Genomic DNA, 56,220 nt, shown 5'->3' on the forward strand with positions numbered 1-56,220 from the left:
GGGACCGCCACGGAACGGCCGTCTCCGGCGGTGCCTTCACCCCGGCGAGGAACAGCCCCAGGCAGACCAGCATGAGCCCGGCGAGCAGCGGCCCGGGCCGGAGCGGCGCCCCGGGGTCCGCGCCGGGGCCGAACACCGCGTCGAGGACGGCGCCGCCGGCCAGCGGCACGAGCAGGGTGACCGCGAGGCCGGACACCATGAGCACGATCAGCGACGCGGCCGGCACGTACAACGGGAACGCGGCCACCCGGTGGCCCGGCACCCGCAGCGCCCGCAGCAGCAGGCACCCGGGCACGATCAGCAGCAGGGGCACGAGCAGCAGCTGGACCGCCCACAGCTGGCGCACCTGGGTCAGCCCGACGATCAGGACCAGGGCCGCGCCGTACAGCACCATGCGCCTGTCCTGCTCGCGCACGGTCACGTGCCCTGCCTCCCGCCCCGGCCGGTCCCGTCCCCGGCGAACATGCGGCGGAAGGCCCACAAACCGTGCAGGAAGCCGACATTCTCGCACGCTTCCTGGGCCATCAGGAGGTACGGGTCGGCGAGCGCCTCGATCCTGCCCCTGGCCGCGTTCCGCAGCCCCACCGGGTAGAGCAGCAGGGGCAGCAGCACGGGCGCGACCGCGACCGCCGGCCACCGGACGGCCGCGAGGGCGAGCCCCGCGACGAGCACCGGCCACGGGAACACCGTCGGCCGCACCGCGGGCCACTTGAGGTACTGCATCGCGGCGCCCCGCCCGTACGACAGGCTGCGGCGCAACATGCCGCGCATCGTGGGCGTGTACCGGTGCGCGACCGACGCCTCGGGAACGAAGACCAGCCGCCCCGGCCGGTCGTCCCGCCGGAGCCTGCGGGACAGGTCCTCCTCCTCGGCCGCGTACCGGAACCTGGGGTCGAACCCGCCCGCGGCCAGCAGCCGCTCCCGCTCGAACGACATGTTGCCGCCGCTGAAGGCGTAGACGTCCCGCCGCCCGCCCGCCACCCGTCCTGCCGTCCGGCCCGCCGCCCACTGCCGCCGCAGGTACAACCACAGCCGGTACGGCAGCGCCGCGCTGACGGTGAGCTCCAGCTCCAGCGGCTCGTGCCGGTTGTTGCGTTCGAGGAACCGCGAAACGAAGCCGTCCCCCGTCACCGGCACGACCGGGCCGCCCACCCCGGCGACACCCTCTTCGGCGTAGCCGCCGAGCAGCAGCTCGGCCCAGCGGGGGCCCGGCTCGCAGTCGTCGTCGAGGAAGGCGACCACCCGCCCCTTCGCGGCCCGCAGCCCGGTGTCGCGGGCCGCCGACACACCGCGGTTCGTCTCGTGGCGGATGACCGTGATCCCGTGGCCGCGCGCGACGTCCCCGGTCCCGTCCACGGACGCGTCGTCGACGACGATGATCTCCAGGTCAGCGTGGACGGTCTGGGCCGCCAGCGCGTCGAGGGTCCGGCCGAGGCGGGCCGCGCCGTTGTAGGAGCAGACGACGGCGGACAGGCTAGGGGACATCTGGCTGCTTTCCCGGGATGGGGGCGAGCGGGCCGCGAACGGCCTCGTACACGGCGATCGTCCGCGTCGTGACCGTGCTCAGGCCGGTGTCCGGCGGGGGCGCGGCGACGCGTGCCTCCGGACCGGTCGCGAGGAAGCCGGCGATCGCCGCGGCCAGCCGGTCGGGGGCGCCAGGGGGGACCGCCCACGGGGAGCCCTCGAACAGCTCGGCCAGCCCGCCCGCGGTGGTCGCGATCACCGGTACGCCGAAGGCGCGGGCCAGGTTGGCCACCCCGCTCTGCTCGGCGTCGCGGTAGGGCAGCACGACGGCCTCCGCCGCGTTGAACCAGGCCGCGATGTCGCCGTCCGGCACGTACCCGGTGAACACCAGCCGGTCGCGCAGCCCGTGCCGGCGCGCCAGGCGGCACACCATCGCCTTGTGCAGGTGGTCGCGGGCCTCGAACACCCGGAACGGGCCGTGCCGCCGCCGTACCGCGCCGGCGACCACGACCCGTACCGCGGCCTGTGTCGCGGGCGGCAGCGTCGCCAGGGCGCGCACCAGGTCGTCGAGCCCCTTGCTGACGTGGATGTGGCCGAAGGCCAGGAGCACGCGGGCGTCACCCAGCCCGAAGCGGGCCCGCAGGCCGGCGGCGGTGCCGGTCGCGGGCGGCGGCGGTGCGGAGAAGTGCGGGATCACCGTGGCCCTGCCGCCCAGCCCGAGGGCGCCGAGGGTGTCCAGGGCCGCCCGCGTGTGCACGATGAGCCGGTCGCAGCCCCGCGCGAGGTGCCGATACAGCGCCCTCCCCGGCCCGCGCAGCAGCGCCGTGTCCCGGTTGATCTCGTGCAGCGTGGCCACCGACGGAACCCCGGGGCCGGCCAGCCAGCGCGCCACGGCCAGGGTACGGGCGCCGAACGCGGGCACCGCGAACTGCACGTGCACCACGTCCGGCCGGAACCGGGCCACCGCCGCGCGCAGCGGTGCCCTCCCGCCGCCCAGCGCTCCGATGACCTCCTCGGGCGCGTCGGAATGCGGGCGGGCGGCGACCACGGCGACCTCGTGGCCGCGTTCGCGCACGGCGCGGGCGAGCACGTGGGTGTAGGTCCCGATGCCGTCGCGGGCCGGCGGGTACGGGCTGACGTAGAGGATCCTCACGGCAGCATCGCCTTCACCACGTGGGAGGCGATCGAGTCGAGGGCGTACTCGCCGACCCACGGCTCCGCCGTCGCGTCGTCCGCGGGCCCGTCGAGGGCGTCGGCCAGGGCTTCGGCGAACGCGTCCAGCGTGTGCGCGCAGACGATCCCGCGCCGGCTGCGCCGCACCAGGTGCTGGGCCAGGTTGTCCCTGGCCGAGGTGGTCACCACGGGCACGCCGCAGGCGATCGCCTCCAGCACGGCGATGCCGAACCCCTCCCTGGTGGACGGGAAGGCGAACACCCGGCCCGCCTTGACCAGCGAGTACACGTCCTTCTGCTCGCTGACGTCGTGCCGGAACTCCACGGCGTGCGCGATGCCGAGCCGATCGGCCTCCTCGCGCAGCGTGTCGCGTTCCGGGCCGTCGCCGACGATCCGGCAGGTGACCGCCCGGCCGCCCTCCCGCAGCCGGGCGACGGCGGCGAGCAGCAGGTCCAGGCCCTTGTGCCGCATCAGCCTGCTCACCACGACCAGGTCGGTGCGCTGCTCGTGCGGGGCGGCCTGGTTCACCCCGTCGAGGTCGACCCCGTTGGGTGCGATCGTGATCAGGGCCCGCTCGCCGAGCTCGGCCCGCAGCCGGCGGGCCGTCTCCGGGGAGACGGCGATGATGCGATCGGGCGCCCGCATCGCCAGCCGCTCGATCCACCACGCCGGCCGCCAGCCGGCGCGCATGCTGTAGCGCCAGTACTCCGGGCCCCACACCTCGTGCCAGGTCGCGATCAGCGGTTTGCGGCGCAGCGTGGCGACCAGGCGCAGCGGCAACAGGTGCAGGAACGGGATCTGGTCGACGTTGAGCACGTCGAACCGATGCCGCAGCAGCCGGAGGCAGGCCACCGCGAAGACCAGGGCCTGCCAGGTCGATCGGACACCGTGCCGGTACATCGGCAGCAGCGGCGAGATCGCGTGGAACGTGACGCCGCCCTCGGTGCGCACCCGGGGGCCGTGCCACCAGCGCATGGTGAACACGTGGAGGTCGGCGTGCGGCGTGAGGTGGGCGTACAACTCGTGGTAGCGGATCTCCCTGCCGCCGAAGCTGTACGGGTGGATGGCATCGGTGACCAGCGCCACCACGGGCCGTCTGGGCACGCGCCTACCCCTCGTCGATGTCGGCGGAGCAGGCGGCGCGGAACGCGATGGCCTCGCCGCCTTCCAGCAGGACCCCGAGGGTGATCGGGCCGGGCTCGCACAGCGCCTTCGTGGGCGGCGTGATCGTCACCGGCTGCCCGTCGGCCAGGGTGACCCGCCCGCTCGCGACGGTGCGGGTCCTGCCGGACTCGGTCAGGCGTACCGACCAGCCGTACTCGTGCTGCCGCCCGGTGACGTTGCGGATGGTGAAGGAGGGCGGGGACAGGAAGGAGGTGGCGGGCATCCGGGCCGGCAGCGCCTGGGGCGCGGCGAACGCCAGCTCGGTGTACCCGGCGGGCGCGCCGGCCAGCCCGGCCGTGAGGAGCAGGCGGCGTCCCTGCTCGGTCTGCGCGCCGAGCGCGGCCATGACGACCGCGCCGAGCAGGGCAGCAGTCGTCAAAGAGGTGAAACGGGGAAATAATCGCGTCATTTACGGCGTGACTTCACCATGATGCCAATGGGACGGTTGATCCTAATGGCACGGAAGGGGCTGCCGTCCCAGAATGACAGCGACAAACGGCACAAACGTTATTAAGGACCGTTCCAACTGGACATTCCGCAAACTTCACGGCATTGCGGCGAGGGGTGTGCTCAGCGCTGGCGGTACACCCGCACCCAGTCGACGACCATCCGCGCCGGGAAGCGCGTCGAGGCGTTCGGGTTTCCCACCCAGGTGCCACCCACCTGGAGGTTCAGGATCAGGTAGAAGGGCTTGTCGAACGGCCAGCCGGGATAGCGCGGGTATTGGGCGTACGGTTTGCCGTCCACCCACCAGGTGATGCTCTGGGGCGTCCAGTCGACGCCGTACACGTGGAAACCGGCGTCCAGCCGCTCCGGCAGGGTGATCTGGCCGCCGCCCTTGCGGCCCTTGGAGTGGGTGTAGGACCTGACGAGATGGGTCTCGTGGCCGCGGTTCTCCATGATGTCGATCTCGCCGTACGTCGCGGAGCCCGAGGGGCCGGAGTCGGTGCGCTTGAGCCAGAACGCCGGCCACAGGCCCTTGCCGAGCGGCAGCTTGATCCGCGCGCTGAACCGCCCGTACGCCTGGTCGAAGGTCTTCCCGGTCTCCAGCCGGGCGGAGCTGTAGTCGCACGGGCCGTACCAGCAGGCCGGCCGGTTCGCGCCCCGCGTCCGCTGGGCGGAGACGACCAGGCGGCCGGAGCCGTCCTGCACCGCGTTCGCCGGGGTGTAGTGGTGCAGCGCCTTCCGGTTCGACCAGCTCGTGCCGGACAGCGCGGTCCACTTGGCGGGCCGGCCACGCCCGTCGAACTCGTCGGACCAGCTCAGCTTCCAGGACGCCTCGGGCAGCGCCAGCGGCGGGGGCTCGATCGACTGTGCCGGCGGCGGCGTCGCCCCGCCGTTCCGGGCCCCGTCCGGAGGCGTCTCACCGATGCCGCGCACCCCTGCCGCACTGGCCGCGACCACGGTGGCGCAGATCGCCGCGGCGAGGATCCAGGTGCGGGAACGGGCCGGGCCGTCAGCCGCCGTCATCGGGCCGGCTCACGCTCGGACTTCGTTTCGTCGCGCTTCCCATAAATAATGACTTCCGGCGAGGGGCTCCGTCCTGGCCGGGAGAATACCAAAGGGAGAGGCTGCGGTGACCGGAGGTGGCTGGAGGAGCGAGACGGGCGATCCGGACGGTTCGTCCGAGCAGGCGAACGAGCGGCTCTCCCAGCTGTCGCCACCACCGGACGAGCGGCCCTCGCAGCCCTTGCCACCGCCGGTCGAACGCTTCTCGCAGCCCTTGCCACCGCCGGTCGAGCGCTTCTCGCAGCCCTCGCTACCGTTCTCCCAGCCGTCGTCACCGTCGGTGCCGCCGACCACCGAGCTGACCGACCCCGACGTCGGCTACCCGGCGACCGACCCTATGCCTCCGGGCCGGCGCAAGCGCTTCCGTTCGCTGCTGATCGGCGGCGCCTCCGTCACGTTCGCGATCGTCGTGGCGGGCGGCGTGCTGGTGGCCTCCCGCCAGGGCGACGAGCCGGCGGCGGAGCTGGCCGGCAACCTGTTCACGGCGGTTCCGGCCGGCAGCACCGGCGGCCGGCAGCTGGAGCTGAACGGCGTCGCCGCCACGGGCGCCACGGTGGTGATCGCGGGCGGCGAGGACGCCGACTCCGGCTACCGGACCGAGTTCTTCCTGTCCAAGGACGCCGGCCGCACCTTCGCCCGCGCCCAGGTGCAGACCGCGAAGGGCGAGCCGCCCGCCGCCGGTGAGGTCCCCCGCCACCTCGCCGCGGGCCCCGGCGGGTGGGTCGCGCTCGGCGACCGCGTCGGCGGCTCCGTCGTCTGGACGAGCCCCGACGGCGCGGCCTGGACCCGCCAGCCCGACGCCACCGCCAGCCTCGCCTTCGGCCCGCGCGACCGGGTCGCCGACGTCGCGTGGACCGGCAACGGCTTCACCGCCGTGGGCCAGACCTCGGACAAGGGCGACTTCACCGACGCCGCCCCGGTGGTTTGGCTGTCCCGCGACGGCCGGAGCTGGGAACGCCGGGCCGGCTGGCGGCTCCACCCGCCGACCGGCGGCACCCTCGCCCTCACCGACGTGGCGAGCGTCAAGGACGCCATCGTCGTCCGCGGCGAGAGCTCCACCAAGCCGTACGACATCACCTGGCGCTCGACCGACGCCGGCGACACCTGGCAGGCGTTCGCCGTCCCGGGCGAGTCGCGCAAGCCGGAGCTGGCCTTCGCCGCGACCGCGACGACCATGCTCGCGGTGCGTGGGAGCGGCACCCGCGCCACCACCTACACCTCGCCCGACGGCGTGAGCTGGACGACGGCGGCGAAGATCGACGTGCCGGGCTTCCGGCGCCTGTTACGGCTGACCGCCACGTCCCAGGCCGCGGTCGCCGCGATCGAGACCGACAGCGGGATCCGGCTGGTGCGCAGCACGGACGGTCGCTCCTGGCAACCCGCCGGCACGACGGCCGGCGGCACCGAGGTGCGCGACGCCGCCGCGGCCGCGGACAACACCGTCGTGGTGGGCGCCGACGCGGCCCACGGCGGCACCGGCGCCCTGCTCGCGGTACGCGACAAGGCCGGCAAGGACCTCCCCACGGGCATCCCGGACACCACCGGGAGCGGCAAGGTCGTGGACGCGCTCGGCACGGCCGACGGCCGGGTGGTCGCGGTCGGCGGCGCCAACGGGGAGGCCGCCGTCTGGACCTCGGCGGACGGGGCCACCTGGCGGCACGTCCCGGACAGGGAGAAGGCCCTGGCCGGCCAGGGGCGGCAGCGGCTGACCAGCGTCACGCCCGGCTTCGCCGGCTGGCTGGCGGTCGGGTCGAGCGGCCAGGCTCCCGGCCGCCCCCTGGTCGTCACCTCGGCGGACGGCGAGAGCTGGCGGCGGGCCGACGGCGCGACGGCGTTCCGGTCCGACGGCAAGAACCCGCTGATCGCCCGCGGCGCCGCCGCCGGCCCGGACGGCTACGTGATCGTGGGTGAGGACGGCTTCGGCGCCGGCACCTGGTGGTCGCCGGACCTCAGGACCTGGGAGCGCGGCGCCCCGGCGGGCGCGGACAACCTGGTCGGCACGCAGGCGACCAGGCGGTGGATGCAGTCCGTGACCAGCGGCATGTTCGGCTTCGTGGCCGCCGGCGGCGTGACCGACCCCAACGCCTACGGCGGCGTCTTCGTCCGCCGCCCCACCGTGTGGATCTCGCCGGACGGCCGCAAGTGGTCGCTGGTGCGCCTGCCGATCCCGGCCGGCGTCAACGAGGGGTGGTTGTCCCACATCGCCTCCCACGACGACGTCCTGGTGACCGCCGGTACGGCCGTCACCGGCAACGGCACGGGCACGGCCGCGTTCGGGTACGTGTCGGTGGACGGTGGCCGGAGCTGGCAGCCGATCTCGCTGCCGGTGGTGGCCGGCGAGCAGTCCGGCGTCACCGCCGTGGCCACGACCCCGCGGGGCTTCGTCGTGGCCGGCACCGTGGGCCGGCCCGGGGACGTGGTCATCTGGACCTCGGCGGACGGCCGCTCCTGGAAGCCGGAGCAGCCGCGCGGCACCGGCATGTCCGGTCCGGGCGACCAGCGGCTGGCCGCGTTCACCGCAGTTGACGGGGAGCTCGTCGGCGTGGGCTCCACGGTCACCGGCCAGGGCGACGAGCCGACCGTGTGGCGGCGCCCGCTGTCCCCGGACGAGACCGGCACTCCCTAGCGCGTGCCCACACCCGCGGCGCGGAACCGGCGCCTCCTAGCGCGTGCCCCACACCCGCGGCGCGGGACCGGCGCCTCCTAGCGCGTGCCCCACACCCGCAGCGTGGCGTCGCCGGCGACCCCGGTGACCGTGGTGCCGTCCCGGCTGAACGCCACCGAGTAGACCCAGTCGGCCGGCCCGTCCAGCTCGCCGGTGCCGCGTCCGCTCGCCACCTCCCACAGCCGGACCTTGCGGTCATAGCCGCCGCTGGCCAGCGTCTTCCCGTCCGGACTGAAGGCGACCGCGGAGGCCCAGCCCCGGTGACCGGCGAGCACGGTGCGCTCCTTGCGGGCGGCGACGTCCCACAGCCGGACGGTGCGGTCGGCGCTCGCGCTCGCCAGGGTCTTCCCGTCCGGGCTGAAGGCCACCGAGAAGACCCAGTAGCGGTGGCCGAAGAGCACGGCGGTGCCCTCGCCGGTCGCCGGATGCCAGAGCCGCACGGTCCGGTCGTGGCCGCCCGTGGCGATCGTGGAACCGTCCGGGCTGAACGCCACCGAGTCCACCCAGTCGGTGTGGCCGGCGAGGATCGCGGTGCCGTCGCCGGTCGCAGCGTTCCACAACCGCACGGTCCGGTCGCGGCTGGCGCTGGCCAGGGTCTTGCCGTCCGGGCTGAACGCCACCGACCCGACCCCTCCGGTGTGGCCGGTGAGCGTGCCCCTGCCGTTCCCGGAGGGCAGGCTCCACAGCCGTACGGTCCCGTCGTCGCTCCCCGTCGCGAGCGTCTTGCCGTCCGGGCTGAACGCCACCGCGTGGACGCCCTTGGTGTGGCCGTCGAGCGAGGCGGTGACGCTGCGGGTGGCGGCGTCCCACAGCCGCACGGCCCCGTCGGCGCCGCCGGTCGCGAACGTCTTGCCGTCGGGGCTGTACGCGACGGCGTAGGCGGGTTTCGGGGAGAGGGACCGGGTCACTTCCGGCTGGATCACCGGCGTCGTGGGCCCCGGCACGACAGTGGGCCGTGTCACGGCCGCGGGCGTCGCCGGCGTGGACAGGGCGAAGTAGGCGCCCGTGGCGACGGCCCCGGCGGCCACCAGCCCGAGTGACGCGGTGACCAGAACGCGCCGCGAGCCGAGACCGGCGCGCACGCGCGGACCCACCAGCGACTCCGTCGCCGAGATCATCCCCGCGTCGGGGAGCGACGCCCCGCCGGAGACCGCGGCCGGGCCCGAGGGCGAGGCGGGGCCGGACTCCGGCGACGGACCCGGCTGCCATGACGGCCCGGCGAGCGACGGTGCGACCGTCTGGGACGCGGCTCCCTCGCCGCCGCCCTTCCGCGGCACCGTCCCGACCGAGAAGAGGGACTCCTGGCCCGGCGCCTCCCGCGCGGGGTTGGGCACGCCGTGGCCGAGCAGGTTGAACAGCACGTCGGTCGCCGACGGCCGGGCCGCGGGACTCTTGTCCAGGCAGGCCACCACCAGGGAACGCACCGGCTCGGTGAGCCCGGTGAGGTCCGGCTCCTCGTTGAGGATGCGCTGGAAGAGGGCCGGGATGCTGTCGTTCCCGAACGGCGGCCGCCCGCTCGCCGCGTAGGCCATGGTGGCGGCCCAGCTGAACATGTCCGACGCCGCCGTCACCACGCCGGCGCTGAACTGCTCCGGCGCCATGTAAGCAGGCGTTCCGAGGATCTCGCTGCTCTCGGCGACCGTGGAGTCCAGGGCCCGCGCCAGCCCGAAGTCGATCACCCGGGGCCCGTCAGGACCGCAGACGACGTTGCTCGGCTTGAAGTCGCGGTGCACGATGCCGGCCTGGTGGATGGCGACCAGCGCGGTGACGGTGGCGACCGCCAGCCGCTCCAGCGCGTCGGGGTCGCGGACGCCCTGTGTGGCGATGAGCCGGCTCAGCGAGATGCCCTCGACGTACTGGCTGACCACGTACGGCTGGTCCCCGCTGGTGTCGGCGTCCAGCACCCGGGCCGTGCAGAACTGGCGTACCTGCCGGGTCGCGGCGATCTCCTGGAGGAATCGCTCGCGGGCCTGGGGTTCCTCCGACAGCCGGGCGTGCAGCACCTTGATCGCGACGACCTGGCCCTCGGGCGACTCTCCGACGTACACGGTGCCCTGGCCGCCCGCGCCCAGATAGCCCGCCAGCCGGTAAGGACCCACCTGGCGCGGGTCGGTCGGCCGCAGAGGACTGAAACTGGGCACACGTACCTTCCCCAAGACGGATGCTCAGCAGAATGATGGCTTACGGATGCTTATGCGGGAAATGCAGCGCTAAAAGACTCTACTCTCCTGAGACGCGCATCCGGCGGGGCGGCGGCCACGAACGCGTGGTGGTTCGGCGTCGGCACGATCCCGCGCCGACGCCGTGCCCACCCCTCCGGCGGCTACTCCGCGTAGGGCTGGTCCGTGCCGTGGGCGCTGTAGCCGAGGCTCCAGATGTAGCCGTCCGGGTCGGCGAAGCTGCCACCGTAGCCGCCCCACGGCAGGGCGCCGGCGGGCTTGAGGATCGTGGCGCCGGCCTTCGCGGCCTCCGCGATGATCTCGTCGACCCGCGCCTCGCTCCGGACGACGTAGGTGAGGACGAGCCCGCTGAAGCCGCTGCCCTCCGGGCTCGTGCCCACCTGGTCGGCCAGGCCGTCGCGACCGTAGAAGCCGACGGGCGAGGCACCGTCCGACTCGAAGAACACCGAGACTCCGTAGTCGTTCTCGATCTTCCAGCCGAGCCCTTCGGTGTAGAACTGCTTGGCCCGGTCGAGGTCCCGGACGCCGAGCAGGATGGAGCTGACGTGCGCCTTCATGACATGTCTCCTTTGTGTTCGAGGGGATGCTGATTACGCTACAAACGGCGCCATGCCGGGCGCTTCTCCATTCGTGCTCGTTTGACCGGCTAACCCGCCGTCCCGCAGAACACCTTGACGGCCATGCCCATGACCTCCTCCGTGGACGGGTTGCGGGTCGAGGGGTTGATCGACAGGGTCAGCGACTTGCCCGAGTCCGAGCGGAACGCGAACGTCAGGTAGCCGATCAGCTCGCCGCTGTGCCCCCACACCGTGCCGCACGGCAGCCGGTACGCCTGCAGCCCCAGCCCGTAGCCGAACCCCGCCCCGGTCTCCACCGTCGTGCGCATCGCCCGCAAGGACGTCCTGCTGGTCAGCTTGCCGCCGAGCAGCGCCGACATGAACTTCTCCAGGTCGGCCGCGGTCGAGATCATCTCGCCTGCGGCCCAGTCCAGCGAGGGGTTCATCCGCGTCGCGTCCACCAGGCCGGGCAGCGGCTCGTAGCCCTTGGCGTGCGGTGCCGGCAGCCCTGCCCGGTCGCCCGGCACCACGGTGTGGCGAAGGCCCAGCGGGCGCAGGACGCGGCGCTCGACCTCCGCGCCGTACGGGCGGCCGGTCAGCTTCTCCACCAGCAACCCGAGCACCACATAGTTGGTGTTGGAGTAGTGCCACTTCCCGTCGTCGGGGAGCTTCTTGGCGAAGGCCACCTTGAGCAGCTCCCGCGGCTGGTAGGAGCGGAACCGGGCGTCGCCGCGCCAGCGGTTGGTCGAGTATCCGGGCTCGCTCATGTAGTCGTACAGGTGGCTGGAGTGGTTGAGGAGCTCGCGGACCGTGATCCGCTCGCCGCCGGGCACCAGGCCGGGCAGGTGCTCGGCGATGGGGTCGTCGAGCGCCACCTCGCCCTCGTCCACGAGCTGGAGGACCACGGTCGCGACGAAGGTCTTGGTCACGCTGCCGATCCGGAAGTGCCCGTTGGGCGACGGCCGTCCCCCGCGCTCGATGTCACGCACGCCCGCGGAGCCCGACCACGTTCGGCGGCCGTCGGAGACCCGCGCCAGGGCGGCGGTGGCGCCGTCGCCTGCCACGATCTTCTCCAGGTCAGCGCGTACGTCCACGCCCTGGCCACCCACCGCCACCGCCGCCGCCACCAGCACGTTCATCATCGTCTGCATCATGCGGGCAACGCTACGGAGATCGACTTCGTCGCAGAATGCGGTGCTCCGCCCGCTTCACCTGCGGAAAACCGCAGCCTCAGGAGCCGAGGTAGCGCAGCACCGCCAGCACCCGGCGGCTGTACCCGGTGGTGTGCGACAGCGCGAGCTTGTCGAACAGGGCGTTGACGTGCTTCTCCACCGCGCTTTGCGACACGTGCAGGGATTGGGCGATCGAGGCGTTGGTCAGGCCCTGGGCCATGAGCTCCAGCACCTCGCGCTCGCGGGGGGTGAGCTGGGCCAGCGGATCGGCGTGGCTGGTGCGCGCGAGCAACTGGCGCACCACCTCCGGGTCGAAGGCCGTCCCGCCCGCGCCCACCCGCTCCAGGGCGTCCAGGAAGTCGCCGACCTGGGCCACGCGATCCTTGAGCAGGTAACCGACCCCGTCGATGCTGCTGCTCATCAGCTCGGTGGCGTATTTCTTCTCCACGTACTGCGACAGCACCAGCACCTTGACCTCCGGCCAGCGCCGCCGGATCTCCAGGGCGGCGCGCAGGCCCTCGTCGGTGTGGGTGGGCGGCATCCGTACGTCGACCACCACCGCGTCGGGCCGATCGCCGGTCACCGCCTCCAGGAGTGCGCCGGCGTCGCCCACCGCGGCCAGGACGTCGTGGCCTTCCTCCTTCAGCAGCCGTACCAGGCCCTCCCGCAGCAGGGCCGAGTCCTCGGCCAGCATCACGCGCATGACAGCTCCGCATCGACGACGGTCGGCAGGTCCTTCACCCGCACGATGACCATCGTGCCCTGTCGGCGCGCCTCGACGGTGGCCAGGGGCGGCCCTGGAGCGCTTCGCGACCGTCGTCACGACGTCCGTTCCGCGGCCACCACGAGCCGCCAGCTCAGCTCGCCGGACGGCGGGACCACCGCGGCCTCGCCGGGACCGGCCTCCGCCACATCGAAGACGACGCCGAGCATGGGCTCCACCCCGACGCTGCGATACGGCCCGCCCTCGGGAAACCCACCGAGGTTACGCCACAGACCGGTGCCGGCGGGCACGCCCGGCGGCGCCTCCAACCGCAGGTCCAGAACGTCGCCCTGATCCTCCACCCGCACCGCCGCGCACCGCAGCACGGCCCCCACGGCCGTACCGTCATCAGGGCCGAACCGGTCGAGCTCCAACCCGAACGGGGCAGGCCAGCACCCGTCCAGATGAACGGCCCCCTCCGGCCAGACGGGACCCAGCAACGGCGCCGCCTCGGAGAAGATCCGCACCGGCGTCCCGTGCGGAGCGGCCAGCCGCGCCTTCTCACTGAGATCGAGCAGAGCATGCGCCGCCCACAGAAACCTGAACCCCGGATCGGCCGACAGCCGGTACGTCGCCACGACCGCCCCCGCCTCGTCACCGACGGTGCGGGTCAGCTCGAACCCACCACAACTCACGGAGCTGCGGAACACATCACCCGTCCAGGGACGGCTCCACGCGTCACCATGGTCAGGCCACCCCCGGACCGTCGGAACACACTCCTCCAGACCACCGGCGTCCACGAACGCCGATCCCGGCACCACCGCGAGCCTGGCCGGATCCGGCCGGGTCCACAACCACTCGCGACCGCCACCGCGCAAGGACGTCCACCGGCCTCCCCTGGCGAGGTCGAAGCGGGCCGTCAGGGCAATCCGTCTCGTCACCACTCGGCGAAGGCTCCGTCGTCGTGTCTCCAGACCGGGTTGCGCCACGCGTGCCCCGACAGGTCGGCGCGCCTGACCGCAGCCTCGTCGATCTCCACCCCGAGGCCGGGCGCCGCCGGGCGCGAGACGTACCCCTCGGTGAAGCGGAACACGGCGGGGTCGACCACGTAGTCGAGCAGGTCGGCGCCGTCGTTGTAGTGGAGGCCGATGGACTGCTCCTGGATCAGGAAGTTCGGCGTGGCGAACGCGACCTGGAGGCTGGCCGCGAGGGCGAGCGGCCCGAGCGGGCAGTGCGGGGCCAGCTTGGCGTCCCACACCTCGGCCAGCGCGGCGATCCGGCGGGTCTCCGAGATGCCTCCGGCGTGGGACAGGTCGGGCTGCACGACGGCCACCCCGGCCTCCAGCGCGGGCCGGAAGTCCCACCGCGAGTAGAGCCGCTCCCCGGTGGCGATCGGGACGCTGCTGGCGGCCACGACGCCGGGCAGCAGGTGCGGGCGGTCGGGCAGCACCGGCTCCTCGGCGAACATCGGCTGGAACTCCGCGATGATCGGCAGGACGCGCCGGGCGTCCGCCGCGCTCATCCGGCCGTGGAAGTCCACCGCCAGGTCGCGGGCCGGGCCGAGGAGCTCCCTGGCCAGTGCGAGCCGCTCCACGACGCCCGCGAGGTCGGCGGGGGTGGCGGAGACGGGCATGCGGCCGGAGGCGTTCATTTTGACCGCCGTGAACCCGGCCTCCAGCCGGGCGGCGATGCCCTCGGCGAGCTCGGACGGCTCGTCGCCGCCGACCCACGAGTACACGCGCACCCGGTCGCGTACGTGCCCGCCGAGCAGCGCGTGGACCGGGACACCGTAGGTCTTGCCCGCGATGTCCCACAGCGCCTGGTCGAGGCCCGCCAGGGCGCTGGAGAGCACCGGGCCGCCCCGGTAGAACCCGCCGTTCGCCATGACCTGCCAGTGGTCCTCGATGGTCAGGGGGTCCTGCCCGATCAGGTATTCGGCCAGCACGTGTACGGCGGCGCGGACGGGCTCGGCCCGGCCTTCCACGACCGGCTCCCCCCAGCCGACCACGCCTTCGTCGGTCTCCACCCGGCAGAACAGCCAGCGTGGGGGCACGAGGAACGTCTCTACTTTGGTGATCTTCACCAGGACCTCCGAATGTCGATGCCGGCTGTCATGCCGAGTCCTTCATCGCCGTCCAGCCGCCGTCGACCAGGAGGGACGCGCCGGTGACGTACGAGCTCTCGGCGCAGGCCAGGAAGGTCACCACGGCGGCCACCTCCTCGGGGCGGCCGAACCGCGCGGCGGCGGTGGCCTCCGCGCTGCGCCGGCGGTCCTCCTCGCCGATGCCGTCCCAGGCGGGCGTGAGGACGGGCCCGGGGAGCACGGTGTTGACCCGCACCTCCGGGCCGTACTCGACGGCGAGCTGGCGGCCGAGCGAGACGAGCCCGCCCTTCGCGGCGGCGTACGCGGGGTGCCGCGGGATGCCCACCAGGGCGTGCACCGAGGAGGTCAGCACGATGGCGCCCCGGCTCTCCCGCAGCAGCCCGACACACGCTCGGGCCCCCAGGTACGCGGCCGTCAGGTTGACCGCGAGCTGCCGGTCCCAGTCGCGCTCCAACAGCTCGTGCGCCGGGGCCCGGACCACCGTGCTGGCGTTGCTGTGCAGCACGTCCAGCCGGCCGAACTCGGCCCGCGCCGTGTCCGCGATCCGCCGCCAGGTCTCCGCGTCGGCGACGTCGCCGCTGATCGCCAGGAGGTCGGGCCGGGCCGGCCCCTGGCCGGCCAGGTCCACCGCGATGACGCGGGCGCCCTCGCTCAGGAACCGCTCCACCACCGCGGCGCCGATGCCGGAGGCGGCGCCGGTCACCACGGCGACCTTGCCCGACAACAATCCTCGTCCCACGGTCTCCCCCTTGTTCTCCTGATCGGATCACGCCCTCCGGCCTGACGGCGAGGTCGTCGCCGCCAGTCAACACGTGTGCCACGGCCGCCAGGAATGGCCGATGCGTGAGATCACCTGGACGATCCGACGCATGTGCCATACTTGCTCGATGCCGATCCAGGAAGGATTCCGCAACCAGCGGCTGACGGTCGTGCCGCGCCGGGTCGTCGCGGAGGCCAACTCGCGGCCGGTGACCCGGCGGCTCATGGTGACGGACACCGGCTACTACCCCGTCGCCGCGGATCACCTGATGAACCGGCCTCATGGCATCGAGGAGGCCGTCCTCATCCTGTGCGCGGCCGGCACGGGATGGGCCAGCATCGACGGCGTGCAATACCGCGTCGGGTCGAACGCGGCACTGCTGATCCCGCGCGGCATCCCGCACGCCTACGGCGCGTCAGCCGACACACCCTGGACGATCTGGTGGTGTCACCTCCGCGGCACCGACCTGCCCGAGCTGATCGAGGCGGTCGGCGCCGGGCCGTCCCGGCCGGTGATCTCCGTCCGGCGGCTCGACCGGGCCGTCGCGCTGCTCGACGAGATCGTCACCGTCCTGGAGCGCGACCACTCACCCGCCAGCCTGATGGGCGCGGCCGGCGCCGCGTGGAAGCTGCTCACCCAGATCGTGGCCGACCGCGCCATGCCGGCGCCCGGCGATCCGTTGCAGCGCGCGATGGCCTACCTGGCCGAGCGGCTGGACAGCACCGTACGCGTCGCGGACCTGGCCGCGCTGGTCGGCGTCTCGCCCTCCCATCTGAGCGCGCTGTTCCGCCGGGCCACCGGGGGCGGCGTGCTCGCCCACCACACGGCACTGCGGATGGCGCAGGCGCGCAACCTCCTCGACACCACCGACGCGACCGTCGCCGACATCGCCCGCGAGGTCGGCTATCCCGACCCGTTCTACTTCTCCCGTCACTTCAGGCGGATGCACGAGGCCAGCCCCACCGAATACCGCAACCGGGCGAAGGGCTGAGCGGCCTACGACGCCGTCACCCGCAGCAGCACCGACCGGTCCACGTCCAGGGACGGCGCCTCGACGCCGACGAGCCGCAACGCCCGCCCCGACAGGGTGACGCCCGCGCGCTGCCAGGGCGGCAGCACGGCTCCCGCGGCGGGAGCCGACCCGGGATGGACGGCCTCGACGGTGTAGTGGCGCGCGTCGTCCAGCCCGGGGAACCGGATCCGGCCCGGAGGCCACGTCGCCGGGCGTTCGACGACGCTGAACGCGTAGAGCGCCTCGGAGCGGTCGCCCGACACGACCCCCTCCAGCCGGTACGCCGCGTCCGCGAGGTCGGCGTGCACCACCTCGCCCGTGTGCAGCAGGGCCCGGTGCTCCTTGTGGAAGGCGACCCACCGCGCCAGCGCCGCGCGCGTCCCGTCGTCGGCGGTGAGCAGGTTGGTCTCGATCCCCAGGTGACCCCACAACGCCTTCTCCGCTCGGTAGTCGAGCGGGTGGGTCCGGTGGGTGGTGTGCGACTCCTCGGCCCCGATGTGCGTGCCCTGCAGCTCCGGCGGGACCAGCAGGCCCGTCCAGCGCTGGATCTCCAGCCGCTCGTGCGGGTCGTTGCAGTCGCTCGGCCACACCCGGTCGGTGAGCTCCAGCACGCCGAGGTCGACGCGGCCCCCTCCGCTGGCGCACGACTCGATCTCCAGCCCCGGGTGGGCGGCCTTGAGCTGCGCCATCAACCGGTACGCCTGCTGGACCTGGGTGCGCACGCCCGGCCGGCCGTCGGGGACGTGGCCGGCGTCGAGCAGGTACCGGTTGTGGTCCCACTTGATGTAGGCGATGCCGAGTGAGCCGACGAGCTCGCTCATCCGCTCGAAGAGGTAGGCGTACGCGCCGGGATGGCCGAGGTCGAGCACGTGCTGGTGCCGGGAGGGCAGGCCGGGGCCGTGGCCAGCGTCGAAGATCCACTCCGGGTGGCGGCGGGCCAGGTCGGAGTCCAGGTTGACCATCTCCGGCTCGAACCAGAGGCCGAAGTCCATCCCGAGCTCGCGTACCCGGTCGGCGAGCGGCTGGAGGCCCTTCGGCCAGACGGCCGGGTCGACCGTCCAGTCGCCGAGCGAGCTGGTGTCGTCGCGGCGGCCCAGGAACCATCCGTCGTCGAGCACGAACCGTTCGGCGCCCAGCTCGGCGCCCCGTTCGGCGAGTTCGAGCAGGGTGTCGAGGTCGTGCCGGAAGTAGACGGCCTCCCAGGTGTTCAGCACCACGGGCCGGGGCGCGCGCGGATGGCGCGGCCGGGACCTCAGGTGCCGGTGGAAGCGGGCGGCGAGCTCGTCCAGCCCCACCCCCCACGACCCGTACTGCCACCGACTCCGGAACTCCTCGCCCTGCCCGAGCACCACCTCGCCCGGCAGCAGCAGCTCTCCCGCGGCGAGGTGCCTGGTGCCCGCCGGGGTCAGCTCGGCGGCGAGCACCTGGTTGCCGCTCCACGCGAGGTGGGTGGCCCACACCGTCCCGTGCCGGAAGCCGAACCCGCTCTCGCCGGCGACCAGCAGCAGGGTGTGCTCCAGCCCCGGCTTGCCGCCCCGCGAGGCCCGCACCCACTCGCCCACCCTGAACGGGCGCCGCTGCGGCACCCGTTCGAGCGCCCAGCGGCCGGTCAGGTCGAGGATCTCCGTCGCGTCCGACGGCACCGGCAGCGCCAGTTCGAGGGACCCGACACGGTACGGCTGCGCCGCGTCGTTCCTGATCCCGGCCCGCTGCCGGACGAGTCCGCTGGAACCGAGCACCTGGATCTCGATGTCGATCGCCAGGCCGTAGTCGGGGTCGCGCGCCGAGGTGCGCAGCACGGGCCCCTCAGGGGTGTCGCCGACCTCGTGCGTCGCCTCGCGGAAGAAGGGCGCCCAGCGGCGGCCGTCGCTGTCCCCGACCAGGCCCGGGCGGCCGAGCCAGCCCTCCGTGAGCTGGGGCAGCACCGGGACGGGCTGGGGGTAGGTGACCGCGCTGTCGCCGATGGCGGGCAGCGCCGCGCGATGGAGGTCCGCCAGGGCGGCGTCGCCGAGCTCGCCGAGGTCCGGCCCCCAGTGCAGGATGCGCGGCAGCCGCCCGCCGTCTACGGCGACGACGAGGCTGGTGCCGCCGGCACGCAGGTGGATGGGTGTGTCGTTCATATGTCAGTCGCAATCCCGTTGTGGGTGTCCCGTCATCCCTTGAGCCCGCTGTTCGCGATGCCCGCGAAGAACTGGCGCTGCAGCAGCAGGAAGACGATCACGAGAGGTATCGAGCACACGAGCGCGCCCGCCATCAGGGTGGGGTAGTCGGTGCCGAACTGTCCCTGCAGGCCGGCGAGCCCCACCGGCAGCGGCCGGTTGTCCCCGGACGGCGACACGATGAGCGGCCAGAGCAGGTCGTTCCACGAGTAGAGCCCGGTCAGCACGGTCAGGGCGGCGAGCATCGGCTTGGCCATGGGGAGCATGACGTACCAGAAGATCTGGAACGGGTTGGCGCCGTCGAGCCGGGCCGCCTCCTCGTAGTCCTTGGGCATGTTGAGGAAGGCCTGGCGCATCAGGAAGGTGCCGAAGGCGGAGAAGAGGCCCGGGATCGCCAGGGCCGGCAGGGTGTCCAGCAGCTGCAGGTCGCGGATCAGCTGGTACTGGCCGATCAGGAAAAGCTGGCTGGGCACCATCAGCATGGCGATGAACAGGCCGAACAGCACGCCACTGCCGCGGAACGGCATGCGCGCGAAGGCGTAGCCGGCCAGCGCCGCGACCGAGACCTGCCCGATGACCCGCAGCACCAGCGAGCCGACGGAGACCCCGAACATCGACCAGAACGGCACCGTCGAGAAGAACGTCTCGAACGAGTGCAGGCTGAACTCGGCCGGGAACACCGTCGGCGGAACCCTGCTGACCTCGGCGGTCGTCTTGAAGACGGTGAGGATCTGCCAGACGAACGGCACCACCATGATCACGGACGCGGCGATCAGGATCGCGTGGATCGGCCAGGTGGCGGTCGGTTTCTCGCGCCGCCGCGTACGTGGCGGGCGGCGGGCGGCGGACTCAGCCATAGAACACCCAGGATTTCTGAAGACGGAACTGCAGAGCCGTGGCGATCATGATCACGATGAGCAGCACGATCGCGATCGAGGCGCCGTAGCCCTGGTCGAACTGCACGAACGCCTTCTCGTAGAACAGGTAGACGATCGTCTTCGAGTCGGCGAGCGCGGTGTTGTTCACGCTGCGCAGCATGATGAAGATCAGGTCGAACATCTGCAGGGCGGCGATCACGGTGAGGATCGTGACGAAGAAGATGCTCGGGCTGAGCAGCGGCACGGTGATGTGGAAGAACTGCCGGACGCGACCGGCGCCGTCGAGCGCGGACGCCTCGTAGACGGCCTTCGGGATCGCCTGCAGGCCGGCGCCCAGGATGATCAGGTTGATGCCCAGGCCCATCCAGATGCCGACGACGCCGAACGCGTAGATCGTGAACCGGGGGTCGGCCACCCAGTACTGGCCGTCGACGCCGAACCACGACAGCACGTAGTTGAGCAGCCCGAAGTCGCCGTTGTAGATGAAGCGCCAGACCATGCCGACGGCGACGGGCAGGGTGACGACCGGCAGGAAGAAGAGCACCCGGTAGATCGTGCGTCCCCGGCCGGCCTGCTCGATCAGCGCGGCCAGCGCGACCGCCAGGGGGATGCCGAGCAGCACGATCACCGTGTAGAGCGCGGAGTTCCCGAACGCCTCCCAGACCTCGCCGTCACCGAGCAGGGTCCGGTAGTTGTCGGTGCCCACGAACGTGGCGGGCCCGAACGCCGGGACGTCCTGGAAGCTCTTGACCAGCGTGGACAGGAACGGCCACAGGTAGAGGGCGACCAGGCCGATCGTGGCGGGGGCGATGAACGCGAGCGACCACCACACGCTGGGACGGGTACCGCCCGTGCGGCGGCCGGCCGGCCGCCGCACGGGCTCGCTTGCCACTTCTTGGTGCGTCATTTCTTGGCGAGCACCTGGTTGACGGCGTCCTGATACTCCTTCGCCGCGGTCTCGACGGGCTTGGCGCCCTCCCAGGCCGGGCCCAGGTACTGCGCCGCGAGGCCCTGCCACTCGGCGGTGTTGCCCGCGACCGGGATCGGGACGCTGTAGTCGATGGCGTCGATGAAGATCTGCAGGTCGAAGTCCGGCATCGCCTTGAGCCACGGCTCCTGGGTCCCCTTGTACGCGGGGAGCACCGTGCCGGTGGCCGCCTGGATCTCCGCCGCCTTGACGCCGCCGAGGAAGGCGAGGAACTTCTTGAGCTCCTCCGGGTGCTTGCTGCCCGCGTACCCGGCGTTGCCGATGCCGCTGGTGACGGTGGCCCGCTTGACGCCCTTCGGCAGCGGCGCCACGTTGACCTTGCCCTTCAGGTCGGCGTTCTTGTGGAACCGCAGTGCCCAGTACGCGCCGGAGAAGTACATGGCGACCTTCTGGCTCTCGAACATCGACACGGCCTCGGTGTCCGACAGCTGCTTCAGCGTCGGCGAGGAACCGGCCGCCTGGAGGTCGGTCCAGAACTTCAGGCCGGCCACCGCCGCCGGACCGGCGAAGTCGGAGGCCGTGCCGTCCGCGTTGATGATCGTGCCGCCGGCCTGGAGGATCGTGTTGTAGTAGCCGCCCTGCGGGTCGATCGGCGCGGCGATGCCCCACACGCCCTTGGCCGGGTCGGTCAGCTTCTTGGCCGCGTCCTGGACCTCTTTCCAGCCCCAGGTGTCATCGGGGTACTTGACGCCGGCCGCGTCGAAGAGCGCCTTGTTGTACCAGATGCCGTTGGTGTCGAAGTCCTTCGGCAGCGCGAAGGTCTTGCCCTCGTAGGTGTAGGAGTCGGTGACGGCCTTGGGGTAGGCGCCCAGGTCGATCCCGGCGGACTTCACCGTGCCGGACAGGTCGATCAGCGCGCCGCCCTTGGCGTACTCGCGGAAGTGGTCGGCGAGCATCCAGAACGCGTCCGGCGCGGTGCCGCCGGCCACGCCGACCTGGAGGGTCGACCAGTACTCGGGCCACGGCAGCGTCTGGATCTTGACGGTGATGTTCGGGTTCTGCTTCTGGAACTCGGCGGCGATCTGCTCCATCGCCGGAGTCTGGTCCTCGCTCCAGTTCGCGTAGGTGAGGGTGACCTTCTCGTTCGACGTGCCGCCGGATCCGCCCGAGCAGGCGGTGAGGAGGGTCGCCGCCACGGCCATGGCCATGGCTGCCGTCCATTTGCGCTTCATGATCTTCCTCTGCACTTGTGCGCCGGTCCTCGTCGGCCGGGGGTTAGCGGTTGACGGATGTGACGTGGACGGTGGTGTCGACCCAGTCGACATGCACGCCCGAGTCGTCGGGACCGGCGGCTTCGCTGCGCAGGCACAGCGTACGGACCCCCTGAACCGCCAGGTCGAAGGTGGTGACGGGGTTGCCCGCCTCGACGACGGCGGCGAAGATCTCGCGGTCGTCCGCGAGGACGCTGACCCGTGCCCGCCCCGTGGACTCGTCGTCGACGCCGACCGCGCCGGTGCACGACTCGGCTCGTCCGCCCAGGTGGAAATGGGCCTCCGAGTACGGCGCCGTGCCCAGGCCGCGCTCGAACTCCTGCCCGGCCACGCGCATCGGGCCGCCGTCGCCGGGGTTGCCCCCGCCGTTCGACTGGTCGCGCTCGACGGGGCCGTCCTCGTTGACGAACTCGATCATCGGCAGGTCCGACATCGCGTACCGGCCGGCCGTCAGCGGGGAGACGACGCGGGCGTGGGCGACGACGGGGACCACGCCGTCGCCGTCCCGCTCGACCGTCACGACCCCGAGCCGCCCGGGCCGCAGCCCCGCCCCCGGCCGAACCGCCCAGCGGATCTCGGCGGCCCCGCCATCGGCCGGGTGCGGGCCGTCTGCCGGGTGCGGGCCGTCTGCCGGGTGCGGGCCGCCTGCCTGGTGCGGGCCGCCTGCCTGGTGCGGGTGTGGGGCGGTGACGCGGTCGGCGGTCCAGCCCGCGGGCAGGCGCAGCCGTGCGCCGGCGTCCGTCGTGATCAGCGCGGTCCCGTCCGCGCCGACCTCGGCGACGGACGGGTGCACCGCGGGGGCGGGGTGGTACGGCCGGGGCGCGGCCCGGAAGACGTCCGCGCCCGCCGGCGCCACGATGGCGGCGAAACCCCCGTCCCGGGCCACGGCGACCTCGACGGCGTCCGTGACGGTCACGGTCGTCTCCATGAGGCCGAGCGCCGACGAGGCGTCGCCCGCGTCCGGCCCCGGCGAGGCGTCGCCCACGATCCACACCTGGGCGTCCGGGCCCGCTCCGAGCCGGTCCAGCGGCACGTGGATCACGCGTGCCTCGCCGGTGGCGATCCCGCCGATGAACCACCGGTCGCCGGCCCGGCGGGCGATGACCGCGTGCGTGTCGGGGTCGCCCGCCAGCAGCACCGTCTCGTCCCAGACCGGCGCCAGCTCCGCGAGGAACCGCGCCGCGAGCGGACGCGCCGTGTAGGCGTCGACGTGGTCGGCGAAGTGGGTGATCCCGCACTCGAACGCCACCGACAGCCCCAGCTCATGGCCGTCACTGGTAGTGCGGCCCGCGGCGCCGAAGGCGACCGGCGTGGCGTCCATCGCCCCGACGATGTTGCGGGTGAACGGCTGGATGACGTTGTGGGCCGCGGTGAGCGCCTGGTTCTCGAAGAAGACGTAGTATTCGGCCCCGCGAATCGCCTCGTACCCGATGACCTGCGGGAACGTACGCATCCAGCCGCGCGGGATCACCGAGCCGTGGAAGTTCACCATCAGGCCGAGCCGCGCGGATTCGGTGAGGATCGTGTCGTACCAGCGGTACCGGTCCTTCGACTCCGACTCCATGAAGTCGACCTTGATCCCGGCCACGCCCCAGGAGCGCCACAGCGCCAGCTTGCGCAGGTCCTCGGGGCTGTTGAGGTCGCGCCAGATCGTCCACAGGTGCACCTGGATCCCGCGCCGGCTCGCGTACGCGACGATCTCCGGCACCCACGTCTCCTCCCACCCGCAGTCGATGAGCAGGTGCTCCCAGCCGAGCTCGGCGGCGACGTCCACGAAGTGCCGCTGCTTGGCGAGCTGGGCGCCCGAGTAGAAGTCGGACCACCACGACCAGGCGGCGCGGCCGGGCCGCACCCAGGTCGCGCCGGCCAGCTCCGGTGCGACGGCCGGCGCCAGCTCCTCGACGAACAGGGAGGACACGAGCTCGGTGAGGGGGCCGACGAGGAAGACGCGCCAGGGTGTCACGACGCCGCGGGCGACCTCGACGGACTCGTCGGCGAGGGTGAAGCGGAGCGTCCGGCCGCCCCCCGGCTCCGGCTCGCCCGCCCGTACGTGCGCGCCGGCGAAGCGGCCGTCGATCCCGGACTCGGTGATCAGGAGATGCGTCGTCCCGTCGAGGCGGGTGAGGAAGGGCAGCCCGTACGCGCCGCTCCCCAGCTCGGCGGTGTCCACGCCGAACCGCGGGGTCTCGTACCAGGTCTGGTAGTCGAGGACCCAGCTGCGCGAGCCCGCGGGAAGCGTGACGGCGGTGCGCTCGCCCGTGACGCGGGCGGTGCCGTCCAGCGCGGGCAGGGCGTAGCGGAGCGCCACCCCGTCGCGCCCCACGCGCAGGATGACCTGCCACTCGACGCCACCGGCCGCGCGGAACGTGTGCACGCTCTCCCGGTGCTCGTAGTCGTGCTCGCCGGCGGACTTGCCGGAGCGCAACGTGAACCGGTCGCCGACCGTACGCTCCGAGACGTGCACGAGCTCCGCGTCCGTGCCCAGGTCGGTGCCGTCGACCGAGAACCCGAGCGGCACTCGGAGCAGCTCGTCGCCGCGGGTCACGGTCAGGCGCGCGCCCGTGTCCGGGTTGTCGATCCAGACGTTCACCTCGCCCGCGCCCGTCCGGCGGGGGCGTACATCGTCGCTCAACACGTTCTCCATCACCGATCTGGGACAAATCCGAAATTTAAGGCAGGGGCCGGACTGATCGATCCGGTCCGGCCCCTGGGGGTCACATCACCACGTCGAGCGAGTCGACCGTCACCCCCGCCCCCGACGCGTCCTCGATCAGGACGGTGTTCGCGCCGGCGTTCAGGGGCAGCCCGACGGTCGCGGTGGCGGGGGCGTCGTTGCCGCCCGTCGCGTGCAGCGGCACCGTGACCGGCGTGCCGCCGTTGACCGCGACCTTGATCGACGCGGCGGCCGACGACGCGTAGTGGATCCGCACCGTCTTGTTGCCGGCGGAGGTGGCCTGGAACGGCACCGAGAGCGAGCCGGCCGCCAGACCGGACACCCCGTTGCCGCCCGAGCACCCGGAGCACGCGTCCACGACGGCGCCGCCCGAGCGGGTGTTCGCCGCCGCCTCGGCCTCCACCTCACGGGAGATCGTCAGCGCGTCGATGTCCGGCGCGTAGGCCCCCGTGTTCAGGAACGTGATGGTGTTCGCCCCGGCGTTGAGCGGCACGTCGAGCGACCACTTGCCGACGTGCTCCCAGCTGCCGGAGTCCTTCACGTTCTCGGTCGCGACGGTGGTGCCGTTGACCTGGACCTGGACGGATCGCGGGTCACCCGAGGTGTAGGTGAAGGTCAGCCGGTGCGGGCCCGCCTGCGCGGCCGTCACGCCGTTGAACCGCACCGAGCCGCCGGACCCGATGTTGCCCACCTTCTGGCCGCCCGAGCAGCCCTTGCAGGGCTGGACGTCGGCTGCGCCGGCCCGGGTGTTGGCCGCGCTCTCCGCCTCGTACCGGCTGTCGCCCGTGCCGACCATGGCGAGGGGCTGCTTCGAGAGGTGGACGGAGACGCCGCCGGTCGCGATCATCGGCAGCGAGAGCGTGGTCGCGCTCGTGACGGTCTGGGCCGACACGGTGAGCCGGCCGGAGGGGTCGTCGGCGAAGATCGTCGCCGTGTAGTTCCCGGAGCCGAGGAACGACAGCGGGACCGAGGCGGTCCTGGCCGGCGACGTCATCGCGCCGACGAACCAGTCGTCGCCGGAACGGCGCGCGACGGTCACGTGGTCCCCGGGGAAGCCCTCGACGACCTTCGTCTCGTCCCACACGGTCGGGATCGCGCGCATCAGGTGACGTCCGGCCCACTGCTCGTAGGCCGCGGCCGAGTCGGCGTAGTTGACCATCGCGGAGGTGAAGACGATGGCCTGGGCCAGCGAATGACCCTGGGTGAGGATGGACGCGTTCTCCGAGATCATCGTCGGCGTGTAGTCCATCCCGCCGAGCATGTTGCGGATGAAGGGGTAGGTCACGTCCTGGCGGGCGGTCGTGGGCGGCGGATACAGGTAGTGCTCGGTGCCGGCGACGGCCTCCGAGGTCACCAGCCACGGCCACGTGCGGTTCTCACCCCCCGGCTTGGTGCTGCCGTGGAAGTTGAGCATCATCTCGTGGTTCGCCGCCGACTGGCCGATCGACTGGTACCAGCCCATCGACTTCTGCGAGTCGCTGAGGAAGAAGTCCACCTTGAGGCCGTCGATGCCGTAGCCCTTGTGCTCGGCCATCAGGGCCTCGGCGTCGGCCGGGTCGGCGAACGGCTCGGCGGTGACCCAGGCGAACATCTTCACGCCGCGCTGCTTGGCGTAGGCCGCGATCGCCGGCAGGTCGACGGTGCGGTTGTAGCAGCAGTCCATGGTCACGTACTCGAAGCCCATGGACTCGGCGAAGTCGACGTACTCCTTCTGCTTGTCGAGATCGCTCGCGCTGTCGCCGTCGGCGTACCAGGACCACGCCGCGCGTCCCGGGCGGACCCAGGAGGCATTCTCCGTTGCCGGGGGGTTGAGGTCCTGCACCAGGTCCGAGTTGTAGAGCGTGTCGAGGTTCCCGGCGATGATCGCCACCCGCCAGGGCGTCTGGAAGGGGTACGTCGCCGAGACGGGGAACGCCTGGTCCGGGGTCCGCTTGACGTTGAGCAGCCCGTCACCCGCCCCGCTGCCCTTCAGCAGGGACGGCACGTAGGAGGCGTTCGCGTTCACCACCTGCGCCTCGGTGACGACGGTGAAGTAGGCGTTGTTGTCGATCGAGGCCAGCAGCGGCATCGTCAGCTCCGTGCCGGAGTTGAGCTGGGCCGCGTTGCGGTAGGTGTAGTCCTGCTCGTAGTTCGCGTTCCACGGGGCCGCCCAGCCGCCGGTCGTCGCGGGCAGGCGGAACCCGCTGGTCTCGTCCGTGATCGTCACCGGGCCGCTGCCCGGCAACCGGTAGCGGTAGGCGATGCCGTCGTCGTAGGCGCGGATCACCAGCTCCAGCGTCTGGCCGCTCTTCGCGTAACGGAGGACCAGCTCGTTGGCGTGGTCGCGGTAGGAGGGCTTGGTGCCCGCGGGCAAGGAGTAGGTGGTGTCGATCGTGGTGCGGGCCTCGCTGACGTAGCTCAGCCCGGACCGCAGATCGGCCGCCGAGGTGGCGATGCCCAGCGGGGAGTCGCCGAAGACCTGCGTGGTCCCGGCGGTCACCGCGTACGTCAGGGCGCCTGCCGCCTGCTCGGTGAGGGTGAAGGTGATCAGTCCGTTGGGCGAGCTCACGCTGCGAGTGGTGAGCGCGAGCGCGGGGGGCGCGGCGAGCAGGGACACCAGCATCCCCAGTACGGCGGCTACGGCTAACGCCGCTGGGCGCCGCCTTCCTACCCTTCCCGACATGTGGCCTCCGGTGGCTTCACTAGACAGATACACACGGGTGAGCCAAACTATGCGCCCCGCTGAGCGCGCCCGGAATGGTCGAACCGTCGGACCACCTGGACAATCCGACTGCGTGAGCGGCCGGCATCGGGCTCCGGTGCCCGCCCGCGGGTGCCGCCCGCGCCGTAGCCTGTCAGGGCTGATCGGCCGCGGTCGGCGGGCTCGCCGAGCCTCCGTCGCCTGCGCCCTTCCGGGAGGAGCGTGCTGTGACCGGTGAGAGTGCTCACGTCCGTGCCGTCGACGCCTTCATCGCGGCGGCCAACGAGCGTGACGCGGCGCGACGGGCCACGTTGCTGGGCCAGGCGCTCGCGGCGGACGTGGTCTTCTGGGGGCCGCTGGGCCGGGGCGTCGGCCGCAAGGCCGTCGAGGGCTTCATCACCGAGGTGGTCCAGGGCCATCCGGCGGGCCCCTGCCGGATGATGCGCACCAGCCAGGTCGACGCGCCGGAGGAGTGGGCGCGTTTCGCCTGGTGCTTCACCGACGGCGCCGGCCAGGTGCTGTTGACCGGCATGGACGTGGTGCACGTCAGGGCGGAGGGCGACATCGACGAGATCGTTGTCTTCGCCGGGCCCCTGTGACCTACGAGCCGCCGGGCCGCACCAGACCGCTCTCGTAGGCCAGGATGACGAGCTGGACGCGATCGCGTACGTCCAGCTTGGCGATGGCCCTGGTGATGTGGGTCTTGGCGGTGAGCGGGCTGATGACCAGGCGCTCGGCGATCTCGTGGTTGGTGAGGCCGAGCGCCACGAGCTTGACCGCCTCCCGCTCCCGGGAGGTGAGAGCGTCCAGGCGCCGCCCCGCGCCGGGCGCGAGGTCCTGCCGGTGGGCGAACTGCTCGATGACGCGGCGGGTCACCCCCGGCGACAGGAGCGCGTCCCCGGCGGCGACGGCGGCGACCGCCCGGCGCAGCTCGGCGGGCTCGACCTCCTTGGTGAGGAAGCCGCTGGCCCCGGCCCGGAGCGCGGCGAAGACGTGCTCGTCGGTGTCGAACGTGGTGAGGATGATCACGCGGCAGCCGGGGCCGGCCGGGCCGGTGACGATGCGCCGGGTGGCGGTGATGCCGTCGGTGCCCGGCATGCGGATGTCCATGAGGACCACGTCGGGGCGGGTGCTCGCGGCCAGCCGTACGGCCTCGTCGCCGTCCTGGGCCTCGCCGACGACCGTGATGTCCCGCGAGCGGGCCAGCAGGCTGCGGAACCCGGCCCGAACGAGTGCCTGGTCGTCGGCGAGGAGCACCTTGATCGTCATTCCGCCGAGCCTGCCACAGGGATGCCGGCCCGTACGGCGAAGCCCCCGGCGACCGGCCCGGCGGTGAGCGTGCCCCCGAGCGCGCTCACCCGCTCCCGCATGCCGGCCAGGCCGTGACCCTCGGTGACCTCGGCGGGACTTCCCCGGCCGTTGTCGACGACCTCGACGGTGACCGACCGCGCCCCGTAGCCGATCGTCACCTCGGCCCTGCTCGCCGCCGCGTGCTTGAGCGTGTTGGCGAGGGACTCCTGCACCACCCGGTAGACGGCGATGGACGGCATGGCCGGGACGTCCGCGGGGTCGCCGCGCTCGTCGAAGATCACCTCCAGCCCGGTGGCCCGGGCGTCGTCCACGAGCGTGCCCAGGGCGGCCAGGCTCGGCTGGGGCGCGGTGTCGCCCGGGTGGTCGCGCAACACCGTGATGAGGGAGCGGAGGTCGGCCATGGCCCGGTTCCTGACGTCCTTGGCCAGGCGCAGCGCGGCGGCGGCCGCGGCCGGGTCCTCCTCCAGGGCGTCGGCGGCGACATTGAGCTGAACGCCGACGACGGCCAGCGTGTGGGCGACGATGTCGTGCACCTCGTGCGAGACGCGCAGCCGTTCCTCGGCGGCCTGGGCACGGCTGTCGGTCTCGCGCAGCCGCTCCCGCCAGCGCGTCACGGCGGCGTACGTGAGGCCCGCGGCGATGAGGATCGCCAGGAGCAGCCCCTCCCCCACCACGTGGAACACGTAGCGGGTCGGGTTCAGGTCCAGCACCCGGCGGAAGTCGAACGCGGAGTACGCCAGCACGGCCACGCCGACGGCCGTCACCCACCGCACCCGGGACGTGGCGGCGGCGGTGAAGTAGGCGACCGAGGCCGGCCAGATCCAGCCCGCGGGAGCTTCGCCCTTGACGAGGAGATAGACGAAGAGCCCGGCGACCGAGAGCAGCAGCACGGTCATCGGCCGGCGCCGCCTGACCAGCAGGAGTGCCCCGAGGAACAGCGCGAGGGGGATCGTGCCGAACCAGGGACTGTGGATGCCGATGGCGAGGGCGACCGCCACGTAGAAGACGACCGTGGCGGCGGCGAGCGCGACGTCGACGATCCGGGCGAAGTGGCGGACGGGGGCGGGTTCGCGTCGTGACGGCAATGCGGGGCCTGCCTCGCCGGTCAGACGTGGGTGACCAGGAGGGTCACGCCCGCCTCGCCGCCGCAGTCGACGAGAACGGGCCCGACGCCGTTGCCGACCGTGGCGGACAGGGTCGCCTTCGCCACGAACTTCTTGGGCCCGTCCTCGATGATGCGGACGTTCTCCAGCACCGGACGCTTCCTGTCGAGCCCGGCGAGCACGGCCCTGAGCCCCTTGCCTCCCCCGCAGTGCCCGGTGATCGTCACCTCCTGACCGCGCTCGGTGGTGGGGTTGGGGCTGACCTGCACCACCGCCCGGGCGCCCTTCGGCGGCTTCGGCGCGGCGGCGCTCGTATCGGCCGCCCGAGCCCCGGCCCCCAGGCTCAGCAGCCCGGCCGTCAGGCTCAACCCGGCCAGGACGGTGATCGTTCTCTTGCCCATGGCGATTCCTCCGGTTCTCATGCCGGAACGGTAGAACCGGCCACGGCGGGCCCGCGTCGTCCGCCGAACGTCACCTGACCCTGCACCGTTCGCGGTACGCCTGCACCAACGGGTGTAGACCGCCACGGCGTGCCGCCCATTTCTGCACCCGACCTCGACGAATTCCGGCGAACCCCGGCCCGGTCCGGACGATCGGATAAGGACGTGAGGTTCTTCACCGCCCAGATGTTCCGCTTCGCGTGGGCCGAGGCGAGGTCGTGCGCGTTCGCCGTCGCCATGTTCGCCGGTCTGGCCGCCTCGTCGGTCCTGCCGCTGCCGATCCCGCGCTATGACGCGCTGCTGCTCTACGCGGTGGCGGTGACGGCGGTCTTCCGCGCGTTGCGCTGGGAGAGCAACCAGGAGATCGCCGTCATCGCCGGGTTCCACCTGGTCGGACTGGCCTTCGAGCTGGTCAAGGTACGGCTCGGGTCGTGGAGCTATCCGGAGGACGCCTCCACCAAAATCGGCGGGGTGCCGCTCTACAGCGGATTCCTCTACGCCGCCGTGGGCAGCTACGTCTGCTCGGCCTGGCGGATCTTCTCGCTGCGCCTGGTGGCCTACCGGACGGTGCCGGTGACGGTGGTGGCGCTGGCCGTATACGTGAACTTCATCAGCCAGCACTGGTGGATCGACCTGCGGATCCCGCTGGCCCTCGCGCTCGTCGTGGTCACGTGGGGGACGGTGGTGCACTTCACCGTGGGCGCGCACCGCTACCAGATGCCGCTGGCGCTGTCGCTCGCCCTCATCGGGTTCTTCCTGTGGGTGGCCGAGAACATCGCGACCTACCTCGGCGCCTGGCAGTACCCGTACCAGCGGGAGACCTGGCAGCTGGTCCACCCCGCCAAGTTCGGCGCCTGGGCGCTGCTGGTCAGCGTCACGTTCGTGATGGTCGCCTCCTGGCAGGCGACCCGCGGACGCCTGCACCTGCCGGCCCCGAGCCGGCCCCGCGGCTGGGCGCTGCCGGTGCGCCGGGTCCCTCCGCCGGCCGCCCGGCGGTGAGGTCCCGGAGCGGAGCGTCCGGGCCGGCCCGCCGTGGGCCGGCCCGGACGTCACCGATCAGGCGCGCAGGTCGAACCGGTCGAGGTTCATCACCTTGTCCCATGCCGCGACGAAGTCGTTCACGAACTTCTCCTTCGCGTCATCGCTCGCGTAGACCTCGGCGAGCGCGCGGAGCTCGGAGTTCGAGCCGAAGACCAGGTCGGCGCGGGTTCCGGTCCACTTGACCTCGCCCGTGGCGGCGTCGCGGCCCTCGAACGTGTTCGCGTCGCCGGACGTCGCCGACCACGTCGTGCCCAGGTCGAGCAGGTTGACGAAGAAGTCGTTCGTCAGCGACCCGGGGGTCGTGGTGAAGACGCCGAGCGCCGACTGCTGGTGGTTGGCGCCCAGGACGCGCAGGCCACCGACCAGGACCGTCATCTCGGGAGCGCTCAGGGTCAGCAGGTTCGCCTTGTCGAGCAGCAGGTATTCGGCCGGCAGCCGGTTGCCCTTCCCGAGGTAGTTGCGGAACCCGTCGGCGACCGGCTCGAGCGGGGCGAACGACTCCACGTCCGTCTGCTCCTGCAGCGCGTCCACGCGGCCCGGCGTGAAGGGGACCACCACGTCGTGGCCGGCGTTCCTGGCCGCCTGCTCGACGCCCGCGGCGCCGGCCAGCACGATCAGGTCGGCGAGCGAGACCTGCTTGCCGCCCGTCTGCGCGCCGTTGAACGCCTTCTGGATCCCCTCAAGGGTGCCCAGCGTCGTCGCCAGCCGGTCGGGGTCGTTGACCTCCCACCCGATCTGCGGCTGCAGGCGGATGCGGGCGCCGTTCGCGCCGCCGCGCTTGTCGCTGCCCCGGAAGGACGAGGCCGACGCCCACGCGGTGGACACGAGCTCGGACACCGACAGGCCCGAGGCGAGGATCTGGCTCTTCAGGGTGGCGACGTCCGCGGCGTCGATGAGCTCGTGCGTCACCGCCGGGAGCGGGTCCTGCCAGATCAGCACCTCGGACGGGACCTCCGGGCCGAGGTAGCGCACGATCGGGCCCATGTCGCGGTGGGTCAGCTTGTACCAGGCGCGGGCGAAGGCGTCCGCGAGCTCCTCGGGGTGCTCCAGCCAGCGCCGCGTGATCTGCTCGTAGATCGGGTCGAAGCGCATCGAGAGGTCGGTCGTCAGCATCGTCGGCGCGTGGGTCTTCGACGGGTCGTGCGCGTCGGGAACGGTGCCGGCGCCGGCGCCCTCCTTCGGCCGCCACTGGTGCGCGCCCGCGGGGCTCTTGAACAGCTCCCACTCGTAGCCGTAGAGGATCTCGAGGAAGGTGTTGTCCCAGGTGATCGGGGTGTTCGTCCAGATGCCCTCGAGGCCGCTGGTGATCGTGTCGCCGCCCTTGCCGGTGCCGAACGTGTTCCGCCAGCCCAGGCCCTGCTCCTCGATCGAGGCGGCCTCGGGGTCGGCGCCGACGTGGTCGGCCGGGCCCGCGCCGTGGGTCTTGCCGAAGGTGTGACCACCCACGATCAGGGCGGCCGTCTCCTCGTCGTTCATCGCCATGCGGTGGAACGTCTCGCGGATGTCGCGGGCCGCGGCGATCGGGTCGGGGTTGCCGTTCGGGCCCTCCGGGTTGACGTAGATCAGGCCCATCTGGACCGCGCCCAGGGGGTTCTCCAGCTGGCGGTCACCGGTGTAGCGCTCGTCGCCGAGCCACGTGGTCTCGGGACCCCAGTAGACGTCCTCCTCGGCCTCCCAGACGTCCGGGCGGCCGCCGGCGAAGCCGAAGGTCTGGAAGCCCATGGACTCCAAGGCGACGTTGCCGGCCAGGATCAGCAGGTCGGCCCACGAGAGCTTCTGGCCGTACTTCTTCTTGACCGGCCACAGCAGGCGGCGGGCCTTGTCGAGGTTGGCGTTGTCCGGCCAGCTGTTGAGGGGGGCGAAGCGCTGCTGGCCCGCCCCGGCGCCGCCACGGCCGTCGCTGATCCGGTACGTGCCCGCGCTGTGCCAGGCCATCCGGATGATGAACGGGCCATAGTGGCCGAAGTCGGCCGGCCACCAGTCCTGCGAGGTGGTCAGCACCTCCTCGATGTCCCGCTTCACGGCCGGGAGGTCAAGGCTCTTGAACGCCTCCGCGTAGTCGAAGTCCTCGCCCAACGGGTTGGCCACGGCGGGGTTCTTCGCCAGGATCTTCAGATTGAGCCGCTCCGGCCACCACTGGCGGTTTCCACCGCCCTGGGTCGGGTGCGCGGCGCGCGTGTGCGCGACCGGGCAGCCTCCTCCGTCGTCCAGCTTCGCGTCGGTGACGATGGCATCGGGGTTCTCGGACATGGAATCTCTCCGGACTAGGGGGAAAACGGGTGCTCAGGAACTGAGTGCGGTGGAACAGTCGGGGCACAGGCCCCAGTAGATGACCTCGGCCTCGTCGATCGAGAAGCCGTGGTCGTCGGCCGCGTTCAGGCAGGGCGCGTGGCCGACCGCGCAGTCGACGTCGGCCACGGCACCGCATGAGCGGCACACGATGTGGTGGTGGTTGTCCCCGACGCGGCCCTCGAACCTGGCCGGGCTGCCGGCCGGTTCGATGCGGCGTACGAGTCCAGCCGCCGTCAGCGCGTGGAGGGCCTCGTAGACGGCTTGAAGGGAGATGTGGCCCACGCGTTCGCGCACCCCGGCGGCGATCGCCTCGACGTCGAGATGGTCACCGCCCCGGACGGTCTCGAGCAGCGCGACACGGGCGGCCGTCACCCTCAGGCCGACACCGCGCAGCTCCCCGGCGATGTTCCCTGTCCTGGGTGCGGTCATGCCGCCAAACCTACCTTCATAAACACGAACGATACAAGATAACGAATGCTCCAAGTCTGAGCCACGCCGGGGCCGGCTCCGAACCGTCGTCCCAAGGCACAGTTACCGCACGGAGAAAGGCCGCCTCCGCAGGTCGGAAGCGGCCTTGCCCGTTGTCTTAGCGACTGATTGCCCGGGCGAAAATCTTCAGGCCTGCCAGAGGGTCGACAGCAGCACGTGCAGGCCGGTCGCGCCCAGAACGCTGACCACGGCGTTGCGCGTCTTCAGGTGCAGCCCGATCGCGACGACCAGCGACAGGGCCGTGGTCACGACGGTCGGCCAGGAGGTGGGGCTCACACCGCGCAGGGTGTAGAGGGCCAGGATCAGCATGAGACCCACGGGCATCTGGACGGCGAGGTACCGCAGGACGGCCGAGCGGCGCAGCGGGTCCAGCACGGCGAACGGCAGCGCGCGCAGGCCCCAGGTGACGGCGGTGCTGACGGCGACGACGGCGGCCAGGTAGAGCGGGGTGGGCACGGACGTCCTACCTCTCCGGGACGGTCGCGGTGAGCACGGGAGTGGCGGGCGCGGGAGCGGCGGGAGCAGAGGGCTCGGGCGCGGGGGTCTCGGGCGCAGGAATCCCGGGCGCGGGGCGGCGGCGCAGGGCGTACCGGACGAGCAGGCTCGCGGCGTACAGCGGCATCGCGACCAGCAGCAGCTGCCCGGGCGCCAGCAGCGCGGCGACGGCGAAGGAGGCCGCGGCCAGCAAGGGGGCGGGCAGGTCCCGCTGGGCCCGCCAGGCGTCGATGGTCAGGACCACGAACAGGGCGGTCAGGGCGAAGTCCAGGCCGTGCAGGTCGAGCGGGATCAGCGCGCCGGCCAGCGCGCCGGCGGTGGCGCCGCCGACCCAGTACGCCTGGCACAGCACCTGCATCCACAGGATCCGGGCGCCGCTCCAGGACCGGGCGCGGCCGCCGGCGGTCAGCGCGTACGCCTCGTCGGTGAGCGCGAAGGTGGCGTAGACGCGGCCGAGCGGGCGGACCTGGCGCAGGGGGAAGGAGAGGCCGTAGAAGATGTGCCGGATGTTCACCAGCAGCGCCGTCATCGCGATCTGCCCCAGCGGCGCCGCCGAGGCGACCAGTCCGAGCAGCAGGAACTCCAGCGAGCCCGCGTAGATCACCCCGGTGAACACCGTCGCCCACCACCAGTCCAGCCCGCTGTGCACCACCAGGACGCCGAAGCTGATCCCCAGCGGGAACAGGCTCAACCCCACCGAGGCGGTGTCCCTCACCGCCGCCGCGAAGTCCCGCGACCCTTCCGTTTCCCGCATCACACGCATGGAAGAAATTTTAGTGCGTGCGTCGCATAATATGGTTTCACCTGTTATTGAAAGTGATGCCTATGAGCAACTCTATTAGCCTCGATGCCATCGATCGCGAAATATTGTTCCATCTGGCCCAGGACGGCCGGATGCCGAACGTGGAGCTGGCCCGGCGGGTGGGGCTGACGCCGCCGCCGTGCCTGCGCCGGGTGAAGCGGCTTGAGGACGCCGGCGTGATAGCGGGATACCGGGCGCAGATCTCTCCCGAGGCCCTGGGCCGCTCGCTGGAGGTGGTCATGTCGGTGGAGATCGCGGTCAACGACCTGCAGACCGTCGAGGACTTCGAGTCCCGGGTCGCGGCGCTGGAGGAGGTCGTGGAGTTCCGGCGCATGTTCGGGCGCCCCGACTACTACCTGAGCGTGGCGGTCTCCGACCAGATCGCCTACGAGAAGTTCCTCAGCGCGAAGATCCTGCCGCTGCCCGCGGTCTCCCGCGTCGACTCCCACCTCACCATGAAACGGATCAAGGGCTAGCGGGGTGGGGCGGCCCGCGGCCGGGGCTCAGAGCCGGTTGCCGGGCGCCTCGTGCGGGACCGGCCAGAGCTCGACCGCGCGGACCGAGGCGAAGGGCACCTCCGCGGCGATCTCCAGGGCGCGCCGCTCGTCGGGCACGTCGATCAGGTACCAGCTCGCCAGGTATTCCTTGGTCTCCAGGTAGGGTCCGTCGGTCACGGCCGGGACGCCGCCGCGCACGCGCACGGTCTTCACCTCAGCCGCGTCGGCGTTCCCGTAGGCGCCCAGCAACTCGCCCGTCTCGGCGTATTTGCGGTTGAACGCGTCCTGGCCGTCGATCGCCTCCTTGACCTCCTCGGCCGAGAACGACTCCCACATCTCCTTGTTGCCGTACATCATGATCAGGTATTTCACTGTGGTCTCCTCCGGGTGCTGCACTTGCCTTTCACCGGTTGGTCGGAGGCCACACGCGTTTCTCTACATCCTTCTCGAAGATTTTTCTCAGGATTTTCTCAGGGCCGGGCCTCGTACACGATGTTGAAGGGATTCTCGGCGACCCTGCGGAAGCGGGTGAACCCGGCCTCCGTGACCACCGCGCGGATCCGGCTCTCCCCGGCCTGCGCGCCGAGCGCGTAACCGCCGGGCTGGGACATGGCGTTCGGCACGCAGAGGAAGGTGGAGAACGCGTAGTACGCCCGCCCGATCGGGTGGAGGTTGTCCGTGACCGTGTCGCCCGCGTTCGGCTCGACCACCATCCACGTGCCGTCCGGGGCGAGGGAGCCGAGCACGTGCCGGGCGGCGCCCACCGGGTCGCCCATGTCGTGCAGGCAGTCGAACGAGGTGACCAGGTCGTACGGACCGCCGGGGAAGTCCTGGGCGGAGGCCACGTCGAACGAGACCCGGTCCGACACACCGGCCCGCTCCGCCCGCGCCCTGGCCTCCTCGACCGAGCCCGCGTGGTAGTCGGAGCCGGTGAACCTGGCGTCCGGGTAGGCGCCGGCCATCAGCACCGTGGAGGCGCCGTGCCCGCAGCCCACGTCGGCCACCCGGGCCCCGGCGCGCAGCTTGTCCTCCACGCCCTCCAGCGCCGGCAGCCAGGTGCTGACCAGGTTGGCCGCGTAACCGGGGCGGAAGAAGCGCTCGCAGCCGCTGAACACCTCCTCGTCGTGCTCGTGCCAGCCGATGCCCGCACCGGTGCGGAAGGCCTCCTCGACCCGCCGCTCGGCCCGCAGCGCGCCCACGGCCAGCTCGAACCCGCCGGGCACGAACACCGGGCCGTCCGGGTCGGTGAGCGCGAAGGCCTGCTCCTCGGAGAGCCAGTAGGTGCCGCTCTGGGCGTCGTAGCACACGTAGCCCCCGGCGGCCTGGCCGTTGAGCCATTCCTCCGCGTACCGGGGGTTCGTGCCGGTGCGCTCCGCCAGCTCGTGCGGCCGCAGCGGCTTCTCCGCCAGGGCCCGGTAGAAGCCGAGCCGATCACCCACCAGGACGTTGCCCGCCGCCATCGTGGCGCCGAGATCGCTGACGAAGAGGTTGAGGAAGTCCATGAGCTTGTCCTGGTCCAGGGCCATGACTGTGGGTTCCCTTCAGAGAGGTGACCGGTCATGGCGAGGGTCGCGCAACGCGTTGCGCATTTGTTGCGGCCACGCCGCAACGGCCCCCTGACGTTCTTACCTGGCGCGTCTTCTGCCCTTACTTGGGCGTTCATGATCTGGTTAATGTGGAGCAGTGTGATCGCGAGGTGTTCTATCCCCGTTCGTGGCTCGCCACGGCAATTGCCGGCACGCTTCTCGCCACCGGCCTCGCCGTACCCGCGGCCGCAGCCACCACCCTCACCAGTCCCGCCAAGGTCACCGACCCCGTCGGCCACGTCGATCCGCTGATCGGCTCGGCCGGCGGCGGCAACACCTATCCGGGCGCCGTCCTGCCGTTCGGGATGATCTCCTGGAGCCCCACCAACACCGCCGGCGACCAGACCAACGCCGCCGGGGCCAACGGCTACTCCTACAACACCCCGCGCGTGCGCGGCTTCGCACTGACGCACGTCAACGGCGCCGGCTGCCACCCCGGAGCCGCCGGGGACGTCCCGATCATGCCGTTCGCCGGCGAGGTCACCTCGTCCCCGACCGCGGACACCGCCGACGCGGTCTACGCGAGCACCTTCGACCACGCCGACGAGAGCGCGCGGCCCGGCCGGTACACCGTCACGCTCGACTCGGGCGTCAAGACCGACCTGTCGGTCACGACCCGCGCGGGCGTCGGCGAGTTCACCTTCCCGCGGGACAAACAGGCCAACCTGCTGTTCCGCGTGTCCAACTCGCTCAACGGCAGCGAGGACGCCGAGATCACGATCGACCCCGCCACCCGTACGGTCACCGGCTCCGTCCTGACCGGCGCGTTCTGCGGCCGCCGCGCCAACGGCGGCGTGAACAACCGCAAGACCTACTACCGGCTGCACTTCGCCGCGACGTTCGACCGGGCCTTCTCCGGCACCGGCACGTGGGTCGACGGCGAGCTGCGCGCGGGCACCACGGCGGCGAGCGGCGGCGAGGGCTACGCCACCGGCGCCGACCGCGCGGGCAAGGGCTCCGGCGGGTACGTCAGCTTCGACACCACCTCGGACGCCGACGTACGGATGAAGGTCGGCATCTCCTACACCAGCCTCGACGCGGCCAGGAAGAACCTCGCGAAGGAGGTCTCGCCCCGCGACGACGTCGCCTCGGTGGCCGCCAGGGCCACGCGCGCCTGGAACGACCGGCTGCGCTCGATCGAGGTGGCCGGCGGCTCGCCGGACCTGCTCACCACGTTCTACACGGCGATGTACCACTCCTACCTCCAGCCCAACGTCACCAGCGACGTCACGGGCACCTACCTCGGCAGCGACCAGAAGGTGCACCGGCTGGCCAAGGGGCAGCGGGAGCAGTACGGCAACTTCTCCGGCTGGGACCAGTACCGCGCCCACACCCAGCTCCTCGCGCTCCTCGAACCGCAGGTGGCGGGCGACTACGCCCAGTCCCTGTACAACCTGGCGCAGCAGAACGGCGGCGTGTGGGACCGCTGGGTGCACGTCAACGGCCCCACCCACGTCATGACCGGCGACCCGTCGGCCCCGGCGCTGGCCGGCTTCCACGCGCTCGGGGTGCGCAACTTCGACGTGCGCGGCGCCTTCGACTCGCTCTACAAGCAGGCGACCGTGCCGCACCCGTCGGGCCTGTCCGACAAGGGCTGTCCCGGCCAGTGCGAGGGCCAGCGGCCGAACCTGGCCGAGTACCTGCGCCTCCAGTACGCCCCGCAGGACACCTGCCACTGCTGGGGCGGCGCCGCCGAGACGCTGGAGGACGCCACTGCCGACTTCGCGCTCGCGGACTGGGCGGCCCGGATCGGGCGTGACAAGGAACACGACGAGCTGCTGCCGCGCGCGAGCTGGTGGCGCAACACCTTCAACCCGCAGGCCGGCAAGGAGGGCGGCTACCAGCAGGCCCGCAAGTCCGACGGGAGCTGGCTGTGGCCGTTCTCGCCGACCTCGGACGCCGGCTTCGCCCAGGGCACCAGCGCCACCTACACCTGGATGGTCCAGCACGACGTGTCCGGGCTGGCCGCCGCCATGGGCGGCAGGCAGCAGGCGGCCGACCGCCTCGACGCCTTCTTCCACCGCCCCGACGGCTCCTGGGCCACCGGCGGCGACGGCTTCCGCTACGACCCGACCAACGAGCCGGGCATCCACGTGCCCTGGCTCTACAACGCGCTCGGCCGGCCGTGGAAGACGCAGGAGACGGTGCGCGCGATGGCGTCCCTGGTGTACAAGACCGGCCCCAGCGGCCTGCCCGGCAACGACGACCTCGGCACCATGTCCGCCTGGTACGTCTTCGCCGCCCTCGGCATGTACCCCCAGACGCCCAGCCGCGCCGAGATGCTGCTGTCCAGCCCCATGTTCCAGAAGGCGTGGATCAAGCGCGGCAACGGCCGGACGATCACGGTGACCGCCCCGCAGGCCGCCCCCGACGCGATCTACGTCCAGGACGTCAAGGTCGACGGCCGCCCGCACACCTGGTCCTGGCTCCCGGAGTCCCTGCTCAACCGGGGCGGCGAGGTCGTCGTCAACGTGGGCACGACCGCGAACACGTCGTGGGCCACGGCCGAGGCCGACCTGCCGGTGGACCACGTCCCCACGGCGCAGAGCCCGGTCCCCAACCTGCCGGAGGCGTGTGAGCCGATCGGCTCGTCCTGCGCGCACAAGCTCCAGTACGACGTGGACGGCGTGGCCACCGCCGACGCCAGGTCCCAGGGCAACCTGGACGGCAAGGGCTGGAGCTTCCCGGCGGAGCAGCTCCCCGCCCCCGGGCAGCACGACGGGTTCCTGATCCCCGACACCAAGGGCACGGCGGGCAACTTCCACAGCCTCAGGGGCCAGCGCACCTACCTCACCAAGGGCCGTTACCAGGCGCTCGACCTGCTGGTCACGGCGGTCAACGGCGACCAGCAGACCGAGCTGACGATCACCTACGCGGACGGGACGACCTCCACGGCCCCGCTGAAGGTGACCGACTGGGCTGCGACGTCGGCCCGCTTCGGCGAGGCGACGGCGGTCACGGCCGACACCCGCTACAACGTCAACGGCACCGCCGACGGCCGCAGGGTGACCATCTGGCAGGTCTCCGTACCGGTCGACCCGGCCCGCGAGGCGGTCTCGTTCACCAGCCCCGCGAAGCCCGACGTCAAGGTCTTCGCGCTCAACGCCAGGGCCTGAAAAACCTCGTGCGGCGCCGGCGCCGCTGAACTAGCGTCGGCGCCCATGACCATCCCCCGCGTACGCCCTCCCTACGTCGCCGACGAGCGCACCCAGCTCGTCGGCTGGCTCGACCTGCAGCGCTCGATCGTCCTGTGGAAGTGCGAAGGGCTGTCGGAGGAGGACGCGCACCGGCCCGTCCTGCCCACCTCGCCGCTCATGACGGTCGCGGGTCTGCTCTCCCACATGCGCTGGACCGAGCACTGCTGGTTCGAGGTGCTGTTCCAGGGCGGAGACTCCGCCGTCAACCCGCAGTTCGACGAGTCGGCGGAGAACGCCGACATGCGGATGGAGGGTGTCCCGCTGGCCCGGCTCCTCGACGAGTACGAGCGCCAGTGCCAGGTCTCCAACGAGATCGTCGCCGCGCACTCTCTCGACGACCTGGGCAAGAGCAGCTTCTACGACGATCCGCCCTCGCTGCGCTGGATGCTGATCCACATGGTCGAGGAGACCGCCCGGCACGCCGGCCAGCTCGACACGATCAGGGAGCTGCTCGACGGCGCGAAGGGCTACTACTGACCTACAGGCCGAGCAGCTGAGCGGGCTCGGCGATGATCTGCTGGATGATCAGCCCGGCCGCCCCGAGCACGGCCGAGTCCGCGCCGGTCCCCGAGACGACGAGCGCGGGCGGCGTGCCGCGCATCGACCCCAGCCGGGCCCCCAGCCCCTCGGACACCGGCCCCGCCAGCCAGGCGAACAGCGGCGCGAAGATCCCGCCGAGCACGATCCTGCCGGGGTCCAGCAGGTGCACGGCCGAGGTGAGCGCCACGCCGAGCGCGTGCCCGGCCCGCTCGCACGCCTCCAGCGCGCGCCGGTCGCCCGACTCCAGCCGCCCCACCAGCTCGCCCACCGAGGCCAGCTCCCCGAGCAGGGCGTCCTGCCCCGCGTACACCTCCAGGCACCCACGGCCGCCGCACCGGCACGCGGGCCCGTCGGGCACGACGACGACGTGCCCGAGCTCCCCCGCCAGCCCGAACGTGCCCCTGAACACGGTGCCCTCGACCACCAGGCCGGCGCCGATGCCGATCTCGCCGGACACGTAGAGGAAGTCGGTCTCCCGCGAGCCGAACCAGAGCTCGCCGAGCGCCGCCAGGTTGGCCTCGTTGTCGATCACGAAGGGCAGGTCCACCAGGCCCGCCACGCGCACGTCCCGCCAGCCGAGATGCGGCGCGCTGCGCAGCACCCCGCCCTCGACCGTGCCCGGCACGGCCAGCGCCGCGCCGATGACCCGCAGCCCGCCGGCCTCCGCCTCGGCCGTGATCTCCTTCACCAGGTCCCGCAGCCCGGCGAGGATCTCCGCGGGGTCGGAGTTGCGGTTGTCGGCCGGCCGCGTCCGCCGCAACCGCACGGTTCGGGCCAGGTCCACGACGCAGGCGGCCAGGTAGTCGATGTTGATCTCCAGCCCGAGCGCGGCGATCCGATGCCCGCTCAGGCTCACCGCCACGCCGGGCCGCCCCCGCTCGCCGCCCCGCACGGCCCCGCTCTCGGTCACCACGCCGGCCTCCAGGAGGTCGGCGACCAGGCTGGATACGGTGGTCTTGGTGAGCCCCGTCCGCTCGGCGAGCGCGGCACGGGTGTGAGGTCCTGATCCGTGAATGGTCGCCAGCACTACGGCCAGGTTACGGGCGCGCATGGAATCATGCCGAACCCCTCTTGACGACACGGTGCCCACCTCCTCAGGATTATGTACAGATTATGGACTAAACCAAGGGAACCCGAAATGACCAACGCATTCACGCCCACCCCCGACGATCGCTTCACCTTCGGCCTCTGGACCGTGGGCTGGCAAGCCCGCGACCCGTTCGGCGACGCCTCCCGGCCCGCGCTCGACCCGGTGGAGAGCGTGCACCGCCTGGCCGAGCTGGGCGCGCACGGCGTCACCTTCCACGACGACGACCTGCTCGCCGTCGAGCCCGACCGCGACAAGGCCATCGCCGCCTTCAGGAAGGCCCTCGACGAGACCGGCATGAAGGTCCCGATGGCGACCACCAACCTGTTCACCCACCCGGTGTTCAAGGACGGCGCCTTCACCAGCAACGACCGCGACGTCCGCCGGTACGCGCTGCGCAAGGTCATGCGCAACCTCGACCTGGCCGCCTCCCTGGGCGCCAAGACGTACGTCTGCTGGGGCGGCCGCGAGGGCGCCGAGTCGGACGCGGCCAAGGACGTCAAGGCCGCCCTCGACCGCTACAAGGAGGGCCTCGACCTCCTCAGCCAGTACGTCATCGACAAGGGCTACGACATCCGCTTCGCCCTCGAGCCCAAGCCGAACGAGCCCCGCGGCGACATCCTCCTGCCCACGATCGGCCACGCCCTGGCGCTGATCAACGAGCTGGAGCACCCTGAGATGGTGGGCCTCAACCCGGAGGTCGGCCACGAGCAGATGGCCGGGCTCAACTTCGTGCACGGCATCGCCCAGGCGCTGTGGCACGGCAAGCTCTTCCACATCGACCTCAACGGCCAGCACGGCCCGAAGTACGACCAGGACCTGATCTTCGGCCACGGCGACCTGAAGAGCGCCTTCTTCCTGGTGGACCTGCTGGAGAACGGCGGCTACGACGGCCCCCGGCACTTCGACTACAAGCCGCTGCGCACCGAGGACCCCGAGGACGTGTGGGTGTCGGCCGCGGCGAACATGCGCACCTACCTGATCCTCAAGGAGAAGTCGCGCGCCTTCCGCGCCGACCCCGAGGTGCAGCAGGCCCTGAGCGCCTCCCGCGTGGACGAGCTCGCGCTGCCCACCCTGGCCGCCGGCGAGACGTGGCAGGACCTGGCCAAGGACGACTTCGACCCCGAGGTGGCCGCCGCCCGCGGATTCCACTTCACCCACCTGAACCAGCTCGCGCTCGAGCACCTCATGGGGGTACGCGGATGACCCGACCGATCAGTGTCCAGCTCTACACCGTCAGGGAACCGCTGGCCGCCGACCGTGACACCGTGCTGCGGCGGATCGCGGAGATCGGATACCGGGCCGTCGAGCCCTACGACCCCATGACCGACCCCAAGGGCTTCCGCGAGGTGGCCGACGACCTGGGGCTGAGCGTGTCGGGCACGCACGCGTACGCGCTGCTCGACAGGGAGCCGGCCGAGGTCTTCGACGCGATCGCGACGATCGGGACCGACAAGGTGATCATCCCGGCCGGCATCGCGGAGGAGGAGTTCACCACCCGCGACGGCCTCGCCCGCGCGGCCGACCTGCTGAACGGCCTGGCCGCGCAGGCGGCCGGTCACGGGATGCGGATCGGCTACCACAACCACTGGTGGGAGATCGAGCCGCGGGTGGACGGCCGGCACGCCGTCGAGGTGCTGGCCGACCTGCTGGCCCCCGAGGTGTTCCTGGAGATCGACACCTACTGGGCGGCCGTGGGCGGCGCCGACGTGCCCGCCCTGCTCGGCCGCCTGGCGGGACGGGTGGAGGCGCTGCACGTCAAGGACGGCCCGGGGGTCAAGGGCGAGCCGCACACCGCGGTGGGCAGGGGCGTCATGTCCGTGCCCGAGATCCTCGCCGCCGCCCCGGACGCCTGGCGCGTCGTCGAGCTCGACGAGTGCGCGACCGACATCTTCGCCGCCCTCGCGGACAGCCACGCCTACCTCACCTCCTTGGAGAGCTCTTGAGCAACGGCCCGGTCGGCGTCGCCCTCGTCGGCGCCGGAGTCATCAGCGGCCAGTACCTCCGCAACCTCAACGCCTTCCCCGACGTCCGCGTGGTGGCCGTCGCGGACATCGACACCGACCGGGCCGCCGAGGTGGCAAGGGAGCACGACGTACGGGTGTCCGGCACGCTCGGCGCCGTGCTCTCGCTGTCCGAGGTCGAGATCGTGGTCAACCTCACGGTCCCGTCCGCGCACGCGGCCGTCGCGCTGGAGTGCCTGCGCGCCGGCAAGCACGTGTACGGCGAGAAACCCCTCGCCATGAACCTGGACGAGGCAGCCAAGGTCATGGCCGAGGCCGCCGGGCGCGGCCTGCGGGTGGGCGGCGCCCCCGACACCTTCCTGGGCGCCGGGCTGCAGTCCACGCTGCACGCCCTGCGCTCCGGCGCCATCGGGGCACCGGTCGCCGTCACGGCCGCCACCCAGAGCCTGGGCCCGGAGTCCTGGCACCCCAACCCCGAGTTCTTCTACCAGCCCGGCGGCGGCCCGCTGTTCGACCTCGGGCCCTACTACCTGACCGCCCTGGTGTCCCTGCTCGGCCCCGTCGCCCGGGTGGCGGCCGGCACCCGCAGGGCCCGCGACCAGCGCGTCGTCGGATCGGGGCCCAAGGCGGGCACCCTGTTCCCGGTCGACGTGCCGACCCACGTCAACGCCCTGCTGGACTTCCCCGGCACGGCCACGGCGGCGGCCACGTTCAGCTTCGACTCGGCCGTCAACCGCCGGATGATCGAGATCATCGGCACCGAGGGCGCCCTGTCGCTGCCGGACCCCAACACGTTCGAGGGCCCGCTGCTGGCCCGCGGCCTGCACGACGCGGACTGGCGGGAGCTGCCGCTGTCCGGCACCACGGCGGGGCGCGGCATCGGGGTGCTCGACATGGCCAGGTCGATCCGGGCCGGCACGCCGCACCGCGCGTCGGGCGAGCTGGCCGGTCACGTGCTGGAGCTCATGTCGGCCATCACGGAGTCGGGCGAGCAGGCGGAGTTCCGCACCATCGCCTCCACCCTGACCGCGCCGGAGCCGCTCCCGGCGGACTGGGACCCGTACGCGGCCACCCTGTCCTGACCCCGGATGGCTGGGCGGTGGGGGCACCGCCCAGCCAACGGAAAGTTACATACCCCTTACAGTCAGGAATCACCCATCCAGGACCGGGCATTGTTACTTTGAGTAATCACTCGGTAACAGCACTCCAAAAGGGGATCCCATGCGCGTCCTGATCCAGCTCCGCCCGGCCCCCGACGTCGTCGCGTCGGTGATCGACCCCGGCGTCCGCAGCACCGTCGCCGACGTCGTCGCCGACCTCCCCGGGGTCCTCCTCGACCGCGCGTTCACCCCCGTGGCCGTGCCGCGCCCGGTCGCCGCCCACGGCGCGCCCATGTCGCTGCACCAGCGGATGGAGTTCTCCCTGGCACCCGAGGACGCCTCCGTGCTCGTGCGGGGCGAGATCTCCGACGCCGAGCTGTCCACCCGGTCGGCGCTGCTGTCGTCGTCCGTACGCGAGGTGGCCGGCGTCTTCGCCGATCCATACGTGCACAGCCAGCCGGCCTGCGGCGGCGACGGGCCCGTGGGCGACTGGGAGGAGGTCAGGCGGCTCCTGCACACCTACGACCTGTGGTCGGCCGGCCATGACGGCGAGGGCGTGACCATCGCGGTCGTGGACAGCGGCATCAACGCCGACCACGTCGCGGCGCGCATCGGCCACGACGTGACCATCGACGCCGACCGGAGCTGGAGCCCGCCGGGGGTGAGCAGGACGCCCGGCCGCTACCCCGTGTCCCACGGCTCCATGTGCGCCTTCGACACGCTGCTGGCCGCGCCCAAGGCCACCCTGCTCGACATCCCGATCCTGCTCAGCCGCAAGCCCGGCCCGACGGCGGACGGGCTGCTGTCCGACGCGGTGGCCGCCTACTCCCACCTCTCCGCCGTGCTGCGGGCCATGCCCGACGGCTCCAGGTCCCTGGTCGTCAGCAACAGCTGGGGCCTGTCCTCGCCCGACATGGACTTCCCGCCCGGCCACCCGGGCAACTACTCCGACAACCCGGCGCACCCGTTCAACGTGATCGTCGGGAGCCTGGAGGGGGCGGGCGCCGACATCCTGTTCTCGGCGGGCAACTGCGGCCGCGACTGTCCCGACCAGCGGTGCGCCTACCCCGACCGCCCGATCGTGGGCGCCAACTCGCACCCGCGCGTCCTGTCCGTCGGCGGCGTGGACACCCGGGGCGAGCGCGTCGGCTACTCCTCGCAGGGCCCGGGGCGGCTGTCGGAGCGCAAGCCCGACCTGTGCGCGTACACGCACTTCGCCGGCTCGGAGGCCACCGGCTCGGCCGACACCGGCACCTCCGCCGCCTGCCCCGTCGCCGCCGGCGTGGTCGCCGCCGTCCGCACGCGGCGCTCCGCCGACGAGCTGACCCCCGCGCAGCTGCGCACCCTGCTGCACCGCACCGCCGACGACCGCAGCACGGTCGGCTTCGACCACGACTACGGGTACGGCGTCATCGACCCGCCCGCCGTCCTGGCCGCCCTCGGCCGGCAGAACCGGACCCGCGCCGCCTGACATGGCCCTGATCCAGGTGCGGCTGCCGCCAGAGGCCACCGTCGACGACGCGTTGCGCCTGCTCGGGCTGTCCGAGGAGGACATCGACGCGGACTTCGGGCTGGTGGCCGTCGCGCCCGGCCGTCAGGTGCTGCGCGCCACGGAGGAGGCGGCCGCGCGGGTGAGCCGGGACCTCGCGGACGTCTTCTCCGACCCCCGCATCGAGCCGCACGATTCCGGTTGATCGGCAACGCGTTGGCCAGAACCCGGCGGACCCGCAAGAATGCTGCGATGGCTGACAGTGCCGAGACCGACTGGGTCTCCAGGTTCGCGGACGAGGTGATCTCCGAGGCGGAGAGACGCGCCCCGGGCAGAACGATCGTCTGCGCCTCCGGGCTGAGCCCGTCGGGCCCGATCCACCTGGGCAACCTGCGCGAGGTCATGACGCCCCACCTTGTCGCCGACGAGATCAGGCGGCGCGGGCTGGAGTGCGTGCACCTGCTGTCGTGGGACGACTACGACCGGTTCCGGCGGGTGCCCGCGGGCGTCGACCCGTCGTGGGCCGAGCACATCGGCAAGCCGCTGACCTCGGTGCCCGCCCCGCCGGGCAGCCCCTACGCGAGCTGGGCCGAACACTTCAAGGCGCCCATGACCGCCGCGCTGGCGGAGCTGGGCGTCGAGGTCCGGGGGATCAGCCAGACCGAGCAATACTCCTCGGGGGCCTACCGGGAGCAGATCCTGCGGGCCGTGCGCGAGCGGGCCCGCATCGACGCCGTGCTGTCGCGCTACCGGTCCAAGCAGGTCGAGGACTACTTCCCGTACAAGCCCTACTGCGACCTGTGCGAGCGCGACCTGACCACGGTCACCGCCTACGACGACGAGACCACCGAGCTGGCCTACACCTGCGAGTGCGGCTTCGGCGAGACCGTGCGCCTGGCCGAGCACGACCGCGGGAAGCTGGTGTGGAAGGTCGACTGGCCGATGCGCTGGGCCTACGAGGGCGTGATCTTCGAGCCGTCCGGGGTCGATCACCACTCGCCCGGCTCGGCCTGGATCGTCGGCGGCCAGATCGTCGGCGACGTGTTCGGCGGGCAGCAGCCGATCGGCCCCATGTACGCGTTCGTCGGCATCAGCGGCATGGCCAAGATGAGCAGCTCCAAGGGCGACGTGCCGACCGCGGCCGACGCCCTGGAGATCATGGAGGCGCCGGTCCTGCGCTGGCTGTACGCCCGCCGCAAGCCGGCCCAGTCCTTCAAGATCGCTTTCGACCAGGAGATCCAGCGGCTCTACGACGAGTGGGACGCCCTGGGCCGCAAGGTCGCCGCGGGCCAGGCCCAGCCCGCCGAGCTGGCCGCCTACAACCGCGCGGTCGGCACGGCCGCGGGCCCGCTGCCCACCACCCCGCACCCGGTCCCCTACCGCACGCTGGCCTCCGTCGTGGACATCACGACCGGGCACGACGCGCAGACCCTGCGCATCCTGCGCGACCTCGACGGCGTCGAGGCCCTCGACGAGGCCCGTCCCCGCCTGGACCGGGCGCAGCGCTGGGTCGACGACCACCTGGCCGCCGACCAGCGCACCCGCGTGCGCGAGTCGCCGGACCAGGAGTTGCTCGACTCGCTCGACAACGAGGAGCGGGAGGGGCTGCGGCTGCTGGCCGACGGCCTGGACGACTGGACGTTGGAGGGCCTGACGGCGCTGGTCTACGGCGTGCCCAAGCTCCAGGCCGGGCTCCCGGCCGACGCCAAGGCCACGCCGGAGCTGAAGGCGGCGCAGCGGGCCTTCTTCGCCCTGCTCTACAAGCTGCTCGTCGGCCGCGACACCGGCCCCCGGCTGCCCACCCTGCTGATGGCCGTGGGCGCCGACCGGGTCCGCAAGCTGGTGGGTGCGTGAACGGGGTCGTCCTGATCACGGGGATCTCGGCGGCCGGCAAGTCGACCGTGGCCCAGGCCCTGGCCGAACGGTTGCCGCGGGCGGCCCACGTGCGCGGTGACACGTTCCGCCGCATGGTGGTCAGCGGGCGTGCCGAAATGACGCCGGAAACGACCGGCGAGGCGGTGCGCCAGCTGCACCTCCGGTACCGGATCGCGGCCGCTGCGGCGGACTTGTATTTCGATGCCGGATTTACGGCAATAGTCCAAGACGTAATCCTTCGACCAGATTTGGAACGGTTCACGAAGCTAGTCCGCGCACGTCCCTTGCAGGTGATCGTCCTGGCCCCCGACCCGGCCGCGGTCGAGCACCGCGAGCAGGCCCGGGCCAAGGCCGGATACGCCGGCGGATGGACGATTGCCCAGCTCGACGCGTCGCTGCGGCACGAGACCCCGCGCATCGGACTCTGGCTGGACACCGCGCGGCAGACGGTCGAGGAGACCGTTGACGAGATCGTTTCGAGGGCCTCGGAGGCCAGGATCGACAAAGATCACATATAAGACCGAGCAATGCAAGGAGCTGTCAAGCGGGCTGCATGCGTCCCGGAGAACCTTGGTTCCATGAACAAGCAGCCTTTCGCCGCCAGCGTCAGTGTCATCGTTCCCGCGATGAACGAGGCCGAGAATCTTCCCCACGTCTTCGCCACGCTGCCCGACTGGATCGACGAGGTGATCCTGGTCGACGGCAACTCGACCGACGACACCGTCGCCGTGGCGCGCAGGCTGCGCCCCGACCTCCGGGTCGTCGTGCAGACCCGGCGCGGGAAGGGCAACGCGCTCATCGAGGGCTTCCAGGCCGCCCGGGGCGACATCATCGTCATGATCGACGCTGACGGGTCCACCGACGGCAGGGAGATCCGCTCCTTCGTCGACACCCTCGTCAACGGCGCCGACTTCGCCAAGGGCTCCAGGTACGCCCCTGGTGGCGGCTCGGACGACCTCAGTCCGATCCGCTCGCTCGGCAACAAGGTCCTCACCGGGCTCACCAACTTCCTCTACGGCACCCGCTACACCGACCTCTGCTACGGCTACAACGCCTTCTGGACCCGCCACCTCGACACCCTCGGCCTCGACTGCGACGGCTTCGAGATCGAGACCCTGATGAACGTCCGCGCCGCCCAGGCCGGCCTGGTCATCCACGAAGTTCCCAGCCACGAGCGCTCCCGCATCCACGGCGCGAGCAACCTGCACGCCGTGCGCGACGGCTGGCGCGTGCTGAAGACGATCTGGCGGGAGCGGGCCCGCGGTGGCGCCGTGCCGGCGCAGGCCCAAGTGGCACTTGCGAAGTGAGGAGTGACATCCTCGAACAATGCGCTACATAGTGATCGGGGCAGGAGCAGTCGGGGGGACCATCGGGGCCCGCCTCTTCCAGGGCGGGCACGAGGTCCTCCTCATCGCGAGAGGGGCCCATTACGAGGCCATCAAGCGCGACGGCCTGAGACTGATCACCTCCGAGCTCTCCGAGACCCTGGACATCCCCGCCGCCGACGGCCCCGTGCCCGTGCGCGATGACGACGTGCTCATCCTGGCGACCAAGTCGCAGGACACGATCGCCGCGCTGGCCCCCTGGCCGTCCGACCTGCCCGTGGTGTGCGCCCAGAACGGCGTGGCCAACGAGCGCATGGTCCTGCGGCGGTTCGAGCGCGTCTACGGCATGTGCGTGTGGCTGCCGGCCCAGATCCCGCAGCCGGGCGTCGTGGCCGCGGGCGGATACCCCTACTCCGGGATGTTGCACGTCGGACGTTATCCACAGGGTGTGGACGAGCTGTCCGAGCTGATCGTGACCGACCTCGGCAAGCACGGCCTCGTGGGGCGGAGCGCTCCCGACGTGATGCGCTGGAAATACGGCAAGCTGCTCGGCAACCTGGCCAACGCCGCCGAGGCGCTCGTCGGCCACGTGCCCGGCCTGGCCGACCTGGGCGCGCGGGCCAGGGCCGAGGCCATGACCGTGCTCGACCGGGCCGGCATCGCCTACTCCACCCCCGAGGAAGAGGCCGAGGTACGCGGCCACAGGGTGGACATGCGCCCCATCGAGGGCATCGAGCGCAGCGGCGGGTCGTCCTGGCAGAGCCTGGCCAGGGGCAGCGGCTCGATCGAGGCTGACTACCTCAACGGCGAGATCGTCCTGATCGGCCGCGAGCACGGCGTGCCCACCCCGGTCAACGAGACGCTGCGGCGCGAGGCCAACAGGTCCGCCAGGGAGCAGCTGGCGCCCGGCTCGATGCCGGTGGACACGCTGCTGGCCCTCATCGACGAGCGTTCCGCAGCCGGATCCCGCTGAACTGCATGGTGCTGGACGTCACCTCGTTCCAGAACGGCCACAGGTTGTCCAGCACCCTGAGCTGGATCCCCGCCTCCTCGTGCAGCTCGAACAGGTCGCCCACCGGCTCGGGCGGGCCCAACGGCAGCACGGGGGCCTTGGAGACGACCGCGTGCGGCGGGTCCCCGATGGGCGCGAAGCCGTCGGCGGGCAGCCGATAGGCGTACAGCCGCACGTCCATCAGCGCCTTCAGCCAGCAGTACTCGATGGCGTGCACGCGGTCGCCGCAGCCGGCGCCGACGATCCGGGCCGCGTCCTCCTTGGAGGTGCGCGGCCCGACCCAGGCCATCGCCCGGGGGCAGGCACGCGGGAACCAGTAGTCGGGGCACCGGTCGTAGCCGACCGCCCACACGTACGGCTCGCTCAGCGCCGATGTCACGGCGACGTGCGGCACGAACCGCTCGATCGTCGGGTCCTCGGAGAAGTGCAGGACCTGCCCTGGCTCGGGTCTCATGAACGCCATCATCGCGCATACCCCGTCGATCTCCGGGCAGTGGAATCGCTCTCTTACGACAAGGGGTGAGTTGGATGATCGTACTTGGACTGATCCTGATCCTGCTCGCCGGCGGTGCGTTCTACCTGGTGCTCACCGAGGAGAGCACCAGGTACATCCTGTTCGGATACACCTTCGAGCTCAATCACGTGGAGATGTTCCTCACCGGTGCGGCCGCGGTGGCCGTCCTGCTGCTGGGCGTCTGGCTGATGGGCTCAGGGTCGCGCAGGACCGCCAGGCAGCGCCGCCGGCTGCGCAGTGCGAGGGCGGAGTCCTCCAACCGGGTGGCCCAGCTGGAGGACGAGAAGCGCGACCTGGAGCGGAAGCTGGAGCGCGAGCACGCGTCCGGCGACCGTCTCGTCGCCCGCGGAACGGACGAGCACCACTAGGCAGCGACATCCTGGCGCGAGGGCAGCAGCTTGCCCTCGCGCCAGAGCGCGAATCCGGTGATCACCGCCCCCAGCCCCTCCCAGAGCCCGACTCCGAAGAACTTGCCGGGCGCCGCCCCGGTCAGCACCAGCGTGGTGAAGACCGCGAACGTCACCAGCCGGAACGGCACCGTCCAGCGGAAGAACGGGGTGTAGTCCGCCGAGGCGGCGAACACGTAGTAGACGCCCATGTTCACGGCCGCCATCGAGGAGGCGGCCATATAGACCAGCGTGTAGTCACCGGCGGGCCGCGTGTCGAGCACCTCGAAACCCAGCATGGCCAGGAGGGTGTCGGGCGAGATCAACCCGAGCAGGCCAAGGGCGAAGGCGAGGAAGCCGAAGACCGCGATGGTCCAGCCGGAGAAGGAACGCGGAAGACGCACAGAAATCCTTCCAAAGGGGGGTGTACTCTGCGAGGCGATCTCATCATGCACCCGGAGGTCGCATGCCCCCCACGCGTGGCCGTCCCATCGCACTGAAACTTCTCATCCTCCTGCTCGTCCCGCTGCTGTCCCTGGTGGGCCTGTGGGCGTTCGCGGCGGGCCTGACCGGCGGTGACGGTCTCCGCCTGCTGTCGATCAACGATCTGGCCACGAACCTGGCCACCCCGTCCGAGCAGGTCAACATCGAGCTCCAGAACGAGCGGCTGGTGTCGGTGGAGTTCCTGGTCACCGGGCAGGGCGCGGACGCGATGGCCAAGCAGCGCGGCCGGACCGACCGGGCCGTCAAGACGTTCCGCTCGCTGTCCGGGAACCTGCGCGACCTGTCACCGGAGATGACCGCGCAGCTCAACGCGCTGAACGGCAAGATCGACCAGCTCACCGACGTCCGGCGCGAGGTGGACGGCTCCGTCGTCGCGCCGCTCGACGTCATCGACGGCTACAGCCAGATCGTGGACGCGTCCTTCCGCATGTACGACGCCATGGTCCTGGTGCCCGACATGGCCCTCTACCAGCAGGCCCGGGCGGTGACCATGATGGGCGAGGCCAAGGACGTGCTGTCCAGGGAGCGGGCGCTGATCGCGGTCGTGCTGGCCAAGGGCAGGGTGGAGCCGCGCGAGCGGGAGTCGTTCACGGGGATGGTGGCCACCAGGCGGCTGCTGTTCTCCCAGGCGCTGTCGCACCTGGACGGCGCCCTGCGGGGGCCGTACGAGAGGTTGGCCGCCTCGCCGGTCTACGCGGAGTTCCTGGCGGCCGAGGACGCCATCAGGAGCCAGGCCGCCACCGGCGGGCTGCCCGCGGGCGCGGCGACCTGGCCCATCGACGGCCAGAACCTGTGGGAGGCCGTCGAGCGCGACCAGGCCCTGGCCGTGCAGGGCATCGTGCAGCGGGTGACGCCGACGGCGATCGGCATGCTCATCAAGCTCGGCGTGGCGGGCGGCCTGGGCCTGCTCGCGGTCATCACCTCGATCATGCTCTCGCTGCGCTTCCGCAAGCGTCTGGTGCGGGAGCTGGCCGGGCTGCGCGACGCCGCCACGGAGCTGGCCGAGGTGCGGCTGGCCGGGCTGGTCAAGCGGCTGCGGACGAACACCGAGCCGCCCACGGCCGCCGAGGTGGCGCCGCTGGAGGTCAAGGCGCACACGTCCGAGGTGAGCGACATCGTACGGGCCTTCAACGACGTGCAGTCCACCGCCGTCGAGGCCGCCGTGAGCCAGGCCCGCCTGCGCCACGGCGTCAGCCAGGTCTTCGTGAACCTGGCCAGGCGCAACCAGTCGCTGCTGCACCGGCAGCTGCTCCAGCTCGACAGCATGGAGCGGGCGACGGAGGCGCCGGAGATGCTGGCGGACCTGTTCAAGCTCGACCACCTCACCACCCGCATGCGCAGGCACGCCGAGAGCCTCATCATCCTGTCCGACCAGGCGCCGGGCCGCGGCTGGCGCAACCCGGTGCCCATCCTCGACGTGCTGCGCGCCGCCGTGGCCGAGGTGGAGGAGTACGAGCGGGTGGAGGTGCTCCAGCCGCCTCAGGTCGCGCTGCTGGGCTCGGCGGTCACCGACGTGGCCCACCTGATCGCCGAGCTGGTCGAGAACGCCACCCTCTTCTCCCCGCCCCAGACCAGGGTGGACGTGCGCAGCGCGAGCACGCCGCACGGCGTCCTCGTCGAGGTGGAGGACCGCGGGCTCGGCCTGCCGCGCGTCGAGCTCGACGAGCTGAACGACCGGCTGACGCAGATGCCCGAGTTCGACCTGGCGCAGAGCGAACGGCTCGGGCTGTTCGTGGTCTCCAGGCTCGCGGCCAGGCACGGCATCAAGGTCACCCTGGCGCCCTCGCCGTACGGCGGCCTGACCGCGATGGTCGCCCTGCCCGCCTCCCTCCTGGCCGACCAGCCCGCGCTGGCCGGGAGGTAGCGAGGGCGGCTACGGCAGCACCTGCAGCAGGGCCTGCTTCTTCGCCTTGGCGGGCTCGGCGATGCGCTGGAGCTCCTTGCCCGCGCCGTCGAGCACGACCAGCGTGTTGTGGTCGTCGCCGGCGACGCGCACGACCAGCCGCCCGTCGGCCAGGTAGAGGGCTCCGATCAGCTTGCCCTTGACCGCGAGCGGGCGCTTCTTGCCCGTCACCATGTCCAGGACCACCGGCTTGAAGGCTGTGGGCCAGCTCCCGTCGCCCAGCATGTCGGGGTTGGCGGGGAACTGCACGACGGCGTTGCGCCCGTTCGGGGACAGGCTCTGCACGTGGGTGATCCACTTGACGCCCTTGGCCGGGGCCGCCTTGCCGGTCTTGACGTCGAGCCGGTAGAGGGCGTCGGCCTCGCCGGTGTAGCCCGCCACGTAGCGGCCGTCGGCCGACCAGGCGAGGTGGCACACGCCCTGCGACCTGCCGAGCTTGCGCGGCGCGCCGGTGCCGTCGGCCTTGACGGACATGATCGTGTCGCTGCCCTGCGGGTACGCCACCTGCGTCGAGTCGGCGGACCAGACCGGGGTGAGGCACGGCGTGCCGCCCTGGAGCCCGCTCACGATCGTGGTCGTCTTGCCGCCCTGCCTGACCTGGAGCCGGCCGGTCTGCGTCACCCAGGCCGCCTTCCTGCCGTCGGGGGAGGCGGCGTACTGGGGCATGGTGCCCGTCGTGGCGACGGTGCTCCACTTGCCGCCCTGGTACCGGCTGAGCTGGTTGCCGGTGGAGCCGGCATAGGCGGCGTAGACGGCGGCGCCGGACAGCTCAGGAGCCGCCGGCGCGGCGGACGCGGCCGAGGGGGCCACCAGAACGGCGCCAAATGCGACACCTGCCGCAACACGAATCTTCATGAGAAGACATGTTGCCCGAACCCGCTCACAGACGCAGGAACGGCTCGCTGAAATGAGCGGTCGCGATGATCGCCCGTTCGGCCCTGAGCTCGGCGAGCACCTCGGCCCGGGTGCGCGCGGCGGCCTCCTGGTCGTCGTCGTAGACGTAGCGGATGGCCGGGTCGTCCAGCTGCACGGGGTGCAGGACCAGGTCGCCGGTGACGGCCAGCTCGCCGACCCTGGCGATCTGGTGGCCGGGGGTGTGGCCCGGCGCGAAGTGGACGTGCACGCCCCGCGCGACCTCGGCGTCGCCCTCGACCACATGGAGCTGAGGCTTGATCTTGCTGACGACCTCGTCGAGCATCAGGTCGCGGGCCGCATCCAGCTCTGCCTGCTGGAGCACGTAGCGGGCGTTCTCGAACGCCGGCCTGCCGTCGGCGACGGCGCCCGAGGCGTGGTCGCTGTGCAGGTGGGTGAGGATCACGGTGCCGATCTCGGCGGGCGCGACGCCCGCGGCGGCCAGCTCACCGGCCAGCGTGCCCGGAACCGGCGCCCAGCTCGACGCCGGCGAGTCCGCGGCGCCGATGCCCGTGTCGACCAGGGTCAGCCGGCCGGCGCCGTCGCGGAGCAGATAGCAGTGGAAGTGCAGGACCCACGGCTCGTCCCGGAGCCCGGAGCCGACGAACATCTCCGCCGGCGGGCGGCGGATCGACGCTCCCATGGAGCCCACGGCGTCGCAGAGTGGTGTCACCTCGACGCCGGACACGGTCATAGATCTGTGGGGCACCCGGCAAGACTAGGGCCGCCGGTCCTAGGCCGCGACGGGCTGGCGCGGGACGTACTCGTTCTCGAGGTCGGCGGCGAAGACGGCGCGGCGGCAGTGCGCGCACCTGTACATGATCGGGCCTTCGTCGAGCTCGTGGTGACACTGCGGGCAGTGGTTGGTCTTCATGGTGCTCCCCCAAGGAGTCTTCCTGTTGGTCCCAATGGAACCCTCACCGAGTTGCAGGGACCCTGCATGTCACTTGACACGATGACGCTGCGCCGATGGGGGTTCAGTGCTGTTCGGTACACCGGGCGCGGTAATTTTCCTCGCAGTACGGTGCCGAGAAGAACATTGTCACGCACCTACCCCACGTTCGCGGGTCAAGACACGAGAACCGCCCGGGAATAGCCCAAGAGGGCTAGGTGTTTCATGGACTGGATGGTGTGGTATCTTCCCACCAAGCGTTGAGCTCCAGCTCCGCTGATCATCACCGCAGCCCAGCCCCCTTCGCGAGGGCCCGGCTTCCTTTTCATCATCACGCCCGGCTCCTCGGGGCCCGGCGCGTTTCCCTCAAGGGGCTCCATCATGTCTGTGCAAACCATTCCTGAACAGCGT

Annotated in this window: 53 protein-coding genes (2 of these 53 cut by a window edge); 19 read left to right on the forward strand and 34 right to left on the reverse strand. The window is 71.8% G+C overall.

The genetic code is table 11. From position 1 onward, the window contains the following. From ACTWPW_RS06555 to ACTWPW_RS06580, 6 genes are all read right to left on the reverse strand, one after another. Positions 1-421: the start of a hypothetical protein gene (locus ACTWPW_RS06555; RefSeq protein WP_443168177.1), read on the reverse strand. Its footprint begins 1,856 nt before the window's first position; 421 of the gene's 2,277 nt are visible here — the first part of the coding sequence; it begins with the start codon at positions 419-421; its stop codon lies beyond the left edge, outside the window. Continuing rightward, positions 418-1,485, reverse strand: coding sequence for a glycosyltransferase family 2 protein (locus tag ACTWPW_RS06560; protein ID WP_443168178.1), 1,068 nt, complete (start codon positions 1,483-1,485; stop codon positions 418-420). The genes ACTWPW_RS06555 and ACTWPW_RS06560 overlap by 4 nt, the downstream gene beginning before the upstream one ends. Further along, positions 1,475-2,617, reverse strand: a complete 1,143-nt coding sequence (locus tag ACTWPW_RS06565) for a glycosyltransferase (RefSeq protein WP_443168179.1) — start codon at positions 2,615-2,617, stop codon at positions 1,475-1,477. The genes ACTWPW_RS06560 and ACTWPW_RS06565 overlap by 11 nt, the downstream gene beginning before the upstream one ends. Then, entirely contained in the window at positions 2,614-3,741 is a 1,128-nt protein-coding gene (locus ACTWPW_RS06570) for a glycosyltransferase (protein ID WP_443168180.1), read from the reverse strand. Before ACTWPW_RS06570 ends, ACTWPW_RS06565 begins: the two co-directional genes overlap by 4 nt. Before the next feature lie 4 nt (positions 3,742-3,745). After that, the gene (locus ACTWPW_RS06575; RefSeq protein WP_443168181.1) at positions 3,746-4,180 is read right to left on the reverse strand and encodes a hypothetical protein; all 435 of its coding nucleotides are present in this window, start codon (positions 4,178-4,180) and stop codon (positions 3,746-3,748) included. Between the two features lie 191 nt (positions 4,181-4,371). Next, entirely contained in the window at positions 4,372-5,271 is a 900-nt protein-coding gene (locus tag ACTWPW_RS06580; RefSeq protein WP_443168182.1) for a glycoside hydrolase family 16 protein, read from the reverse strand. A gap of 106 nt (positions 5,272-5,377) precedes the next feature. Between ACTWPW_RS06580 and ACTWPW_RS06585 the strand changes: the two genes are divergently transcribed. Next, positions 5,378-7,936 carry a hypothetical protein gene (locus ACTWPW_RS06585; protein ID WP_443168183.1) on the forward strand — a complete coding sequence of 853 codons (2,559 nt, stop codon included), beginning with the start codon at positions 5,378-5,380 and terminating at the stop codon, positions 7,934-7,936. Between the two features lie 77 nt (positions 7,937-8,013). On the opposite strand, the gene ACTWPW_RS06590 is transcribed toward ACTWPW_RS06585, so the two are convergent. From ACTWPW_RS06590 to ACTWPW_RS06620, 7 genes are all read right to left on the reverse strand, one after another. Further along, positions 8,014-10,116, reverse strand: coding sequence for a protein kinase domain-containing protein (locus tag ACTWPW_RS06590; protein ID WP_443168184.1), 2,103 nt, complete (start codon positions 10,114-10,116; stop codon positions 8,014-8,016). 182 nt (positions 10,117-10,298) lie between these two features. Next, positions 10,299-10,712 (reverse strand): VOC family protein, encoded by a 414-nt coding sequence (locus ACTWPW_RS06595; RefSeq protein WP_364135685.1) that lies wholly within the window; start codon positions 10,710-10,712, stop codon positions 10,299-10,301. 89 nt (positions 10,713-10,801) lie between these two features. Continuing rightward, positions 10,802-11,866 (reverse strand): serine hydrolase domain-containing protein, encoded by a 1,065-nt coding sequence (locus ACTWPW_RS06600; RefSeq protein WP_443168185.1) that lies wholly within the window; start codon positions 11,864-11,866, stop codon positions 10,802-10,804. 76 nt (positions 11,867-11,942) lie between these two features. Beyond that, complete coding sequence (locus tag ACTWPW_RS06605; protein WP_443168186.1) at positions 11,943-12,587, reverse strand: response regulator; 645 nt, start codon at positions 12,585-12,587, stop codon at positions 11,943-11,945. Positions 12,588-12,703: 116 nt separating this feature from the next. Further along, positions 12,704-13,528, reverse strand: a complete 825-nt coding sequence (locus tag ACTWPW_RS06610; protein WP_443168187.1) for a hypothetical protein — start codon at positions 13,526-13,528, stop codon at positions 12,704-12,706. Further along, positions 13,525-14,670, reverse strand: coding sequence for a galactonate dehydratase (gene dgoD / locus ACTWPW_RS06615; protein WP_375117271.1), 1,146 nt, complete (start codon positions 14,668-14,670; stop codon positions 13,525-13,527). Before dgoD ends, ACTWPW_RS06610 begins: the two co-directional genes overlap by 4 nt. Positions 14,671-14,698: 28 nt before the next feature. Further along, a complete protein-coding gene (locus tag ACTWPW_RS06620) occupies positions 14,699-15,430 on the reverse strand; it encodes an SDR family NAD(P)-dependent oxidoreductase (RefSeq protein WP_443168188.1) in 732 nt (243 codons plus the stop codon). A gap of 148 nt (positions 15,431-15,578) precedes the next feature. On the opposite strand from ACTWPW_RS06620, the gene ACTWPW_RS06625 reads away from it, so the two are divergent. Next, a complete protein-coding gene (locus ACTWPW_RS06625) occupies positions 15,579-16,442 on the forward strand; it encodes an AraC family transcriptional regulator (RefSeq protein ID WP_443168189.1) in 864 nt (287 codons plus the stop codon). A gap of 5 nt (positions 16,443-16,447) precedes the next feature. Here ACTWPW_RS06625 and ACTWPW_RS06630 read toward each other — a convergent pair whose 3' ends face one another. The 6 genes from ACTWPW_RS06630 to ACTWPW_RS06655 form a co-directional block, all read right to left on the reverse strand. Beyond that, on the reverse strand, positions 16,448-18,583 hold the full coding sequence (locus tag ACTWPW_RS06630; protein ID WP_443168190.1) for an alpha-galactosidase: 2,136 nt from the start codon (positions 18,581-18,583) through the stop codon (positions 16,448-16,450). A gap of 32 nt (positions 18,584-18,615) precedes the next feature. Then, positions 18,616-19,479 (reverse strand): carbohydrate ABC transporter permease, encoded by an 864-nt coding sequence (locus tag ACTWPW_RS06635; protein WP_443168191.1) that lies wholly within the window; start codon positions 19,477-19,479, stop codon positions 18,616-18,618. Beyond that, on the reverse strand, positions 19,472-20,407 hold the full coding sequence (locus ACTWPW_RS06640; RefSeq protein ID WP_375117276.1) for a carbohydrate ABC transporter permease: 936 nt from the start codon (positions 20,405-20,407) through the stop codon (positions 19,472-19,474). The genes ACTWPW_RS06635 and ACTWPW_RS06640 overlap by 8 nt, the downstream gene beginning before the upstream one ends. Continuing rightward, positions 20,404-21,660 (reverse strand): ABC transporter substrate-binding protein, encoded by a 1,257-nt coding sequence (locus tag ACTWPW_RS06645; RefSeq protein WP_375117277.1) that lies wholly within the window; start codon positions 21,658-21,660, stop codon positions 20,404-20,406. The genes ACTWPW_RS06640 and ACTWPW_RS06645 overlap by 4 nt, the downstream gene beginning before the upstream one ends. Before the next feature lie 43 nt (positions 21,661-21,703). Continuing rightward, a complete protein-coding gene (locus tag ACTWPW_RS06650; protein WP_443168192.1) occupies positions 21,704-24,331 on the reverse strand; it encodes a glycoside hydrolase family 97 catalytic domain-containing protein in 2,628 nt (875 codons plus the stop codon). Between the two features lie 82 nt (positions 24,332-24,413). Further along, positions 24,414-26,975, reverse strand: coding sequence for a glycoside hydrolase family 97 catalytic domain-containing protein (locus tag ACTWPW_RS06655; protein WP_443168193.1), 2,562 nt, complete (start codon positions 26,973-26,975; stop codon positions 24,414-24,416). A gap of 305 nt (positions 26,976-27,280) precedes the next feature. Here ACTWPW_RS06655 and ACTWPW_RS06660 point away from each other — a divergent pair, with 305 nt between their 5' ends. Beyond that, positions 27,281-27,652 carry a nuclear transport factor 2 family protein gene (locus tag ACTWPW_RS06660; RefSeq protein ID WP_443168194.1) on the forward strand — a complete coding sequence of 124 codons (372 nt, stop codon included), beginning with the start codon at positions 27,281-27,283 and terminating at the stop codon, positions 27,650-27,652. Between the two features lies 1 nt (position 27,653). On the opposite strand, the gene ACTWPW_RS06665 is transcribed toward ACTWPW_RS06660, so the two are convergent. The 3 genes from ACTWPW_RS06665 to ACTWPW_RS06675 are packed head-to-tail and all read right to left on the reverse strand — an operon-like array spanning position 27,654 to position 29,889. Then, positions 27,654-28,322: a response regulator gene (locus ACTWPW_RS06665; RefSeq protein ID WP_443168195.1), complete on the reverse strand. Its 669-nt coding sequence runs from the start codon at positions 28,320-28,322 to the stop codon at positions 27,654-27,656. After that, complete coding sequence (locus ACTWPW_RS06670; protein ID WP_375117282.1) at positions 28,319-29,449, reverse strand: sensor histidine kinase; 1,131 nt, start codon at positions 29,447-29,449, stop codon at positions 28,319-28,321. The genes ACTWPW_RS06665 and ACTWPW_RS06670 overlap by 4 nt, the downstream gene beginning before the upstream one ends. A gap of 20 nt (positions 29,450-29,469) precedes the next feature. Next, positions 29,470-29,889, reverse strand: coding sequence for a hypothetical protein (locus tag ACTWPW_RS06675; RefSeq protein WP_443168196.1), 420 nt, complete (start codon positions 29,887-29,889; stop codon positions 29,470-29,472). A 183-nt stretch (positions 29,890-30,072) separates the two neighbouring features. Between ACTWPW_RS06675 and ACTWPW_RS06680 the strand changes: the two genes are divergently transcribed. Further along, positions 30,073-30,906: a DUF817 domain-containing protein gene (locus ACTWPW_RS06680; protein WP_375117284.1), complete on the forward strand. Its 834-nt coding sequence runs from the start codon at positions 30,073-30,075 to the stop codon at positions 30,904-30,906. Positions 30,907-30,963: 57 nt separating this feature from the next. On the opposite strand, the gene katG is transcribed toward ACTWPW_RS06680, so the two are convergent. From katG to ACTWPW_RS06700, 4 genes are all read right to left on the reverse strand, one after another. Beyond that, positions 30,964-33,198: a catalase/peroxidase HPI gene (katG, locus tag ACTWPW_RS06685; protein WP_375117285.1), complete on the reverse strand. Its 2,235-nt coding sequence runs from the start codon at positions 33,196-33,198 to the stop codon at positions 30,964-30,966. 33 nt (positions 33,199-33,231) lie between these two features. After that, on the reverse strand, positions 33,232-33,669 hold the full coding sequence (locus ACTWPW_RS06690; RefSeq protein WP_375117286.1) for a Fur family transcriptional regulator: 438 nt from the start codon (positions 33,667-33,669) through the stop codon (positions 33,232-33,234). A gap of 186 nt (positions 33,670-33,855) precedes the next feature. Continuing rightward, positions 33,856-34,185, reverse strand: coding sequence for a branched-chain amino acid transporter permease (locus ACTWPW_RS06695; protein WP_443168197.1), 330 nt, complete (start codon positions 34,183-34,185; stop codon positions 33,856-33,858). A 7-nt stretch (positions 34,186-34,192) separates the two neighbouring features. Further along, the gene (locus ACTWPW_RS06700; RefSeq protein ID WP_443168198.1) at positions 34,193-34,987 is read right to left on the reverse strand and encodes an AzlC family ABC transporter permease; all 795 of its coding nucleotides are present in this window, start codon (positions 34,985-34,987) and stop codon (positions 34,193-34,195) included. A 62-nt stretch (positions 34,988-35,049) separates the two neighbouring features. On the opposite strand from ACTWPW_RS06700, the gene ACTWPW_RS06705 reads away from it, so the two are divergent. After that, on the forward strand, positions 35,050-35,502 hold the full coding sequence (locus tag ACTWPW_RS06705) for an Lrp/AsnC family transcriptional regulator (RefSeq protein ID WP_364135252.1): 453 nt from the start codon (positions 35,050-35,052) through the stop codon (positions 35,500-35,502). A gap of 27 nt (positions 35,503-35,529) precedes the next feature. Here the strand turns inward: ACTWPW_RS06705 and ACTWPW_RS06710 are convergent, their stop codons facing one another. Beyond that, positions 35,530-35,895, reverse strand: coding sequence for a YciI family protein (locus ACTWPW_RS06710; protein ID WP_443168199.1), 366 nt, complete (start codon positions 35,893-35,895; stop codon positions 35,530-35,532). Positions 35,896-35,993: 98 nt separating this feature from the next. Further along, positions 35,994-37,049, reverse strand: coding sequence for a class I SAM-dependent methyltransferase (locus ACTWPW_RS06715; RefSeq protein WP_375117290.1), 1,056 nt, complete (start codon positions 37,047-37,049; stop codon positions 35,994-35,996). Between the two features lie 170 nt (positions 37,050-37,219). Between ACTWPW_RS06715 and ACTWPW_RS06720 the strand changes: the two genes are divergently transcribed. Both ACTWPW_RS06720 and ACTWPW_RS06725 read left to right on the forward strand, forming a co-directional pair. Continuing rightward, positions 37,220-40,225: a GH92 family glycosyl hydrolase gene (locus ACTWPW_RS06720; protein WP_443168200.1), complete on the forward strand. Its 3,006-nt coding sequence runs from the start codon at positions 37,220-37,222 to the stop codon at positions 40,223-40,225. 45 nt (positions 40,226-40,270) lie between these two features. After that, a complete protein-coding gene (locus tag ACTWPW_RS06725) occupies positions 40,271-40,783 on the forward strand; it encodes a DinB family protein (RefSeq protein ID WP_443168201.1) in 513 nt (170 codons plus the stop codon). Position 40,784: 1 nt separating this feature from the next. Here ACTWPW_RS06725 and ACTWPW_RS06730 read toward each other — a convergent pair whose 3' ends face one another. After that, the gene (locus ACTWPW_RS06730; protein ID WP_443168202.1) at positions 40,785-41,897 is read right to left on the reverse strand and encodes an ROK family protein; all 1,113 of its coding nucleotides are present in this window, start codon (positions 41,895-41,897) and stop codon (positions 40,785-40,787) included. An 87-nt stretch (positions 41,898-41,984) separates the two neighbouring features. Here ACTWPW_RS06730 and xylA point away from each other — a divergent pair, with 87 nt between their 5' ends. From xylA to ACTWPW_RS06775, 9 genes are all read left to right on the forward strand, one after another. Then, a complete protein-coding gene (xylA, locus tag ACTWPW_RS06735) occupies positions 41,985-43,139 on the forward strand; it encodes a xylose isomerase (protein WP_364135235.1) in 1,155 nt (384 codons plus the stop codon). Continuing rightward, positions 43,136-43,879: a sugar phosphate isomerase/epimerase family protein gene (locus tag ACTWPW_RS06740; RefSeq protein ID WP_443168203.1), complete on the forward strand. Its 744-nt coding sequence runs from the start codon at positions 43,136-43,138 to the stop codon at positions 43,877-43,879. Before xylA ends, ACTWPW_RS06740 begins: the two co-directional genes overlap by 4 nt. Then, positions 43,876-44,979, forward strand: coding sequence for a Gfo/Idh/MocA family protein (locus ACTWPW_RS06745; RefSeq protein WP_375117295.1), 1,104 nt, complete (start codon positions 43,876-43,878; stop codon positions 44,977-44,979). Before ACTWPW_RS06740 ends, ACTWPW_RS06745 begins: the two co-directional genes overlap by 4 nt. A 139-nt stretch (positions 44,980-45,118) precedes the next feature. Next, positions 45,119-46,468 carry a S8 family serine peptidase gene (locus ACTWPW_RS06750; protein ID WP_443168204.1) on the forward strand — a complete coding sequence of 450 codons (1,350 nt, stop codon included), beginning with the start codon at positions 45,119-45,121 and terminating at the stop codon, positions 46,466-46,468. Between the two features lies 1 nt (position 46,469). Continuing rightward, complete coding sequence (locus ACTWPW_RS06755; RefSeq protein WP_443168205.1) at positions 46,470-46,691, forward strand: hypothetical protein; 222 nt, start codon at positions 46,470-46,472, stop codon at positions 46,689-46,691. A 47-nt stretch (positions 46,692-46,738) separates the two neighbouring features. Beyond that, positions 46,739-48,340: a lysine--tRNA ligase gene (lysS, locus tag ACTWPW_RS06760; RefSeq protein WP_375117298.1), complete on the forward strand. Its 1,602-nt coding sequence runs from the start codon at positions 46,739-46,741 to the stop codon at positions 48,338-48,340. Then, positions 48,337-48,879 carry an AAA family ATPase gene (locus ACTWPW_RS06765; protein WP_443168206.1) on the forward strand — a complete coding sequence of 181 codons (543 nt, stop codon included), beginning with the start codon at positions 48,337-48,339 and terminating at the stop codon, positions 48,877-48,879. The genes lysS and ACTWPW_RS06765 overlap by 4 nt, the downstream gene beginning before the upstream one ends. Positions 48,880-48,939: 60 nt before the next feature. Next, positions 48,940-49,668 (forward strand): glycosyltransferase family 2 protein, encoded by a 729-nt coding sequence (locus ACTWPW_RS06770; RefSeq protein ID WP_375117300.1) that lies wholly within the window; start codon positions 48,940-48,942, stop codon positions 49,666-49,668. A 19-nt stretch (positions 49,669-49,687) separates the two neighbouring features. Beyond that, positions 49,688-50,659 (forward strand): ketopantoate reductase family protein, encoded by a 972-nt coding sequence (locus ACTWPW_RS06775; RefSeq protein ID WP_443168207.1) that lies wholly within the window; start codon positions 49,688-49,690, stop codon positions 50,657-50,659. Here ACTWPW_RS06775 and ACTWPW_RS06780 read toward each other — a convergent pair. After that, complete coding sequence (locus ACTWPW_RS06780; protein WP_375117302.1) at positions 50,625-51,152, reverse strand: DUF6886 family protein; 528 nt, start codon at positions 51,150-51,152, stop codon at positions 50,625-50,627. The genes ACTWPW_RS06775 and ACTWPW_RS06780 overlap by 35 nt on opposite strands. Positions 51,153-51,226: 74 nt before the next feature. Here ACTWPW_RS06780 and ACTWPW_RS06785 point away from each other — a divergent pair, with 74 nt between their 5' ends. Further along, positions 51,227-51,580, forward strand: coding sequence for a hypothetical protein (locus ACTWPW_RS06785; protein WP_364135207.1), 354 nt, complete (start codon positions 51,227-51,229; stop codon positions 51,578-51,580). Here ACTWPW_RS06785 and ACTWPW_RS06790 read toward each other — a convergent pair. Further along, the gene (locus ACTWPW_RS06790; RefSeq protein WP_364135204.1) at positions 51,577-52,002 is read right to left on the reverse strand and encodes a hypothetical protein; all 426 of its coding nucleotides are present in this window, start codon (positions 52,000-52,002) and stop codon (positions 51,577-51,579) included. The genes ACTWPW_RS06785 and ACTWPW_RS06790 overlap by 4 nt on opposite strands. Positions 52,003-52,064: 62 nt before the next feature. Here ACTWPW_RS06790 and ACTWPW_RS06795 point away from each other — a divergent pair, with 62 nt between their 5' ends. Continuing rightward, the gene (locus ACTWPW_RS06795; protein WP_443168208.1) at positions 52,065-53,966 is read left to right on the forward strand and encodes a sensor histidine kinase; all 1,902 of its coding nucleotides are present in this window, start codon (positions 52,065-52,067) and stop codon (positions 53,964-53,966) included. Positions 53,967-53,975: 9 nt separating this feature from the next. On the opposite strand, the gene ACTWPW_RS06800 is transcribed toward ACTWPW_RS06795, so the two are convergent. Genes ACTWPW_RS06800 through ACTWPW_RS06810 form a run of 3 tightly spaced genes read right to left on the reverse strand, consistent with a single transcriptional unit; the run spans position 53,976 to position 55,791 of the window. Next, a complete protein-coding gene (locus ACTWPW_RS06800; RefSeq protein ID WP_443168209.1) occupies positions 53,976-54,860 on the reverse strand; it encodes a TolB family protein in 885 nt (294 codons plus the stop codon). Positions 54,861-54,885: 25 nt separating this feature from the next. Continuing rightward, on the reverse strand, positions 54,886-55,626 hold the full coding sequence (locus tag ACTWPW_RS06805) for an MBL fold metallo-hydrolase (RefSeq protein WP_443168210.1): 741 nt from the start codon (positions 55,624-55,626) through the stop codon (positions 54,886-54,888). Positions 55,627-55,650: 24 nt separating this feature from the next. Then, positions 55,651-55,791, reverse strand: a complete 141-nt coding sequence (locus tag ACTWPW_RS06810; protein WP_375117306.1) for a hypothetical protein — start codon at positions 55,789-55,791, stop codon at positions 55,651-55,653. A 399-nt stretch (positions 55,792-56,190) separates the two neighbouring features. On the opposite strand from ACTWPW_RS06810, the gene rho reads away from it, so the two are divergent. Continuing rightward, positions 56,191-56,220 carry the beginning of a transcription termination factor Rho gene (gene rho / locus ACTWPW_RS06815; RefSeq protein WP_375117307.1) on the forward strand. 1,077 nt of this gene lie beyond the right edge of the window, so only the first 30 of its 1,107 coding nucleotides appear in the window; it begins with the start codon at positions 56,191-56,193; its stop codon lies off the right edge, out of view.

The sequence above is a fragment of the Nonomuraea sp. KM90 genome (assembly GCF_052246675.1).
Taxonomy (GTDB): Bacteria; Actinomycetota; Actinomycetes; order Streptosporangiales; family Streptosporangiaceae; genus Nonomuraea.

Excerpts from the sequence above, each read along its gene's own strand:
- ACTWPW_RS06560 (WP_443168178.1), bottom strand. The coding sequence starts at position 1,485 with ATGTCCCCTAGCCTGTCCGCCGTCGTCTGCTCCTACAACGGCGCGGCC.
- ACTWPW_RS06580 (WP_443168182.1), bottom strand. The coding sequence starts at position 5,271 with ATGACGGCGGCTGACGGCCCGGCCCGTTCCCGCACCTGGATCCTCGCC.
- ACTWPW_RS06595 (WP_364135685.1), bottom strand. The coding sequence starts at position 10,712 with ATGAAGGCGCACGTCAGCTCCATCCTGCTCGGCGTCCGGGACCTCGAC.
- ACTWPW_RS06600 (WP_443168185.1), bottom strand. The coding sequence starts at position 11,866 with ATGATGCAGACGATGATGAACGTGCTGGTGGCGGCGGCGGTGGCGGTG.
- ACTWPW_RS06605 (WP_443168186.1), bottom strand. The coding sequence starts at position 12,587 with ATGCGCGTGATGCTGGCCGAGGACTCGGCCCTGCTGCGGGAGGGCCTG.
- ACTWPW_RS06625 (WP_443168189.1), top strand. The coding sequence starts at position 15,579 with ATGCCGATCCAGGAAGGATTCCGCAACCAGCGGCTGACGGTCGTGCCG.
- ACTWPW_RS06630 (WP_443168190.1), bottom strand. The coding sequence starts at position 18,583 with ATGAACGACACACCCATCCACCTGCGTGCCGGCGGCACCAGCCTCGTC.
- ACTWPW_RS06635 (WP_443168191.1), bottom strand. The coding sequence starts at position 19,479 with ATGGCTGAGTCCGCCGCCCGCCGCCCGCCACGTACGCGGCGGCGCGAG.
- ACTWPW_RS06640 (WP_375117276.1), bottom strand. The coding sequence starts at position 20,407 with ATGACGCACCAAGAAGTGGCAAGCGAGCCCGTGCGGCGGCCGGCCGGC.
- ACTWPW_RS06645 (WP_375117277.1), bottom strand. The coding sequence starts at position 21,660 with ATGAAGCGCAAATGGACGGCAGCCATGGCCATGGCCGTGGCGGCGACC.
- ACTWPW_RS06655 (WP_443168193.1), bottom strand. The coding sequence starts at position 26,975 with ATGCTGGTGTCCCTGCTCGCCGCGCCCCCCGCGCTCGCGCTCACCACT.
- ACTWPW_RS06665 (WP_443168195.1), bottom strand. The coding sequence starts at position 28,322 with ATGACGATCAAGGTGCTCCTCGCCGACGACCAGGCACTCGTTCGGGCC.
- ACTWPW_RS06675 (WP_443168196.1), bottom strand. The coding sequence starts at position 29,889 with ATGAGAACCGGAGGAATCGCCATGGGCAAGAGAACGATCACCGTCCTG.
- katG (WP_375117285.1), bottom strand. The coding sequence starts at position 33,198 with ATGTCCGAGAACCCCGATGCCATCGTCACCGACGCGAAGCTGGACGAC.
- ACTWPW_RS06690 (WP_375117286.1), bottom strand. The coding sequence starts at position 33,669 with ATGACCGCACCCAGGACAGGGAACATCGCCGGGGAGCTGCGCGGTGTC.
- ACTWPW_RS06700 (WP_443168198.1), bottom strand. The coding sequence starts at position 34,987 with ATGCGTGTGATGCGGGAAACGGAAGGGTCGCGGGACTTCGCGGCGGCG.
- ACTWPW_RS06705 (WP_364135252.1), top strand. The coding sequence starts at position 35,050 with ATGAGCAACTCTATTAGCCTCGATGCCATCGATCGCGAAATATTGTTC.
- ACTWPW_RS06715 (WP_375117290.1), bottom strand. The coding sequence starts at position 37,049 with ATGGCCCTGGACCAGGACAAGCTCATGGACTTCCTCAACCTCTTCGTC.
- ACTWPW_RS06725 (WP_443168201.1), top strand. The coding sequence starts at position 40,271 with ATGACCATCCCCCGCGTACGCCCTCCCTACGTCGCCGACGAGCGCACC.
- ACTWPW_RS06730 (WP_443168202.1), bottom strand. The coding sequence starts at position 41,897 with ATGCGCGCCCGTAACCTGGCCGTAGTGCTGGCGACCATTCACGGATCA.
- xylA (WP_364135235.1), top strand. The coding sequence starts at position 41,985 with ATGACCAACGCATTCACGCCCACCCCCGACGATCGCTTCACCTTCGGC.
- ACTWPW_RS06740 (WP_443168203.1), top strand. The coding sequence starts at position 43,136 with ATGACCCGACCGATCAGTGTCCAGCTCTACACCGTCAGGGAACCGCTG.
- ACTWPW_RS06750 (WP_443168204.1), top strand. The coding sequence starts at position 45,119 with ATGCGCGTCCTGATCCAGCTCCGCCCGGCCCCCGACGTCGTCGCGTCG.
- ACTWPW_RS06755 (WP_443168205.1), top strand. The coding sequence starts at position 46,470 with ATGGCCCTGATCCAGGTGCGGCTGCCGCCAGAGGCCACCGTCGACGAC.
- lysS (WP_375117298.1), top strand. The coding sequence starts at position 46,739 with ATGGCTGACAGTGCCGAGACCGACTGGGTCTCCAGGTTCGCGGACGAG.
- ACTWPW_RS06770 (WP_375117300.1), top strand. The coding sequence starts at position 48,940 with ATGAACAAGCAGCCTTTCGCCGCCAGCGTCAGTGTCATCGTTCCCGCG.
- ACTWPW_RS06775 (WP_443168207.1), top strand. The coding sequence starts at position 49,688 with ATGCGCTACATAGTGATCGGGGCAGGAGCAGTCGGGGGGACCATCGGG.
- ACTWPW_RS06780 (WP_375117302.1), bottom strand. The coding sequence starts at position 51,152 with ATGAGACCCGAGCCAGGGCAGGTCCTGCACTTCTCCGAGGACCCGACG.
- ACTWPW_RS06785 (WP_364135207.1), top strand. The coding sequence starts at position 51,227 with ATGATCGTACTTGGACTGATCCTGATCCTGCTCGCCGGCGGTGCGTTC.
- ACTWPW_RS06795 (WP_443168208.1), top strand. The coding sequence starts at position 52,065 with ATGCCCCCCACGCGTGGCCGTCCCATCGCACTGAAACTTCTCATCCTC.
- ACTWPW_RS06800 (WP_443168209.1), bottom strand. The coding sequence starts at position 54,860 with ATGAAGATTCGTGTTGCGGCAGGTGTCGCATTTGGCGCCGTTCTGGTG.
- ACTWPW_RS06810 (WP_375117306.1), bottom strand. The coding sequence starts at position 55,791 with ATGAAGACCAACCACTGCCCGCAGTGTCACCACGAGCTCGACGAAGGC.